Raw genomic sequence first — 57,671 nt, 5'->3', positions numbered from 1 at the left:
CGGTGCTGTTTGTATTGCCGACGAGGTACAGGTGGGGTGCGGTCGGGTAGGCTCGCATTTTTGGGGGTTCCAGGAACATGCCGTGACTCCAGATATCGTAACGATAGGCAAACCACTGGGCAATGGCCATCCCCTGGCAGCTGTGGTTTGCACTCCAAAGATTGCCAATACTTTTGCCAACGGTATGGAGTATTTTAACACCTTTGGGGGAAATCCGGTATCCTGCGCCATAGGCACAAAAGTACTGGAAGTGATAAAAGCAGAAAAACTACAGGAAAACGCGTTAGAAATTGGCAATTATCTAAAAGAACAGCTTACCATCCTTCAAGATCAATTCCCTATAATTGGCGATGTTAGAGGTAAAGGTTTATTTCTAGGTTTTGAACTTACTGATAAAAACAAAAACCCATTACCCAAAGCAGCCAGCTTACTGGTGAATATGATGAAAGCCCGAGGTGTATTAATGAGTACTGATGGACCCGATAATAACGTACTCAAATTAAAACCTCCGATAATTATAAACCGGGATCAGATAGATTATTTTATATATCACCTAAAAACTGTATTCCAAACCAGTAATTTAAACAGTCAAAAAAATTAATAAGCTATAAATAATGAAAAGTCATATATATATTTTTCTATCCCTATTATTCATAGGTTTAAACACTATTGCCCAGGACAAAAGACCTTATGAAGACCATAAAATCTTTCAAATAAACAAACTAGCTCCAAGAGCAGATTTTTTCGCTTTTGAAAACCAAGTCTTAGCACAAAAAAATAATAAGGAATTTTCTGAAAGATTCATTTCCCTTAATGGAGATTGGGACTTTAAATGGGTAAAATCTCTAAACGACCGACCGAAAGACTATTACAAATCTCAAATTAATTCAGAGGGATGGGGCAAGATAAAAGTTCCCGGAAATTGGGAAACCCAGGGTTATGGTCATCCTATTTACCTGGACGAACGTTACCCTTTCAAAGAAACCTGGCCCGATATTCCTTATGAATATAATCCAGTAGGTAGTTATCGTAAAATAATTGAAATTTCCGAAGACTTTATTAAAGACCAAGAAATTATCCTACTTTTTGCAGCTGCAAAAGCTATAGAAGTTTATCTAAATGGAGAGTTTGTGGGCTATTCCGAAGGTTCTAAAACACCTGCAGAATTTAATATCACCAAACTTATAAAAAAAGGAAAAAATCTCCTGGCCTTGCAGATGGTGCGTTGGACTGACGCCAGTTACCTGGAAAGTCAGGATATGCTTAGAATGAGTGGTATAGAGCGCGAGGTATATTTATATAGTAAACCTAAAGTCGCTATTGAGGATTTTGGAATAAAAGCCGGTCTCAACAACAACTATCAAAACGGGGAGTTTAAGGGAAGTTTCTTCATTAAAAATTCATCTAGAAAAAATCGGAATGGGAAATTTTGGATCAAAATCAAAGATCCAAATGCAAAAACAGTTTATTCGCATTCAGAAGAAATTTATCTCCAAAAAAATGATTCCGTAAAAAAAACCTTTTTAAAGGAGCTTAAAAACGTAAAGAGGTGGTCAGCCGAAACTCCAAACCTCTACACGCTGGAATTTGGTTTACAGTCCGACGATAATGTTTCCGATTCATTTATTTCAAAAAAAATAGGTTTCCGTTCCGTAGAAATAAAAGAAAACCAATTACTCGTCAATGGAAAACCGATTTATATTAAAGGAGTAGATCGCCACGAAACCGATCCTTTTACAGGCCACGTAGTAAGTAAAGAAAGTATGGAAAAGGATATAAGCATGATGAAACAAAATAATATAAATGCCGTAAGAAGCAGTCATTATCCCAATCATCCCTACTGGTACGACCTATGCGATAAATATGGGCTTTATGTAATTGATGAAGCTAATATAGAAAGTCATCCTCTGGCTATTGATGAAAACACACAATTAGGCAACGAGGAAAGCTGGATTCCCGCTCATTTGGAAAGAACCAAAAGAATGTTTTATAGAGACAGAAATCATCCCTCTATAATTATTTGGTCTTTAGGAAATGAGGCCGGTCACGGCAAAGTATTCGAAACTACATATACATGGCTAAAAGAACACGACTCCAGACCTGTACAGTACGAACCGGCAAAAACCGAGCATTATACAGATATATATTGCCCAATGTATCCTTCTGCTTCTCATTTGGAAGACTACGCGAAAAGCAATCCCAATAAACCGGCGATAATGATAGAGTACGCTCATGCCATGGGAAATTCAGTTGGGAATTTACAGGATTACTGGGATGTTATCGAGAAATATGAGGTGCTTCAGGGAGGTTTTATTTGGGATTGGGTAGACCAATCCCTGGAATATAAATATCCAGATGGAAAACCCTATTTAGCTTATGGATATGATTTTCACCCTGATCTACCTACCGATGGGAATTTTTTAAACAACGGGCTGGTTGACCCTTACCGTCACCCTCATCCACATCTCAATGAGGTGAAAAGAGTGTATCAGCCTATTGATTTTGTTTTAAATGAAACTGAAAATGAAGTAATCGTATCGAATAAGAATTTCTTTAAAAAATTAGATAGTCATTATATAACTTCCGAATACATTGTCAATGGTGAAATTATTAAAACAGATACGATTACCGATTTTTCTATTGCACCCCAGAAAGAAAAAACATTTAAAATACCCTCCCCTTTAGGAACTGGGAGTAATGAGGATTATGTTATTAGGTTTAAACTATTCACAAATTCAAAAGATCAATTGATTCCAGCAGCTCATGAAATTGGGTTTAAAGAGTTTAACCTTAACTATTCTACACCTATCGCTGCAACTACGGATGTGAATAACAAAATAGCCTTATCCACAGAAAATGATATTTTTATTCTAAAAGCGGGACGCTCTATACTAAAAATCCAACAGGAAACCGGGGAGATACATTCCTGGAAATTTGAAGATAATTTAGTCACGAAACATCCTATTAGACCAAACTTTTGGCGTGCGCCGACCGATAATGATTTGGGGAACAATATGCAGGAATGGGCAAAGCCCTGGAAGGTTGCAACAGACTCCAGCAGCGTAAAATTAATTAGAAAACCTGTCAAGACATCGCAAGGAATTTCCTATGTTGTTCAATACTTTCCAAAAAATGCAATTGCAGAAATAGAAATAGATTTTTTATTGAATAAGCAAGGGTATTTACAAGTAGATTATAATTTAAAAAATGTGCAGAAAGAGGCTCCTTTAATCCCGAGAATTGGAGTGTCTATGATCCTTCCCAAAGATTTTAAAATGTTTAATTGGTTTGGGTTGGGACCTCATGAAACCTATGCAGACCGAAAACTTAGTGGGAAAACGGGTATTTGGTCTTTACCCGTAGAAGAGACTTTTCACCGATATCCAAGACCCCAAGAAACGGGAAATAGAACCGAGATAAGGTGGATGAGTTTAAGCACTGATGAATTTGAATTAAAAATTTCTGGCAAAGACAACATGCTCAATGGAAGTGCCTGGCCATTTGATATAGATCAACTGGATTATAGTCCAAGTAAAAAAGGAGCTATTTCTGCGTCAGGATTGGTACCGGTAGGCTCTAAACACGGTGCTGATATAGAAATCAAAAATTTTATAAGATTGAATATTGATTATAAACAAATGGGAGTTGGTGGCGACACTTCCTGGGGTAGACCAGTTCACACCCAATATACCATTCCCGTTCAAGAGTATTCATATAAATTCCTTATAAAACCAGGCTCGATAGAATAAAACAACAATTAGTTGGTTAAAAGGTACCCTCCATTATAGAAAAGTGAAACCGAAACCTAAAAATAGCTTAGTCGTCTAAATTCACTATTAATACAAACTAATTGTTTAAGACTAAACACCTCTGCCCACAAAGTGCAGAGGTGTATTTATACTGGGGACTAAAGAACCTCTATTAATCTAAAATGAAGATAGAATTATCATCTATATACCCTCGTTAATGCTCCAAATACCCATTCATCATTTCTCAGTAATATCCTCTGTACTCCATAATTCACAACTACTTGCTCAAAAATATTGACCCTAATATCGCCCTTAGAGTTAGGAAACTCTTGTCAATTTTTTTCGAGATGTTCTTCTTTTCAGATTTTTCATGATCCTACTAACATTCAACCATGGTCTATATTCAACCTGCATACGGTTATAATCTGAGTGAACTACTCCTTTTAAAGTATTTACGCCTTTAGCTTCACAAATTTCGGGTAAGAATTTTCAATAACCAGTTTTAATATCTCCTCGAGGAACCTTGTAATCACATTTATGCTCCTAACTACAACAAATCAAAACACTATATGTCTTCCCTTCATTTGATAATTTATATCTCAAAAACATGTATTTTCTCGCAGTACTAAAGTTCTGCATGCAATTGAAGGGTTTTGATCCCTTTTTCGAGCTTAATAATTTACCTCTAATTTTGGTTAGATTAAAAGAAACGGGGTGACGAATTGATTTTGCCAGGATCATTTAAAAGTGTATAACGTAGAATGACCTCATGGGTTCCATTATTATACTTTCTAAAATCGCTAGTAGTGTAGTCAAAGGAATAACCTAAAAAGAAACTATCAAAAATCTGAAAGCCTGCTAGAAAACTTACCGAATCATCCCATCGATAAGATGCCCCAAGGCTTAAAAATTCTTCTAAAAGGAAATTAGCCGAAATATCTACTGAAAGTGGTGCACCACTTACAATTCTAGAAAAGAAAGCAGGTTTAAATTTTAACGATGATGATAAATCAAAAACATAACCACCAATTACGTAATAATGAATTCGATCTGATAGTACGGCTTCCTGAACATCACTGTAATAATCGGAGCGAATAAAATTGGGAACCGACAATCCTAAATACCAATTATCCGAATAGAAATAAGCACCAGCTCCTAAAGAGGGCATCCACCTATTTTTAATATTGTCATTGAGTAATACATCATCTTGATCATAAAATCTTCCTTTACTCCAATCAATATTTAATACCCTTGCACCTGCATTCAATCCAAGTGCAAGGGTGGAGGAATAACTGGTCTTTAATTTGTAGGAAAAGTCTCCATTAATTTCAAGTTCGCTAGAAGGGCCTATTTTATCATTTATAACATGGAATCCCAGTCCTATTCTTTCATTCCTTAATGGTGAGTGTAAACCGAAATTCTGGATTTCAGGAGCTCCTTCTACATCTACCCATTGGTTACGATATAAAAGGTTTGCCTGTAGGCCCTGAACCGTACCGGTATATGCCGGGTTCAATGCCATGGTATTATACATATATTGAGTGTAATTGGCTTCCTGTTGTGCTATTAACTTGTTACAATTAGCAAATGTTGAGATTACCAGTATAGCCCAAAACAGGTGGCAATTATTAAACTTATAAAGGTTTTTCATAATAGTATATCTTTTATTCAGCGCATATTTTTAATTTGAATTACCTCATAAGGTAAAGCCAACCTTTTTTAACGGTATTATTTCCTCCCAGTTCCAGTACATAGAAATAGGTTCCAACAGGTAATCTATCGTGACTAATAGGTCCTTTATTTGCTGTACCATCCCAGTCATTTTCGTACCCACTGGTTTCAAAAACCATATCACCATATCTATTATATATTTTCAAATTATTATCTGGGTATTGCTCAATACAGTCAATTCTAAAATAATCGTTAGAACCATCACCATTGGGAGTAAATTCATTGTATACGCTTAAACAAATTGGCGCAACCTCCACTACATCCTCATTACCATCATCATTTGGATCTGTAGGCGATGAATCCTCCAAAACAGCCACATTTCTGTAATCACCTTCAGGCAATACTTCTACAATAATTTCAATTGTTGCCGTTTCATCACCAGGAAGTTCTGGAATACTCCATCGTCCTGAAACACTGCTATAAGAACCAAAAGTAGCTGTAGAACTTATATATCGATATCCTGATGGAAGGTCATCGCTAACCTGAATATCTTCGAACGGATAATTACCTACGTTACTTACGGTTATAGTAAAAGTTATTTCATCGCCAATATTTGGATTTTCATTATCGACCGTTTTACTAATACTAAGATCTGAACAGGTTAACAGTTCCACATCAAGCGTGGCAAATACTTCTCCAGAGCAACTACTTTCATCCAAATAGGAAACGCTTACGTAATTTTCTTCTGCTTCATACCAGGAAATTGATACATAATCATCGTCAAGTCCACCACCTTCTATGATTTCACCTCCTTCTACCATCCACACGTAATCTTCCATTCCTGATGCAGTGGTATAGGTTTCCTCCCACATATAGCATACTTCTCCTGAATTACCTTCAATAAACCCATTATCATCTTCATTTAAGCTTACATTAATTGCAAGTAATTCTTCAGTTTCACAACTCGATTCAGGATCGAAACCAGCATAATAAGTAGTTTCATTTTCCAGAGGTGTGTTATTTGGAAGCAAGTTTTCTCCTTCGGCATCGGCGTACCACACCACATTGTTTTCGTTAACCTGAAGATCAGAAATAATGTAAGTTCCAGATTCACAAAATGTCTGTTCGGTATTATTAGTAGTTGGTGTACCACTGTCTCTCAACGATACGGTTATGGTAGCGGCATTACCGGGAGAATTTTCACAAACACCTTCTCCGCGTACGGTTACATAATATGTAGTTTCTTCCTCAGGCATAACTTCCAGGTCTTCAATTTCCGAAGTAAGTCCTGCATCATTATAAAAAGTAAGTGTTGCATCCGCTATATCAGTTGAAGCCGATAATGTATAGCTTTGCCCCATACAAATCTCCGCATCTTCAACCATGATATCATCCGCTGTCGCAACACTTCCATTCACAGTTACCTCTATGGCCAATCTTTCCGAATTATTACAGAAATCATTATTAAATTCAGCATAATACGTACCCGCCTCTAGAACAGTGTTCATTTCGAGAGGTTCTCCGCCTTCAGCTACGGCGTACCACACTACATTTTCCTCATTAACTTCGAGGTCTGCCACCAGGGGCTTACTTACAGCACAAAATTCTTGCACCGGATCAGCAGTGGTTGGCGTGCCAGCCTCATTGACTTCAATGGTAAGCATCGCTACATCTCCTGGGGCATTCTCACAAACGCCATCACCGCTTACCGTTGCATAATAAGTGGTGGTAACTTCAGGGTTAACTTCGGTTGATTCCAATTCCGTGGTAAGAGCAGCATCAGCATAGAATCGATAAGTTGCATTTTCAACCTCACTACTCGCTGTAAGTGCTATACTTGCACCAAGGCAAATTTCAGCATCACTTACTATAAGATCATCACTTGTCGCCGATGGGTTGATTTCTACATTTACTGCAAGACGTTCAGCACTCTCACAACCTTGTTCTGGATCGAAGCCGGCGTAATAAATTCCAGCTTCTAAAGTGGTGTTCATTGCTAAAGGTTCTCCGCCTTCAGCTTCAGCATACCACACTACATTTTCCTCATTAACTTCAAGGTTAGCTAGCGTAGCAGCATTTATTTCACAGAATACCTGTTCAGGATTATCTGTCGTTGGGGTTCCGCTTTCATTGACTTCAATAGTAATCATTGCGGCTTCACCGGGCATATTTTCACAAACACCATCACCGCTTACCGTTACATAATAGGTGGTCGTAACTTTAGGGCTAACTTCGGTTGATTCCAATTCCGTAGTAAGATCTGCATCAGCATAGAATCGATAACTAGCATTTTCAACCTCACTACTCGCTGTAAGTGCTATACTTGCGCCAAGGCAAATTTCAGCATCACTTACAACAGGATCATCACTTGTTGCCGATGGGGTGATTTCTACAGTAACTGCAAGACGTTCAGCACTCTCACAACTTTCTTCAGGATCGAAACCGGCGTAATAAGTTCCAGCTTCTAAAGTGGTGTCCATTGTTAAAGGTTCTCCTCCTTCAGCTTCAGCATACCACACCACATTTTCCTCATTAACTTCAAGGTTAGCTAGTGTAGCTGCATTTGTTTCACAGAATACCTGTTCAGGATTATCAGTGCTTGGCGTGCCAGCCTCATTGACTTCAATGGTAAGCATCGCAGCATCTCCAGGGGCATTCTCACAAACGCCATCACCGCTTACCGTTACATAATAGGTGGTAGTAACTTCAGGGCTAACTTCGGTTGATTCCAATTCCGTAGTAAGATCTGCATCAGCATAGAATCGATAACTAGCATTTTCAACCTCACTACTCCCTGTAAGTGTTATACTTGCGCCAAGGCAAATTTCAGCATCACTGACCATAAGGTCGTCAGCTGTCGCTGATGGGTTGACTTCAACAGTAACTTCTGCCAGATCGCCGGCCATATTTTCACAACCTTCCTCTCCTTCTTTTACACTAACATAGTAGGTATAAGTACCATCATTTAGTCCGGAAACATTTAGCATTCCGTCAGCACCTATATTGAATAAAACATCACCACCAATATCTCCATCATTTATTGGATTTGTTTTATTTGAATCCATATACCACTGGAAGATCGGATCTAAAATAGAATTGTCAGCTATAGCCTCAAGGGTGAGATTATCTGAATTGCAAATTTCCGTAGTTCCTTCTATACTTATATCATCGGCAGTAGCATAATCTTTTACAGTAATAGTTACTTCTGTTCGGGTTACACTCTCACAGCCAGCATCACCTACAGCTTCTACAAAATAAGTAGCATCTGAGGTTACATTAGTAAGTTCAAAATCCGATCCTGTATACACGACAGATCCACCAGACGCTTCGGTATACCAATTGTAGGTAAGATTATCCTGGGGATTCAGAATAGATAAAATAGTATTTTCTCCAGTACAAACTGAAACTTCGGAGGAAATCACTTCAGGAGCTTCCAGGTCATCGCTCACGTTTATTTCTACCATGGCAAGGTCTTCGGCTACATTTCCACAAACATTATCCCCTTCCAGACTTACATAATAATTCATTGAACCTGTTAGGCCATCCACGGTCATTTCTCCATTATTTACTGAGTAAGAAACACCATCTACTTCAGTTCCATCACTGATCTGCTGGTTGCCCTCAGCATCAAAATACCAGGTGAATACGGGATTTTCTACATCAATATCAGTACCTGCATTCAACATTACAGTTGAACCAACACACTGACTAAGACTTTCGGGTAATTCTATATCATCAGAAGTAATTTGGTGCTCTACTACTATGGTGGCTGCCACAGCTTCCTCTGCAGTATTTTCACAGATGTCGTCATTCTGTACAGTAATATAGTAGGTATAACTTCCCGCAGTAAGGTCAGCTTGCTCCAAAGTAGCTCCCGTAAATACAGGCTCTCCTAAAAGAGCTTCGTTATTATACCAGTTAAAGACAGGATTATTGATAGTGGAACTGGAAGCTTCCAATTCGGCAGTTTCACCAAAACATATTACGACATCACTTGTTTGTATATCTGTAGCAGTCGCACTGGCATTCACAGTTACTGTTACTTCGGCAAGATCACCAGCTATACTCTCACAGCCGTCTACACCATCTTTAACACTAACATAGTAGGTATGTTCACCAACAGATAAACCACTAATTTCAAGATTTTCATTGATAATATCATAAGTTATCCCATCAGCATCGGTGACTGGATTTTCTTTATTTTCATCAAAATACCAGTTAAATATAGGATTAGAAAGTCCATTAGCTGTAGCCGTTAGTGTGGCTACTTCACCTTCACAATAATTACCGCCTCCGGCATCAACTATTACCTCATCTGCACCCGGGGCATCAAGAACTTCAACACTAACCAGAATTCTATTAACATCTTCACAACCATTATATATTACGGCGATATAATAAACTTGTTCACCAGCGCTTTCGAAAGTATGGGTAGTATAGCTATTTTCTTCAGAAAGTAGTTCTCCGCCAACTTCTGCATCATACCAACGTATTGTAGTTCCTTCTGCAGGGGTAGCTTCTAATGTAGCTGATTCCCCAAGGCATACTTCCATAACTTCAGGCAATGATGTTGGTTTCTGATAGCTTACCTCAGCCTGGTATATCTGCCAGCCACTGTCAAGTACTCCCAAAAGAGGTTGGTATTCCAGGAGAACCCGGTCAAAATCTCCGCCGGCCACAAAAGAAATTTCGCCACGGGTTTCCCCAGTCAATACTTCTAAATCAATAGTGGCATCACCAATTGCTCCTCCATCGTTATTGGCATTGTTATCATTATAACTCTCTACACTTAAGCCACCAAGTAGGTTGACATCTGCAAGAGAACTTGCTGAACCAACGTAGATAGTAATTGTATCACCAGCCTGTCCTCCATTAGGGAAAATTAATTCTTGCCATACTCTTCCCGTAACTGAAGCCGGCGCAACAAACCTGGAATAGGTATTTATATTGCCATCAACAGCCAATTCGGGATCTTCGACCTCACAAAGCACACATATTGGGGTTGTTCCGTTGCTTTGTGCATTGGCAAGGGTACAATCCTCTAGATCAGAAGGAGCAACTATGTTTAACTGTACGGTAGTAGGCTCAGAAACTATATCGGGGTTTGTAGTCTCCCTTATAATAACCTCATAGGTATAGTTTCCTACTGGAAGATCTTCAGGGGTAGTGTATTGGTCATCTCCTACCAATATTTCTTTACCCTCTTGATCAAACCATACAAACTCTACATCTTCATAATCGGTACTTGCTGTAAAAGTGGTGGTTTCACCTTCCGTTATTGTCACTTCTGAAGGCTCAACATTCGGTGGAGTGAGTGACCTGTTTACAGTTACCGTAATTGAAACCGCATCAGATTCATAATTAGGATCGTTGGGGAACTCAGGATTTCGAGAAGTAACCTCATAGGTATGTTCTCCTACCTGTAGATTATCGGGTGTGGTGAAGTTTTCCCCTACGAAAACTTCATCACCCGATTCATCATACCAAACATATTCCACAGGACCTGGATTCTCACTATTGGCCGAAAAGTCCGCTGTTTGTCCTTCGGTAATAGTAGCTTCTGAAGGAACTACTTCAGGCGGGGACAATGGTTCTACGACTACAGTGATTTCCACAGGATCGGATTCGTTTTCCTCATTTTCAGGATGGCGTGAGGTAACCTGAAAGGTGTGTTCTCCTATTGGCAGGTCATCTGGTGTAGTGAAATTATCCCCTACGACAATTTCCTCACCCGAATCATACCAAACATACTCAACAGGTTCAGGATTCTCACTGTCAGCCTTAAAACTTGCTGTTTGTCCTATTGTAATTGTAGCTGCCATAGGTGTTACCTCCGGAGGTAGCATTTGGGCCTGTACTTCTACTACAATAGTAGTTGGAATCGACTCCCGATTAGGATTATCCTCATCCCTGGATCTAACCTCATAAGTATGCTCTCCTACAGGTAGATCATTGGGTGTGGTAAAGTTTTCCCCTACGAAAACTTCATTACCCGATTCATCATACCAAACATACTCAACAGGTTCAGTGTTTTCACTACTAGCTGTAAAATCTGCTGTTTCTCCTTCCAGAATAACAGCCATTTCAGGATTAACATCAGGAGGCAATAAATCGCCCTGTGGAATTACTGTAATATCAACTTGTGCAGGATCTGATTCTATTCCTGTATTTGGATCGGTTGCTGTAACAGTATAAATATGATCTCCAACTTCAAGATTAGATGGAGTTGTGTATTCTGAGGTTGTAGCTACAACATTATTATCAGCATCGTACCAGGTGAAAGTAACCTCTGCATTATCATGGCTTGCCATAAAAGTTTCTGTTTCCCCTTCCGGATAAGCAGCTGAAGAAGGATCAACTGTTGGTGGCAATAAAGGTTCTACAGTAACCGGAACCTCAATTGCTGTTGAAACCCTATCTGTAGTTTCATCATAAGCGGTAACGGTATATGTATAATCTCCAACAGGCAAATCATCTGGAGTTGTAAATTCAGGTGTTGTAGCCACTTCATTATCATTTTCATCATACCACGTAAAGCTTACATCAGGATTGTCATGACTTGCCGTAAAAGTTTCAGTATAACCTTCGGTATATGTAGCTGAAGGTGGAGTAACTGTAGGTGGAGAAAGGTTATCTAAAACAGTTACTTCCACTGAAGTTTCTTCTGAGACGGCTCCTGTTTCAGGATCCCTAATTTGTGATGTGTAGGTATAGCTTCCCGGGGAAAGGTCGCCAGGGATACTATATGCAGGATTATTGGTATCGATATTAACCTGGTCACCGGCTTCATCAAACCAAAGTACCTCGGTACCATCGGGCGCATTGGTTGTAATCAAATTATCGGAATCTCCCTGCTTTACTGTTAATGTTTCCGGGTCAATTATAGGTTTCGGTAACAATTGCAAATGAATCTCGGTAAGATTAGCTGAAGCACACTCCTCTCCGGCTACGGTCTCTACATAAATTATAACATCTGAATTAATGTTGCTTGCCTCATAAGTATCTGTATCTTCAGCAAGCAAGTTATCTGCCGAATCGTACCAGTTATAGGTTAAATTCACATCGGGATTTTGTACTTCTAAACTTGCTGTGCCCTGAACACCTACCCAAATTTGATCAGATACGACCTCGGGAGCATCGGGAGTACCGGTAATATCCAAGGTTAACACCCCACGAGCCAGGGATTGGCATCCATTACGCACGGGTTGTATCCATAGCGTATGTTCCCCGCCTTCATAGGTGGCAATATCTTCAGGTTGAACTTGAGAGCCACCATACTCAGTATCATATAATATATAAGAAGTATCACAATCGGTTGGCAACCCATCCAGGCTAAGCTCCTCACCCTCACATAGAGCAACTTCATTTAATTCTCCTTCACCACCCGGCAACTGGGTCGCCGCCCTTTTTCTAACCTCATGTATATTGAATTGCTCAAGAGCATTTGCCACTCCTCCATAGGTGATTTTTACTTTATCGAAAGGCACATTAACTGGTAAAGAGGCTACAGCTAATCCGTCTCCTGATAGCAAACGAAGCGTTAACAGAGAAGTTCCTACAATTATCGGGGCTTCTACAGGCACTCCGTCGAGATAACGCTGAACCCTTAACGCTCCAAGTACATTGGCATCTAACAACGAACCTTCGTGACCAAACACAATATCTAAGGTATCACCAACTATAGCCGGTGTTTCATAATTAACAACCAGTTTGTTGTAGGCATTCACTGCTACTGCATTATTGAGTTGAGCATAAGTTCCTAAATCATTATCAACCGCATTTTGCTCATTAGTAGTTGAGATTAAACCTGTAGCAACATCGGCTTCTAAAAGAATAGTTTCATAACCGCCATAAACATCTAAAACATCTTGCCCACTGCAAACAAAATCTTGTTGCGGACTTGTATAAAAGGCATCATAAATTCTTACTGATTGTACTACATTTAATACTGAGGCAAGTATTACTTTTACTCCTGAAAATTCTGTAGCCACTCCATTATTATCGGTGGGAATAAATGAATACTCAAAAACATTTAAACCATTGACCACTGCCGCAAGATTAGGATCGGCAGCACGCCTGGGTCCTATTTCGTTTCCTTCACTATCTACAGCAACCACAAACACCCCTCCTATTACAGAGGCCAACCCATAATCTTTAGCAAGTTTAACGGTAACCTTTTCCCCTGCGTTTAACCTTTGGCCAAAATCTAAGGTTTGAGAAGTTTCTCCGGTAATCCCCAGTAAATTAAGTGGCTCAGTAAGCGTACTATAGGTAGATAGATCTTTATCTGCTGCATTTTCTTCATCTTGAATTACACCTAACTGAGTTCCTAAAAGTGGTAGTTCACTTAATTCAAATTCCTGGCCGGTATTATAACTAAGCGGATAAGCCGGGGGACAATCTGAGGAAACTATTACCGTTACAAATTCTGTAGTTACACAACCCTGTGCACTGGTAGCATCTACCCTATATTCATAAGCGCCGCTATTTTCAAAAATAACCGTTCCGGGAGTTGAAGCCATTTCATTTCCTTCGTCATCATACCATTGAATATTGGAACCGGTGGCAGTAGGAAATGTTACACTTTCTCCGGGTGCTATCTGGTAGGAAGTCGGCGAGCCTCCAAAACTAATTTCAGGTTTTTCATTTACTGTAGCGTTCACAGCTACACGATCCGACAAGCATCCGGTTACATTATCTTCAGCTTCTATATAATAAGTGCCAGATGTTGCAACCACAGGTGCTTCCATTTCAGCTCCGCCAGTAGCCTGGTCATAAAAACGATAAGTATAAAAATCGGGCTCATAATTGGAAATAGTAGATAATAAATTAACCTGTCCACAGGCGGTAAGATTTTCCGTGAGCTCAGGCTCTTCCAGAAGGTTTACCCTTGGAAGTCGGCTAACCTCGTAAAGACGTATATTTTGCAGGGCACTTACGGTATTATTTAATTCAATTTTAATCCGATCAAATGAACCTTCTACAGGAAATGCCAGTTCATATTTTTGAGTTCCGGAAAGTAATCTGGCAATTAGTAAACTAGAATCACCCGCAATAGGACTTCCCACTTCCTGATTTCCTAGCATAGGTTGAATACTAAATCCTGAAAGCAGGCTTAGATCCAGTAAGCTTCCGGGCTGCTCCAATACAATTCGAACACTCTGGTTTTCTTGTGATGGCGATTGGAATAAAGTAGTATGATAAGCAGAATTAAGGGCACCAACCACTACAGACATCATACTATATTCATCGGGATCATCAATTACATTATAAGGATTTGTTACAGCACCAAGAGACCCAGCCAAATCCAAGCCACCGGCATCAATTCCTGAGAGGACATCAAGAGGTGTGTTCTTTTCAACGCATGTATAGGGTTCTGCAGCATCTTCTTCAATATAAGCGTGATACACTTCCATCTTCATCGCCAGACTTAATGCTGAAGAAAGGTTTACCCATACCCCTTCAAAATCTTCTTCAGGAGTAATTGTTATCTCGTGAGTACCGATACCGCCTAACAGCGTTAATAAATTAGCCCCGGTATATGCACTTCCTGCCGCATCAGCAGTCCAGTACTCAGCCAAAAACCCTTCTTCTCTTAAATTTGTATAAGGTTGAATACTAAAATTTTCAGCCACCCCCACAGCAGAAACCGGAACTGAAAACTTGATGGTAACCGGAGTTCCTGCTTCTATTGTCTCTCCAAAATCGAGGTATTGTCGTGCATAAAAAGCTCCCAGAAGACCTACACCTACTCTCAAAGTAGAATGGTCTCTTAGATTACCGCTAACTGCATTTCCAGCGTCCGTAACACTTCCTCCAACCCCTAAAAGATCGGTTGTTCGTACTTCCTGGTTACTAGCATATTTTCTTTCTTTATCCTGCCCATAAACAGTTGAGGTAGCAAAAACTAAAAGAGATAATATTATTAAGTAATATTTCCTAATACATTTCGTTTTCAAGTTAGAATAGTAATTAGTTTTCATAGGCAAGGTTTCTTGAGTTAGAAGCGAAGGGCTTTATTAAACTTATAGAGTTACAGCAGCACCTGTACACCTTAGTTTGAGCAAAAATTGATTTCTGGAAATTGGATTGACTGCTAATCACCATCAACAAATGAAAGCTAATAGCCCAGATTTTGGTATAAGAGCAAACAGTAAACTCCATAGGTCGTTTCTAATTAGATAAAGCGCCATGGATAGACTTTAACACTTTCTAAAACATATTTTATTCTTTAAAAAAAGACAAAGAAATCCTATAGGCTTAAAAGTTACTTCTTAGCCAAAGTTTAAAAATGGGATAGCTACCCCATACCAAATAAGATTTCATTAAAAATGTTTACAAAAAGAGAGTAAAAAATCCAGCCATATACTTATAATTAAAGTTCTTATTAACTTAAAGTCTATTTACAAGTTCAAGATCTGGTAGGGGCAGATACTATTTAATTAAGTTCAATTGAATTTCAAAAAGCTTTTAATAATTTTGCAGCAATTATCAAATTACTTAAAGCATGATATACATTAAAAAATTAGTTGCTTCAATCAAACTATAATTTTCAACCTACTTTGTAGGAAATAACTTATCTCAAATATATAACTCATTTTGCGATTATGCAAGAAAATAGTTCACTTAACGCGAATTTAATATTAAATAAACTTAAAGTTCACCTAGGAATTGATACTGACGTAAAGCTTTCTAAAGCTTTAAAAATCAAGCCCAATACCCTATCTACTTGGAAGCAAAGAAATAGTTTAGATTATCGCTTGATTATTGGGTTTGCGCAAAGGAACAATTTGGATCTAAATCTAATATTTAATTCAGAAAAAACGATCAATAACCCTTTTTTACCGACAAAATACACACCGATTGTAACAAAAGAATATATTCAACAGTATACTCTGGGGAAACTTCAAGATAAATTAATTAATTTACCACGCTACAATTTTTTATTAGGAGAGGCTAATAAAAATATTGCTTTTCAAGTAACTACCAATAGACTTGCGCCCAAAATCCCAGAAGAATCCTTCGCGATTTGCGACCTTTCAGATATAAATAAAATTGATATGACGGCCTATTATGTTTTAATCTCAAAAAAATATGGTTTTTTCATAAGCAGAATCCAATTGTTTAAGAAGGGTGAAATTGAACTATTGGATATTCAAACCACAGGCACCATGAAGAACTACATTATAAGTAAAAATAATATTTTTGAAACTTGGAAAGTTATTGGGGTTTCAACGTATAAGCCTTTATAAAAATTCATTTGACAAAAGGAAGTTCACGAATCTCTTAGATCCTAGTACCTTTAATAATTTATCTATTAGAGGTACTCAGAGCTACAAGCCTAGAGCACATTTAAAGAGCTTTTCTGAATCATTGGATCTTGGTCATCATTTCGACACAAAAAATATTATAACCAAAATCCTATGTAGGAATAAGGCTTGGGATGCGATTTTAGAAGATTAAAAATCTTTGCAATCTCGAGCGTTATGGACCGAATATAAATGGATTCGCTTTTGTAGCCCCTGGAAAAAAAAATCAGAAACTCTCTTCGCCAATCAATTGCATAATTTAAAGATAGTTATCGGAACTCCGAGTATAAAGATTGAATTGAAATTCCTCGGCTTTATGAGTTGCCCGTAAAATGAAGATAAACTATTTAGATGCAGGAAGGAGTCGCAATTTAAAACTATTTCCGATAATAAACTCAAAGACCTCACAGAATCAATCTTTTAAAACCAGTACTTTAATGTAGTTAGTTTATATAGTACGAATAAGCATATCACCTATGCTCAAAGCAAACAAGCTTTCACTATTTAATGATGATCATTGATCTATGCAATAGAAAAATTGGCGGATAGACTTTAAATAACTCTTTAAATCAAAACATATTGTTATAAAAATTTGGCTTATGTTTATTTAAAACACCATAGTAAAAAAAGCGTCAATATTACCTTCAGATTGAGTTACTATCATAATTACCTATACGATAAATACTACACTTGTCTTCAATTTCATATCTGATATTATATTTCAATTGGCTGTCATAAAAAAATGGCCATAATTGTAATTTTCTCAATCGTTCATTTCAAAAGCTAAACTAAATATTTCTTTACCTGCATATTAGATAGACTCATACGGTTAAACCACAAAGAATCTCTCAGGCTTTACCGAAAAAATTTTTAGATCCTAAACGTTCTTTCAAAATATCCATATCACTACCAACCTTTCTATCCAGTATTTTCGCATAATGCTGGGTAGTCTGTAGATTTTTATGTCCCAACATTTTACTGACACTCTCAATAGGAACCCCATTTGAAAGTGTAACAGTAGTTGCGAAAGTATGCCTGGCCAAATGAAAAGTCAGATTTTTATCGATACCACAAATATCTGCTATTTCTTTAATATAGGCATTCATTTTTTGATTACTTAATATGGGAAGTAAACGTTTACTATTAACTTCTGGATGCGAAGAATATTTCTCCAATATCGCTTCTGCCACAGGAAGAATTGGAATACTACATTTCGATTTAGTCTTTGTTCTTTTAGTTTTAATCCATCTTTTGCCATCAAAACCAATCACAACTTCCTTTTCTGAGAGTTTTTTTACTTCGGCATAACTAAGGCCAGTAAAACAACTAAACGTAAAAATATCTTTAACCAAATTCAAGCGATCATTTTTAATATCTCTAGATATCAAGGTTCGGAGCTCCTCTTCGGTCAAAAATTCTCGATCTACCACCTTTAGTTTAGCCTTCCAGTTTTGAAATGGATCCCTATTAATCCATTCATTGGTAAAAGCAATACGGATAATTTTTTTAAAATTTGTTATGTATTTAATCGCGGAATTATGCCCACAGTTTCTTTCTGTTTTTAAATAATATTCAAATCCCGTAATAAATTTGTGGTTCACATTTTTAACCGGAATATCGGAAGCTTTGTACTCCTTCTTTATATAGTCTTCAACGTGCTTTTTAGCCGTTTTATACCTTTCGGCCGTCCCCTTGGCAAAATCCTTACCCACAAGTCTATTTACACGTTCGTTGTGTTCCTGAAATATTTCGAGAACCATCTTTGTGTCACCTACACTTTTCTTGTCTTTTCCTAGATAAGTATCTATAACGTCCTTTGAAGAAAAAACTTTTCCCTTGTCCACTAATTTCTGATGCGCATTATATATATCATTCTCAACTTTACTGAGAAATCGATTAATAACTTTCGCTTGCATCGAACTTCCGGTTGCTCTACCAGAAGCCGAGTTCCATAGTGATACTGGTATTTCTCGTCCTGTTGTTGTAACTGCACGTTTACCGTTAATTGTTATTCTGAAATATATTATTCCAGAATCCGTTTTAGACTTACTTTTTCTTAAGTAAAATAGGTGGGAAAATGTTGTATCCATAACAAATTATATTTTATTAAACAGTTTCAAGATACAATATAAAACCTTAAACATCAATACCTTAAGTTTTATTTTGTAGGATTTATACTACTTTGGTTACACCTAAAATAGCTTCTCTAAGTGTAACCGAATTTGTAACCGATTAGATTAAATTATTATGGTATATTTTGAGATAGTGAAAAATAAAAAAGCCCCAAAACCGTGGGTTTTGGGGCTTTTTGTAGAATTTTTTAAATTAAATAGCGGAGGAAGAGGGATTCGAACCCCCGGACCTGTTACAGTCAACAGTTTTCAAGACTGCCGCAATCGACCACTCTGCCATTCCTCCAATAAAATGCTATACATTTCTGCTTAGCGGATGCAAATATAACAAGCTTTTACAATTATACACAAGGTTTTTAAGAAGTTTTTTTAAGCTTTTTTCGAGTTGTCTCGTTATCAGGTTTTAACATCTCTATCAATTTTAAGAAAGAGTTTTAGTTAAAATTAATATCTTCACTTTTAAGATTCAAAACTCCAGGAAGCTTAGTCTTTATATTGGCAAGTAACTCAAATATGTTCTTACAGTTACCTCTTATGCTTAAAACCCGTTTACTCTCCCACTTTTGTCTACTTTTTCTGCTATCGGCTAGTAGGATAAGCGCACAAGAAACAAAAAGCCTACCTCGGGGTATTACACCCTTTGACGGTGCCAATAAAAATACACTGGAGTCTACCTCCAATTTCCACATCTCTCAAATGAAGCACCAAAATGCTTATGATGGATTTGGTTATTATAAACTATATAAGAATACATTCAATTATACTTTAGATAAGTTTAACTTTACTTTAAATGCAGGACTGTTGGAAGAAAATACTATCTTTAATAACAAAGCACCGGGGTTTTACGGCAGCTTTAGCGCTACTTTAGAATACAATATCAACAAACGATATAGTTTCTATCTATTTGGACGGTATTTAACGCCTTCCTTAAACAAAGGCGAAAGATTAAATACTCGCGAAATGAATCTATTATTCCCACAAACAGAAATTAGAGCAGGAATAAGAGGCAATTTTAACAATTTAAATATAGATATAGGTACAGGAACTATTTTTGGCACTCAATCTTCACAAATACCTAACAGCTTGCTTAGATCTAAAATATCAATAGGCTTTTAAAGCAACTAAGCTATATTTACACCCTACAAAAAGGGTATATCTATCACATTATATCGATTAGTTTTAAAGCTTAAATCCGTTTATTTTTATATTTTACAATTCATGAAAAACTTATTTATAATTTCTTTAGTACTGCTTTTTAGCAACGTACTAAATGCACAAAAAAAAGAATATCAAGATCTAATGGAACAAGATTGGGCAAATCTTAAAAAGTATGCTACTCAAAATAGGAAATTAATGAAAACACAGAGTTACCCCAAAGTTGTTTTTATGGGCAATTCAATTACTGAAGGCTGGGCAAATGCCCAGCCAGACTTTTTTAGTGAGAATAATTATTTAGGACGTGGTATTGGCGGGCAAACTACGCCACAAATGCTTATTCGATTTATGCCAGATGTAGTAAAACTCAAGCCCAAAGCGGTGGTAATTCTTGCCGGAACCAACGATATAGCCGGAAACACAGGGTTTTCTTCCGTAGAAATGATTACAAATAATATTGAGGCAATGGCGCAACTGGGCAAAGCCAACAACATAAAAGTAATCCTTACCTCTATCCTCCCCGTATACGATTACCCCTGGCGTCCCGGGCTACAACCCGTTAAAAAAATTGCCGAAATAAATTCCTGGATGAAAAAATATGCCGCAGAAAATCAACATACATATCTCGATCTTTTCTCGGTACTTAAGGATGAAAAAGAAGGATTACCTAAAAAATATTCTAAAGATGGTGTGCATCCAAACCTCGCTGGCTATAAGCTTATGGCGCCGCTAACTAAAAAAGCAATTCTTGAGGCTATGCAGCAATAACAAAATAAAGTTTCACGCACTTCTTTAAGAATTTCAACCGAAACTGCTATCTTGCTGCGACTTTAATAAAAACTTCTAAATATTTTACGAAGTATTAATTAGCAAAAATTAAATTTAACTATGAAAAAAATGCTTTTAGTGACACTAACTGCCGGAATGGTAGCCTGTGGCACGCAAAAAAATGTTGAAAATGCAAATCCGATGGAATATGCCGAAACCATCACTGTTTCAGATTTACAAGAACATCTTTACACTTTTGCCGGCGATGAATATGAGGGGCGCGATACCGGTGAACCCGGACAAAAGAAAGCTGCTGAATATATTGTGAATTTTTACCAGGAAATTGGTATAGATGCACCTGCAAGTAATCCTAACTATTATCAGGTAATTCCCACCGAGTTTTTTAATAACAAAATGAAAGACTCAGAAAATGTCCTTGGTTTTATTAAAGGAAGTGAAAAACCGGAAGAAATCCTTGTTATAACTTCTCATTACGATCACGTTGGTGTAGATGATGAAGGAAACATATATAATGGTGCGGATGACGGTGGCTCTGGCCCGGTTGCTATTTTAGAAATTGCAGAAGCTTTTAAAGCTGCACAAAAAGATGGATATACGCCTAAACGATCTATACTTTTTATTCATTTAACCGCTGAGGAAAAAGGCCTTCTAGGCTCTAAATATTATGTTGAAAACCCAATATTCCCATTAGAAAATACGGTAGCCAATTTAAATATGGATATGATTGGCCGTATTGATGCAAACCACGAGGGGAACGATAATTATATTTATCTAATTGGTAGCGATAAATTAAGTACCGATCTTCACGAAGTTAGTGAAAATGTAAATTCAGAATTTATGAATATGGATTTAGATTACACTTATAATGATGAGAACGATCCAAACCGTTTTTACTACCGAAGTGACCACTACAACTTCGCAAAAAACAACATACCGGCAATTTTTTACTTTAACGGCGTACACCCAGACTACCATAAAGCAACTGATACTGCCGAAAAAATTGAATATGAAGCTTTAATGAAAAGAGCAAAGTTGGTATTTCTTACTGCCTGGGAAATTGCTAATCGCGATGAAAGGCTGGTAGTAGATAAAGCTTCAAAGTAAACCATCTAGAGGTATTATACCCTTTGGCGGTGCCAATAAAAAAGTAAATTAACCGCGATAAATCAGCGAGAAATTAAATCTCGATTATCGAGTTAAGACTTTTAGATATAAAAAAGGCTGGTTGAAGATAAAATCTTCAACCAGCCTTTTTACTTATTTTTACCTAAAAATTATTCTGCAGCAGGCGGAAGCAATACTGTATCAAGTACATGAATTACCCCGTTATTAGCTTGAACATCGGCAGCAATTACAGTAGAAGTTCTTCCTCTTCCATCAGTAATTACTACATCATCACCAAGGTTTACAGTAAAGTCTTCTCCAAGCAACGTAGTAACAGCCATACCATCGGTTAAATCTCCAGACCTTACATTAGCTGCCGTAACAACGTGATATTGTAAGGTAGCTTCTAGAGTTTCAGTAGGAATATCACCAAGGGCCGCCAGTTCTAACTCACTCAATAATGCTACAAAAGCATCGTTGGTTGGAGCAAAAACGGTAAATGGAGCGGGATCTTCAGTCATCATTAATGTTTCCACAAATGAAAAAGATTCCTCACGTGTAAGTGCCTGTACTAAAATATCAAAATTAGGATCAGCAGTAGCAAAAGTTGTGATATCAGGCAACCCAATAACAGCATCTACAGCATGAATTATACCGTTATCTACCTCTACATCAGCAGTAGTTACTGAAGAAACTCCATTTATAGTAACACCATCATCGGTATTGATATACATGCTAAGAGCTTCTTCTGAAGCCATCCCGGTAGCCATACTTTCAATATAACCTGTAGAAAGATCACCAGACATGATTTCTCCTTCCTGAACATGATTTAGTAAAATCTCTGTCAAAACATCTTCCGGCACTTCGCTAAGACTACTAAAGCCATTATCCGATAAAAATGTATTAAACGCTGCATTATTAGGTGCAAAGACCGTAAAGTTAGCTGTTCCGTCTAAAGTCGCATCCAGACCCGTTACTTCTAAAGCAGCTGCAAGGGAAGAATAATCTGGATTCCCAGCAACAAAATCAGCAATAGTGTTTGTTGGCTCAACTACATCTCCTCCATCATCGTCGTCGCTACAGGAAATTAGACCAAAAGTTAAAAACGCCAGTAGGACGATTTTAGTAAATTTAAATGTTTTCATAATTCTAAGTTTTTGTTTAACCACAAATGTAAACGAGAAGTAGTTCAAAAACTGTTTACTGTTTGTTAATTTACATAAAACAATAGTTAAATTAATTATTGATAGAATTTAATATCTACCACAGTTATATTCCTTGCAATATTCTATACTTAGTATCCGTTTGTTGTAACAGATGTTCTAAATTGAATATATTTACACTAAATTAAAATCTAGATTATGAAGAAATTTTTTATAGTACTTTTCAGTATTGCATTGCTTACCTCATGTAGTGAAGACGATGATGCTAATAATGGCGAACGTATTTATGGAAAATGGTTTGTCTCTAATGCAAACCTCCCTAGTGGTGAATCTTTTACTTTTGAGTTAAGTAATTGTAATAAAAAATCCTTTATAATTTTTGAAGGAGACGGTACCACCTACTCTGAATATTATGCCGAAACCGGTGAAACCTGTGAGCTTGAAGATGATACCGAGAGCACCTGGAGCCGGGATAATGATAATTACACATTTAATATTCCTGTGGGAGGTATAAATGAAAGAATTAGTGGTAAGGTAGAATTTCAGGAAAACGCTAAAAGTTTTATTTTTAGACCTAGTATTTTTCCCGATGCTTCTATTACTTTTACCCGCGCTCCAGAATTTGAGGAGTAAATTTCTAACATAATTATATGTAAAAAGCGATCTGAAGTCAATTTACGCGTTATTATTTCAGATCGCTTTTTTATTTAGGACTACCTTCAGCCCACCCCGGGTTTCTTTTAAATTTTCGTAATTTTGCATCCGTTTATCCGACTTTAATTCGGAAAGAATATCAATTTTAGATGTATGAAAAAGAAAGTGGTTGTAGGTTTATCGGGAGGAGTAGATTCCAGTGTGTCAGCATATCTTTTACAACAACAGGGTTATGAGGTAATTGGCCTGTTTATGAAAAACTGGCACGACGACTCGGTAACAATTTCTGATGAATGTCCCTGGCTAGACGATAGTAATGATGCTATGATGGTTGCCGATAAGCTTGGTATACCATTTCAAACGGTAGATCTTAGCGAAGAATACAAAGAACGTATTGTTGATTATATGTTCAACGAATATGAGCGTGGCCGTACTCCAAATCCTGATGTTTTATGTAATCGTGAGATAAAGTTTGATGTTTTTATGAAAATTGCGCTCAATCTGGGAGCCGATTATGTGGCTACAGGCCATTATTGCCGAAAAGGGGAAATTCACAAAAACGGGGAAACCGTGTACCAACTACTTTCAGGTAAAGACAATAACAAAGACCAGTCTTACTTTCTCTGTCAGTTAACCCAGGAGCAGCTTTCAAAAACATTATTTCCTATTGGAGAATTACAAAAAGCTGAAGTGCGCAAAATTGCTTCAGAGCAAAACCTGGTAACTGCCGATAAAAAAGACTCACAAGGCCTTTGTTTTATAGGAAAAGTTAGACTGCCCGATTTTCTTCAGCAAAAACTACAACCTAAGGAAGGTAAAATAATAGAAATTGAGGCCGAAAAAGAATTATACGCTTCTGAAACTCCCAATTTCAGCAATAAAAGAGAGGAATTGGATTACATGGTTAAAAAGTATGAATATACTCCATCTGACGGAAAGATTGTAGGTAAACACCAGGGAGCACACTATTTCACCAAGGGGCAACGTAAAGGTCTTGCCGTAGGCGGTACGCCCGAACCGCTTTTTGTAATTGATACCGATGTTGTAGAAAACGTAATCTATACCGGACAGGGAAAAAACCACCCTGGAATATACAGAAAGGGACTCTTTATTCAGCAAGACGAGGTACATTGGGTACGTAAAGATCTTGCATTAAATACAGAGGAAAGCTTAAAAGTGCAGGCTAGAATTCGCTATCGCCAACCTTTACAGGAAGCTACCTTACACCAAACCGAAAACGGAATGTATGTGATTTTCGATGATCCCCAGGCTTCCATTACCGAAGGGCAATTTGTAGCCTGGTACGAAGGTGAAGAGTTATTAGGTTCGGGGGTTATTTCTTAAATTCGAAAAAAATTTAAGTAAATGTCCAAAAATAGAATCACACAGCTTTTTAATATTCAATACCCACTAATACAGGCCGGAATGGTTTGGGCGAGTGGTTGGAAACTTGCCAGTGCCGTGAGCAATGCCGGTGGTCTTGGTATTATTGGCGCAGGCTCTATGTATCCCGAAATCCTTAAAGAGCATATTGAAAAGTGCAAAAAAGCAACCCAAAAGCCATTTGCGGTAAACGTTCCCCTTCTTTATCCTGATATAGACAAGATCATGGAAATAATTATTGAAGAGAAGGTAGAAATCGTTTTTACTTCAGCCGGGAATCCTAAAACCTGGACGAAATATCTGCAGGAACATGGCACTAAAGTGGTTCATGTGGTAAGCAGCATAAAATTTGCCCTAAAATCTCAGGAAGCCGGCGTAGATGCTGTGGTTGCTGAAGGTTTTGAAGCAGGCGGACATAATGGTATGGACGAAACCACCACTTTCACCTTAATCCCAATGGTAAAAGAAAAAATTAGCATTCCCTTAATCGCCGCAGGCGGGATCGCTACCGGGCAGGGAATGCTGGCCGCGATGGTTTTGGGGGCAGATGCCGTACAAATTGGTAGCCGATTTGTTGCCAGCCCCGAGGCTTCTTCCCATACTAATTTTAAAGAAATGGTGGTAAAAGCCCAGGAAGGCGACACCAAACTTACACTTAAAGAACTCGCCCCCGTAAGGCTTCTAAAAAATAAGTTCTTTAATGATGTTCAGGAATTATACACTAAAAATCCTACCAAAAAACAGCTTATTGAGTTACTGGGACGAGCCAGGGCTAAAAAAGGAATGTTTGAAGGCGACCTGGAAGAAGGAGAGCTTGAAATTGGTCAGGTTTCAGGCTTAATTCACGAGATAAAACCTGCTGCTGAAATTGTAAAAGAGATCATGCAAGACTTCGAAACAGCTAAAAAAGCAGTTGCTGCACTCTAAGTATAATTATACCTTAGCCCTTATCAAAAAAGGCTAAGGCAGTGTTTTTAAAGTTTTTATTTGTAAAAAGAATCTTAAGTTTTATGAATATTTAAAGCTAATAAGCTTTTCCATCTCTGGATGTAAACTCTGCAATACCGGGCATGTTTTTGCTGTATTTTCCAGTGTTTTACATATTTTTTCAGGATAGCTTTCTGAGAAATTAATTACAATTTCCACTTTTGAAATTCGCCTGGGATCGGCTGCCATGGTCTTAGTTACCTCAGCCGTAGTTCCATTTAAGTTTACATCAATAGCTTCGGCCTTAATTCCCATAACGGTAAGCATACAACTTGCCAGGGCAGTCGCAACTGAATCGGTTGGTGAAAATGCCTCGCCCTTCCCGTGATTATCTACAGGGGCATCTGTAATTATTTTGGCGCCACTTTTAAGGTGTTCAGATTCGGTTCTTAAATTTCCTGTATAAATAACTTTACTGGTCATTAGCAACGTTTAAATGAAGTTCTTCATCTATACTCATAATATACACGGCATCATTGTAAAATCCGCCATTGCGTTTAGGGGTATAATGAAATTTATTTTCGTGATATTCGGTAAATCCGGTATACTTCTCAAACGAATCATAAAGATTATCGGCTGAAGCCAATCGTAACAATACGTCTAAAGTAAGATCGTAGCCTCTAACTACGTATTGACTGGGCACCATATTAAATTTCTCCTGATACTCTTCAATAAATTCTTCCGGTACCATGGCATTATACTGTTTGTCTACCGATGGATAATGAAAATTAAGTCGGCCCAAATGCTGATTATCGATAATATCATCTTCAAAAGCATTGTTTTTATTGGTAGTAAATAAGGTAATTTCATGCTCCCTTGCCAAACGGTTTAATGCTGAAGTGGCACTGCTTATCAAACCAATATTAGAAGACTCCAGGATTACCCAGTTTTCCATACTTCCAGATAACAAACCTTTAATTTTATCGGCCCCCAAATAGGCTTCAGAAGGCAAAATCACTCTGGAATTTGGTAAAATTTGGGTAAGTTCATTCTTCACCTGGTTATGTGCAGCATCTGCAATAATAATCACATTTTTACCAACGGCATTTTGCTTTAGGTAATCGAACATCCCTTTTTTAAGTATCTCATCTGTGGGACGCGACTGAAATAAGTTTTGATAAGACCTCATTTCCCTATTGGACAAAGGACTAATTACAGGAACATTATATTGAGTTAAACGAGAAGCTGCCGCTTCAGTCGTGTTTTGTAATAAAGGTCCAATTACCGCATCTACATTTCTAAAATCATGCGAGGCAATTATATTGGTAACTTCCTGAACATTTCTTCTTGTATCGTAAGTTTTTAATCGGGTAGAAATACCATAACTTTTAGCTTTCTCTACTGCCATACGAACCCCGCTGTAAAAGTCTAAAGAGATTCGTAACACACGATCGTCTAAAATAGCATCCTCATAGCTTGAAATAGATTCCTCATCTATCTGGTTAAGGTTGTAGGGCAATAAAACAACCAGTTCTTTCGTATTGAAATTGCTCAACTTGTTTGAAAGATCTATTCTGTTGCCGGCATTTTCATTATCTGAAGCATCGGCCAAATCATCGTTACTACCGGGGACATTCTCACTATCATCGGTATTGGGAACTTTTAGAACCATCCCTATTTTTAGTCCGTCCTCCAAAGCAGGGTTTAAAGAAATCAATGAATCCTGGGAAACATCAAATTTTTGGGAAAGTCCGAATAAAGTTTCTTTAGGTTTTACTTCATAAAATTCAAAAACCTCATCGGTTAAAATTACCGGTTCGTCCAGTACATCGGTACCAACGCGAATCATAACGCCCGGTTTAAGTACATCTACTTTAGGGTTTAACTCTTCCAGCTCTTTTACAGTTATCCCATATTTACGGGCTATCCCATATTTGGTTTCTTTAGGCAAAACCACGTGTTCCCTGGTCTCCCGGGTTTCCTGATCGTTACCTTTAGGAATATCAAGCTGTTTCGTAGAAGATAATTCTGTATTACCGGATCCTTTTTTAGGTTGCGGAATTAAAATCTCTTCCCCACGCTGTAATTCTTCGGCATAAAGGTGTTTATTATACCTTTTAATTTCATCTATCTCAACATTATAATCTTTAGAAAGCCTGTATAGTGTTTCCTTTCTTTTTACCGTATGGGTTATAAACTGAATATCTTCGCTTTCAGTTGAAACCTTCTCCTTACTGCTATTTAAAGGGATTACCAGTTTTGAAGATATCTCTAAGCTACCTTTTGCATCGGGGTTGTATTTATAGATGGCTTCTTCCGAAATATTGTAGGCCTTTGCGATACTGTAAACAGTCTCTCCGGCCTTTACCGTATGGTATTTATATTCCTGGGCCGAGGCCGTAAAACCGGACAGCTGAAATAAAAAACAAACTATTAAAAGGTATTTCATTTTATTTGGTTTAATCCCACAATAAGACTTTGTTACCCGGTGCCTATAGCTTAAAAAAATAGTTGCAGGCACCGGGAATTATGACTTAAGATCAAATTTTATTCCCACTCTATGGTAGCCGGTGGTTTTGAACTAATATCATATACTACTCTATTAACGCCTTTAACCCGATTTATTATAGTATTAGAGGTTTTTTGTAGAAATTCATAAGGTAGATTTACCCAATCTGCCGTCATACCATCGGTAGATTCTACGGCCCTTAAGGCTACAACTTTTTCGTAAGTACGTTCATCTCCCATTACCCCTACAGAGCTTACCGGTAATAAAATAGCACCGGCCTGCCATACTTTATCATATAACATCCAGTCTCTTAAGCCCTGAATAAATATATGATCTACTTCCTGTAAAATACGAACTTTTTCAGCGGTAATATCGCCAAGGATTCTAATAGCCAGTCCAGGCCCCGGAAACGGATGTCTTCCTAATAACTCGTCGGCAATTCCCATTTCGGCACCTACTCTTCGAACTTCGTCTTTAAAAAGCATTTTTAGAGGCTCTACGATCTTTAATTTCATAAAGTCTGGTAATCCACCTACATTATGATGCGATTTAATAGTTGCTGAAGGCCCACCATTTACCGAAACAGATTCAATAACATCTGGGTATATAGTTCCCTGGGCGAGCCAGGTTACATCTTTTATTTTATGTGCCTCATCGTCAAAAACTTCAATAAAGGCATTTCCAATTGCTTTTCTCTTTTTTTCAGGATCGCTTATCCCTGCCAGGGCATCTAAAAATCGTGTAGAAGCATCTACTCCTTTCACGTTTAAGCCCATATCTTTGTATTGGTCTAAAACGCTTTCAAATTCACCTTTTCTAAGCAAGCCGTTATTTACAAAAATACAATACAGGTTCTTACCTATGGCTTTATGCAATAAAACTGCAGCTACACTGGAGTCTACACCACCACTTAGACCTAAAACCACTTTATCGTCTCCTATCTTTTCTTTTAATTCTGAAACCGTGAGATCCACAAATTTACCCGGAGTCCAGGTTTGCGCTACCTCAGCAATTTTCACCAAAAAGTTTTCCAGCAGTTGTTTCCCATCGGTAGAATGATAAACTTCCGGATGAAACTGAATACCATAAGTTTGTTCTCCTTCAATTCGGTAAGCTGCGTTTAAAACATCTGTGGTACTGGCAATTCGCACACTGTTAGAAGGTAGTTCCTTTATGGTATCGCTATGGCTCATCCAAACCTGGGAATTTTCCATAATCCCGTCGAACAAGGTTTCACCATCTTTTATTACCGAAAGATTTGCCCTTCCATATTCGCGCGTTTCAGAAGCCTCTACTTTTCCACCATGGAAATGCGCAAAGTATTGTGCACCATAACAAACAGCCAGTATTGGCAGTTTTCCGCGAATTTTAGATAAATCGGGATGCGGGGCATCTTCTCCCCGAACCGAAAACGGACTCCCGGAAAGGATTACCGCTTTAAAGCTCGAAATATCATCTGGAATTTTATTAAAAGGAACAATTTCGCAGTAAATATTGAGTTCTCTCACACGCCTTGCAATGAGTTGCGTGTACTGCGAGCCGAAGTCTAAAATGAGTACGTTTTTTTGCATAGGCAAAAGTAAGAATTTGACGCAAAAATAAAATACCCTATACGTTTATTTTCTATCTTTATCGGAAATAAAATCTTACAATATGAAATATATTAGTGCTATAGTGTTTTCTATTGCCATAGTTATTGCTGCCTGGTTTCTAGGCGAAGCTTATGTTAGCAGGGCCAATCCAGATGGAGTAATCTCGGTAACCGGTTCAGGTAGTGAGAATTTCACCTCAGACCTTATTGTTTGGGAGGGAAGGTTTAGCCGTGTAAGCCCTAATCTTGAAAAGGCCTACAACGACCTAAACACTGACAAAGAAACAGTACGCAATTACCTTATAAACAAAGGTATTAAGGAAAGTAATATCGTCTTTAATTCGGTACAAACATCTGAACAGCGGGAGAACCAATACCAGAATGGAAATTATGTAGGCAGTATCTTCCAGGGCTATCAACTTACCCAACCTGTAAAGATTGAGTCATCAGATGTAGAACTTGTAGAAGAGGTTTCACGGGAAATCACCGAACTTTTAAATAAAGGGGTACAATTTAACTCCACCCCACCCAGATACTATTATACCAAGCTCGCCGATCTAAAAATTGAAATGATCTCGAAAGCTACCGAAGATGCACGACTACGAGCAGAAAAAATAGCCAAAAATAGCGGCGGGAATCTTGGAGAGTTAAAAAATGCCAATATGGGGGTTTTTCAAATCACCGGTCAAAACAGCGGAGAAGATTATTCCTGGAGCGGTGCTTATAATACCGCCGATAAGAAAAAAACCGCATCTATTACTATGCGGTTAAACTATGAAATTGATTAAATATTAAGACCTCACCGGTAAAAAAACCTGTGAGGTCTATACTTTCTTAATCCAAATATTATCTTTTATCGTAATCCTGAATTGATTTCAGAGCCTGCTCCAAAATTTATTCGGAGCTCTTAACACCATTGAAATCAATAACTACTAGAAGCTTAAACGAGCCTTCCTGAACTGAACTTACGGGCAGGTTTAGCTTAACATAGATGGAGGTTCTAACTATTCCAAAGTATCTAAAATCATATCTATATCTTCTTCAGTAGTATCGGGATTAATAAAACAAAAACGAATCACGGTTTCTTTTTTCCAGGTAGTTGGCGTTACTAATGCCAGGCCTTCCCTATGGTTTTTATAGGTCCAATCCCTATACTCGTCAGGACTCCAGCCCTTTCTTCTAAATAAAACCACCGATAAACTTGCCGGCCTTACCAATTCCAGGTTTTCACGATTTGCAATCTTTTTTTCAGCAATTTGTGCCAAAGAGATTCCGGTTTCAATGGCTTCCCGGTATTTATTGGTTCCGTGCATTGCTAAAGAAAACCAAAGTGGCATCCCCCGAACCCTTCTTGTTAACTGAATTTGATAATCGGCCGGGTTAAAGCCCTGGGCTCCTTCATCTTTAAAAATTTCCAGATAAGCACCTTTCTGTGAATGCGCTTTTTTTGCCAGTTCCAAATCTTTATAGATAACCGCCCCACAATCGTAAGGAGAGAACAGCCATTTATGCGGATCTATAGTAATACTATCTGCACGCTCTACCCCATTAAACAAATGTCTTACCGAAGGAGCAGCCAAAGCACCACCACCATAAGCACAATCTACGTGAAACCATACATTTTCCTTTTCACATATATCGGCAATGGTATCTAATTCGTCTATAATTCCCGCATTAGTTGTACCACCGGTAGCAACTACGGCAAAAAGCCGACTTCTATCCTTTGCTTCCAGTTCGTTTATGGCATTTTGTAACTCACGCCCACTAAGATTCTCTTCTTCGCAATCTATCATTACCACATCGGCATCAATAACTTTTGCCATAGCCTGTATAGAGCTATGTGCCCCATGGGAAGTTAACATTAAAGCTTTTTTACCTACGTTTTGGCTATCCCGGTTGCGCCAGTTTTCACGGGCCGCCACCATGGCCGATAGGTTTGCAGCAGTACCACCACTGGTAAATACCCCAAAAGCACCTTCTGGTAAACCGGTAAGCGAAACCAACCATTTCATCGCCTGGTTTTCACAAAAAATTCCGCCGGCACCTTCCATCCAGTAAGCTCCATGAATACTGGAAGCCGAAGTCACCAAATCGAACATAATAGCTGCCCGGGTTGGAGCTGCAGGTACAAAGGCCAAGTGCCTGGGATGGTCTATTGGCACCGTGGCTTTAACCAAAACATCACGAAAGAGTTGCAAGGCATTCTCCCCACCAATTCCTTCGGCAGTTACGGTTTCACCAACCATATTAAACAATTCGGTTTCACTCTTAGGTGCCCCCATTTCGGGGCTAAGGTTAGAGATACGGTCTATGGTATACTTCATAACGTCTAGCGTCATTTCTACCAAATCCATATCTATGGTATGCATTTTATTTGTTTTCAAAAGTCAAAATTTTAAATTCCGCCTGTAACGGGTCTAATTCTTTTAATAATACCGAAATCAAATCGGGGCCGTAAGCGGCATAGATTTCAGAAAAGTTAGTTTGTCGTTCCTGTAAATTTTTATTCGGGAAAAGTTCATTTTGTAGTTCGGCTATTCTACTTACCTCATCTTTTAACTTACGCTTTTGCGCTTTTAAAAGACGTTTTTCTAAATTATCCAGGCCTTTTAATTGCTTTACTTCCTGTGCTTTTACAGCTCCCAAAAAAGATTTATCGGTTTTTTCGGCTAAATCGTACATTTCTTGAAATTGAGCCACCAAATGCTCTTTTTGTGATGAAAAGTCAATTTCTATATTCGATATTTGCCGCACTTTTCTATTGATAAGCTCGTGTTGCTTCAAAAATAGTTCCTTACTGGAAACATTTAACTTCCTACGCTTTTCATCTAGTTTCCCCGATTGAATTAAAGCCGAATTCCGAAGTAATAAAACTGGAAATACCACTTTTTCAGATTTAAAATATTCCTTTAATTCCAACCAATAGGCAAGCTCTCCTCCCCCACCAATATAACAAAGGTTAGGTAAAATCACTTCCTGGTATAAAGGTCTAAGCATTACATTGGGACTAAACCTCTCGGGAAAATTCTTTAATTCTTCCAGGATTTCAGTTTTTGTCCACTGTATTTCTGTATCGTGCACAAAATAGGCACCATGTCGCGCTATAATCCTTTCCCGCAAGCCCTGGTTTAAGTAAAATAAATTGATTTCCCTGGGATTTACCTGAACATTATAACCTAACTCATTTAGCTTCTCAGCAGTTTTAGTAGTGGTTTTATACGAATCTTGTGCTAAAAGTTCATTTTCGGCATAGGGGATAAAAAGCTCCTTCAGTTCTTTTTGTTGTGCATCTATAATCACCAGGCCTTCTTCCTTAAAGAGTTGGTTAGCCAGGTATAAAGTGGCTTCAGCCAAATTATCGTGCTGCAGGTAAGCTTTCTCAAATAATTCCCTGAGAAAATCGGCATTCTTCCCACCCCCAATTTCTGCCGAAAAAAGTTTAAAAACATCTTCCAGGCCTTCGGTGGTTAAATTTCCTACTGCATCTTCCCCGGCATTTTTAGGCGCATTGGCCCACTGAAATTTTTTCCCGTTTAAATTAAAAAAATTGATCTCCTCAAAATCGTGGTCCTCGGTCGCCATCCAGTATACCGGCACAAAATTATAATCGGGATAGGCTTCTTTTAATTTCCGGGTAAGATTAATGGTAGAAACGATCTTGTATAAAAAATAAAGCGGACCGGTAAATAAATTTAGCTGATGCCCGGTCACCACCGTAAAGCTAGCTTCTTCTTCCAGAGATTCGATATGCTGCAAAGTGGCTTTCGAAGTTTCCAGCCCATCATATTGTTGCTTGAGGGCTTTTACAAGAACCTTCCTGTTTTCTTTTGGAAAAGAAGACTTTTCTACTAGTTGTTCCTTAAAATTCTCCAGTTTAGGAAAACGGTTATAGAAGTCTTTTAACTCTTCCTTTTCCTCCAGATAATCTGTAATAAGCTTTGTAAAATAATTAGTTTCTTTATAAGGAATACATTCGGTTGGCATTAGCACATTTTTGGATGGCAAAGATACCGAAGTTAAGAATTTTATTCGCTAATTTTTAGTTAATTTGGCCTTAGATACTGTTTTTACTCGATTATTGATGATATATAATCAAACGTCAAGCTGAACTTGTTTCAGCTTCTAATAAGTTTTAAATTCTAATTCCTTAGACCCTGAAATAAATTCAGGGTGACGTATAAAATAGATTTTTAGAATATTACAATGATTCATCTTTAAAATCAACTAATGAAATCAACTTTACTTTTTGCTGTCTTTCTTTTTTTAGGTGTACAAATTCAGGCACAATTGCAAAGTCCAGAAGAATTTCTGGGCTATAAAATTGGAGAGCAATTCTCCCGTCACGCCGATGTGGTAGATTATTTTGATCACGTTGCTAAAAATTCTCCCCTGGTACAATACCATACCTATGGAAAAACCAATGAACGCCGCCCACTTATCTATGCGATTATTTCTTCGGAAGAAAATTTAAAAAATCTGGAAGAGATTAGAAAAAATCATCTTGGAAACACCGGCATTGCTAAAACTGAAACCAAAGCCGAGAAGGCTATTGTTTGGTTAAGTTACAATGTACACGGCAATGAGGCTTCCAGTACCGAAGCCGCTATAAAAACCCTGTACGAACTCATTACCCAAAAACAGGATTACCTGCAAAATACGGTGATAATTATGGACCCCAGTGTAAATCCCGATGGTCGCGACAGGTATGTAAATTGGTACAACCAGGTAAAATCCGAACCTTACAGCCCCTTACAGGCAGCCGCCGAACATCATGAACCCTGGCCCGGCGGGAGACCCAATCACTATTTATTTGATCTTAACCGCGATTGGGCCTGGGCCACGCAGGTGGAAACGCAGCAACGCCTTAAAATTTATAACCGGTGGATGCCCCATATTCACGTAGATTTTCACGAACAGGGTATTAACGATCCTTATTACTTCGCTCCGGCCGCAGAACCCTTTCACGAAATTATCACTCCTTTCCAAAAAGATTTTCAAACCGAAATTGGAAAGAATCACGCTAAATATTTTGATGAGGAAGGCTGGTTATTTTTTACCAAAGAGCGCTTTGATTTACTCTACCCAAGTTATGGAGACACCTACCCTACCTATATGGGAGCTATTGGTATGACCTACGAACAGGCCGGCCACGGACGCGCCGGGTTGGGGATTAATACCGACGAAGCTTACGAACTCACTTTAAAAGACCGGGTAGCACACCACCACACTACGGGACTTTCTACCATAGAAATTGCCAGCAAAAACACCCAGGCTTTAAATTCTGAATTCAAAAAGTACTTTAATAATGAGGATTTAGAATATAAATCTTACGCTGTAAAGGGAAACCCCGATAAGATTGCTTCGCTTAAAAAATTACTGGACAGGCACGAAATCAGCTATAAAAACGCAAGCAGCGAAAATATTAGAGGTTTTAATTATTCTGAAGCTAAAAAAGGCAATTTAAAAGCCGATGAAAACACACTTGTAATTAGCACACAACAGCCTAAAGGAAAAATGGTAAACGTACTTTTTGAGCCTACCACCAGGCTAAGCGATTCTTTAACATACGATATTACCGCCTGGAGCCTGCCTTATGCTTACGGCCTGGAAGCCATAGCCGCTACAGGAACTATTGAAACAAAAGCAAATTCTGAAGTTTCTGAAATTAAAAATACCGCAAAGCCTTCAGGTGCCGGTTATATTTCTAAATGGAACGCCATTCAGGACGCTCAATTTTTAGCCGAATTGTTAAAAGAAGGTATAAAAGTGCGCTTTACCGAAGTAGCTTTTTCTATTGAAGATAAGAAGTTTGATCGCGGTAGTTTAATTATCACTAAAAGCGATAATAAAGCTCATACAGATTTTGACAAAACGTTAATTAAAATAGCCAATAAACACCAACGTGAGCTCGTAGCAGCAAATACCAGTTTTGCCGGTAGTGGCCCCGATTTTGGATCGCCTAAAATGAAACTAATCAATGCACCAAAAGTGGCTGTTTTAAAAGGCGAAGGAATTTCTTCATTAAATTATGGGGAAATCTGGCATTTTTTTGAGCAAAACCTTAACTACCCGCTAACCTCCATAAACACCAATTATTTTAAAAGTATAGACCTGGCACAGTTTGATGTTTTAATACTACCGGAAGCTAATTACAACAGTATTTTAAATGAAAATACTTTAAAACAAGTAAAAGATTGGGTTAGCAATGGCGGTAAGCTTATTGCCATAGGGCGCGCTGTTGGATTTTTTGCTGCAAACAAAGATTTTAACCTAAAGCACAATAAACCAACTTCAAAAGATACTACCAAAGTTGAGAGTTTAATTCCTTATGCTGAAAGCGAGCGAGAAGCTATAAAAAATATGATTACGGGAAGTATTATAAAAACCAAACTGGACAAGACCCACCCTATGGCTTTTGGCTACAACGACACATATTTTAGCTTGAAGTTGAGCAACAGTAGTTATAAATTCCTGGAAAATGGCTATAACGTAGGCTATATACAGCAACCGGAAATAATTGCAGGCTTTGCAGGAAGTTCAGCGGTTAAGAACCTTGAAAATTCCCTGGTTTTTGGAGAAGAAAGAATGGGTAGCGGAAGCATTATTTATATGGTAGATAATCCATTATTCCGTGCTTTTTGGGAGAATGGGAAATTGTTCTTTGCTAATTCAGTTTTCTTTGTAAACAATAATAAGTTCAGACTTTATGCCGCGAATGCACGAACAATTTTATTGGCACCACCAAAGGCTGTAATACCCCGGTGCTTGCCTCAAAATTAAAAATTTTTTCTTAACAAATGCCTCGTGGGCTTGCCCCGAGGTAGTTTACTGACTTATCCTACGAGGTTTAAAGAAACCTCGTAGGTATTTTTCTTCAAGAAACTCTTTTTTACCACAAATCCACTAATTCATTCTACACTTATTTTGGGGTTATTAAGCTAAAATTTAAAGTGAACTACGTAGGAACAAGTCCACTAAGCATTTTATGAGAAAAACATTTTGATTAGAGACAAGCCTACGAGCATTTAAATCTCGATTATCGAGTAAACAACAAACCACAAACGCTAAACAGTAGTGTAATTCCCAACGAAAGATTGCAGGGATCTTTAAAAACAGGTCTCGCAATTACAAATCTAATATTCGTGTATTCTTGGCAATCTTTAGACCTCCAATGATTTAATTCTGAAACAATCGAAATAAATACTAATTTTGAGTAGCTAAAACTTCAATTGAATGAAATTCAAAATTATACTTTTACTGCTTTGTAGCTTTGCTATTACTCAAAATATTCAATCTCAGGAATCAACAAATTTCAATGTAGATTTTGAAACTTTTACATTAGAAAATGGCTTAAATGTCATTTTTCATATAGATAAATCAGATCCCGTGGTGGCTTTAGCACTTACTGCTCACGTAGGTTCTGCCCGGGAAAAAGAAGGACGAACAGGCTTTGCCCACCTCTTTGAGCATTTATTGTTTTTAGAGTCTGAGAACCTTGGAAAAGGCGGGCTCGATAAATTAAGTGCCAGAATTGGAGGTTCGGGAGCCAATGGCTCTACCAGCCGTGATCGTACCAATTATTTTCAAACCGTACCTAAAGACGCGCTGGAAAAAATGATATGGGCCGAAGCCGATAAACTGGGATATTTTATAAATACCGTTACCCAACCAGTGCTGGATAAAGAAAAGCAGGTAGTTAAAAATGAAAAGAGACAGGGTGTAGACAATCGTCCTTATGGGCATACTATGTATGTGATAGATAAAAACCTATACCCAGAAGGGCATCCCTATAGCTGGCAGGTAATTGGGTCTTTAGAAGATCTTCAAAACGCTACCTTGCAGGACGTAAAAGACTTTTATAACCGCTGGTATGTTCCAAATAATGTAAGCTTAACTATTGCGGGCGATTTTAACAGAGAGCAGGCCAAAGAATGGGTTCATAAATATTTTGATGAAATTCCGCGTGGCCCTGAAGTTGAACGCCAAGAAAAGCAAATGGTACAACTCGAGGAAACCAAAAAACTATATTATGAAGATAATTTCGCCAGGCTTCCAGAATTAACCATCGCCTGGCCCGGTGTTTATTCGTATCATGAAGATTCGTATGCCTTAGAAGTTTTGGTAAATTATTTAAGTGAAGGTAAAAATGCACCATTATACCAAAACTTAGTTGCCGAAAAAGAGCTTACAGATCGCGTAGAAATGTACAATTATACTTCAGAATTGGCAGGGCAAATAATGCTTCAGGTGACCGCTTTTAATGAGGTTGACCTAGACCTGGTGGAAAATGAAATTTTTAAAACATTAAAAAAGTTTGAAGCAGAAGGAATTCCGAAGCGAGACTTAGAGCGTATTAAAGCGCAACAGGAAACCAATTTTTACAATAGTATTTCCAGTGTTTTAGGAAAAGGCTTTCAATTGGCGCAATATCAAATTTTCGCAAACGATCCGAATTATATCAATAAAGACGTAGAAAAAATACTGGCTGTTACTGCTGAAGATGTGATGCGAGTTTATAACAAATATATAAAAGCCAAAAATTATGTAGCCACTGGTTTTGTACCGAAAGGACAAACCGAGCTGGCCCTTGACAATTCAACTGAAGCCGATGTTGCAGAAGAAAAGATTGTAGCAAATGCCGAAGAAGAGGTTAACTCTTCTAAAAAAGCCTCATACCAGAAAACCGCATCCAGTTTTGACCGCAGTATAGAGCCGCCTTATGGAAGTACACCTCAATTAACAACTCCTGATATGTGGAAAGAAATACTTCCATCCGGACTTAAACTATACGGAGTTACCAATAATGAAGTTCCTTTAGTAAAATTTAGCCTGGAAATGCAGGGCGGCCTATTGCTTGAAAATCCCAATAGAGTTGGAGTTTCAAACTTATTAGCCAATTTAATGACCAAAGGCACAAAAAATAAAACGCCTAAAGAACTGGAAGAAGCCATTCAATTGTTAGGGGCAAGCATCAGGATAGATGCGAGAGACGAAAAAATGGTTTTGAGCGGCAGTACGCTAGCCAAAAACTATCAAAAAACCATAGACCTGGTGCAGGAGATCTTACTGAAACCCCGTTGGGATGCTACCGAATTTAAACTAATAAAACAACAGGCACTTAGCCGAATACAGCGTGAACAAGCCGATCCTAACCATATTGCCGATAACGAATTTAGAAAACTTATTTATGGTGAAAAGCATATTTTAGGGCAAAATAATTTAGGAACTGAAGCTTCGGTTAAAGCTATTACTTTAGAAGATTTAAAAGATTATTATTCCGAAAATCTTTCTCCAAAACGCAGTGTTTTTCACATAGCCGGTGCGATTAAAAAAGAAGAAGCGATAAAGGGTATTCGGGGGCTTTCAGTAGCCTGGCCGCCTAAATCGGTTAAAATACCGGAAATTGCTCAACCTGAGCTTCCCGAGAAATCGCAAATTTACTTTTATGATGTTCCCGGGGCAAAACAATCGGTGATTAGGTTTGGCGCTCCGGCCCTGGCTGCTACCCACAACGATTTTTATGCAGCCCAGGTTATGAATTACCGTTTAGGCGGTGGCGGATTTGCCTCACAACTCACACAGCAATTGAGAGAAGGCAAAGGCTATACATACGGCATACGATCCAGGTTCCAGGCAGGAAAAAACACCGGTACATTTTTAATATCTACGGGTGTAAGAACCAATATTACCTACGATGCTGTTAAATTAATTAAAGAAATTATTGAAGATTATCCTTCAACTTTTAATGGGGAAGATATGGAAGTGACCCGCGGATTTATGATAAAAAGTAACGCCCGAAAATTTGAAACTTTAAATGCCAAATTAGATATGCTTAGTGAAATAAGCACCTATGGTAGAGATAAAGATTTTATACAACAGCGCGAAAAAGTAGTAAACGAACTTACCGTTATGGATATTAGGGAACTTGCCGAAAAATATATTAATCCTGAAAAAATGTACTTTTTAATTGTTGGGGATGCAGCAACCCAACTAAGCAAATTAGAAGAGCTTGGCCTGGGAAAACCAATACTGCTAAATAATACCAAAGAATAATGATTATAGCTTCTTTATTACTTGTTTTGGGCCTTGTTATTCTTATTCTTGGCGCAAATTATATGGTTGATGGTGCCTCGGCTTTGGCTAAAAGATTCAATATTTCCAATCTTGCCATAGGACTAACTATTGTAGCTTTTGGAACTTCGGCGCCCGAATTGGTAGTAAATAGTTTCGCCGCTGCAGATGGGTATGCTGATATTGTTTTTGGAAACGTGATTGGCAGTAATAATTTCAACCTTTTTATAATTCTTGGAATTACCGGGATCATCACTCCGTTAGCGGTACAATCCAGTACCGCCTGGAAAGAAATCCCTATCTCACTTATTGCCGTTATTATTTTATTTATGATGCTTAACGACCAAATTATTGCTCCCGGCCAAACAAGCATTTTAAGCAGTTTTGACGGATTTCTTTTACTTGTATGTTTCCTGGCATTTCTATTTTACGTGTATAAGCAGCTTAAAAATGATGAGGTAGCCGAAGATGAAACTATTAAAAAGCTTACTCCTCTAAAGACAGGTATTTTTATAATAGGCGGCCTTGCCGGACTCGTTCTAGGCGGACAATTGGTAGTAAATAACGCCATAGAGATTGCCGAAAATATGGGTATTAGTCAGAAGATTATTGGCCTTACCGTAGTGGCAGCCGGCACTTCCCTTCCGGAATTAGCGACTTCTGTAGTGGCAGCAACTAAGAAAAATGCCGATATAGCAGTAGGAAATATCATTGGCTCTAATATTTTCAATATTTTCCTTATTCTTTCTACCGCTTCATTAATAAGGCCCATAGAATTCAACCTTAATTTTAACCAGGACCTTTATATACTTGCCGGAGGAACCCTTTTTCTGCTTTTAGCAATGTTCACAGGAAAACGTAAACGCCTGGATAGATGGGAAGCTTTAATTTTGCTGGCATTTTACTTAAGTTATACTACGTATTTGGTGATGCAGGAATTGTAAATAAGGATTGGGACAAAGCTGTTCAGCTAACTTTCCCTGTATTCTTTATATATCAGGCCGTAGCTATGGTTTGCTCGCGGGTTAATTCGTTTTTTAGTTTTTCGATATAGGCTTCGGTATAGCCTTTAAGTTCCACCATCGTTCCTCCGGCCGGTCCCGATTTTAGGGTTAAGTTGGTTGCCGAAACATTGATTCCATCAATGCTCGCCCATTTATAAGACCTTGTACTTTGTTGCCATTCGCTAATTTCTACTTTTTCATCATCCCAGCGTATAAACTCTAAGGGCAGGTCTTTTTTGAAATAACCTATAAGCGCATAAGCAAGTCCGATTATGGAATAACCATAAGTCATAACGTCATATACCTTAGCTATCCACATACTAATTCCAAATAATAGCCAAATTCCTCCCATGAAGTAAAGATAGTTTCTTCGGAAAAAACTGACCTTTTTTGAAATTTGTGGCATGGGTATTTAGGTTTAAACACAATATAATAAAAATTCGTAAAATTTAATATTTATTTCAAACTAAGGTTCAACCACCCCATTCTTCTCCTGCGGAGAATTCATTTCCCTCCTCGCGGAGGAGGGGAGCAGACTTATCTCGTTACTTAATTGAATTAAAAATACTCCTTCCCTTCGCAAGGGAAGGTGGCTTCTTCTGCGATAGCGAAAGGAGTCAGAAGGGTTTAATTTTATTAGAATTTAGTTCAAAAAAATATTTTTCAGCTAAAAATTATCGAAACTCACAATATTCGTGGATTTGTGGCAACTTTTCAGGTTTCGAATAATACAGCCGTTTTCCATCTTAATGTAAAGCATGAAAAGTGCTTACTACAGATTGGTTTATCTTAAAACATGAAAATTCAATACCTTAAACCTATGAAAAAAGCTTTACGCTACTTCTTCAAATTCCTTTTAATCCTTTTATCGCCGGCTTTATTTTATCTGGTGATGGTATTAATTGGCTCGCTAATTCCTGTGAATTCTAATCCCGAAACTAAAAACTCAAAAATTGATATTTATCTCTATAAACAGGATATGCACACCGATATTCTGCTACCGGTAAAGTCAGACATTATACAATGGAACAGGGTTTTTAAACCACAATATACGCTATCAAATCCGCAAAATTCGGAATTTATAGGGTTTGGTTGGGGTGATCTCAATTTTTACAGAAACACCCCGCAATGGGAAGATCTAAAACTGGATGTGGCTTTCAAAGCGCTTTTTCTTAAATCACAAAGTGCATTACACACTCGCTTTTATCAAAAAATACCGGCTTCCAAAAATCTGGTGAAAATTTCAGTTTCAGAAGATCAATACAACAAGCTAGTTGAATATATTTTAAAAACTGTAAAAGCAGAAAACAAGCAAGAAATACTGCCTATTTCAGGTTTACACTATTATAGAAATGATGCGTTTTATTCAGCTGAAACTTCTTTTAACCTTTTTAAAACCTGCAATACCTGGACGAATTCTGCATTAAAAGCAGCCGGACTTAAAGCCTGTTTTTGGACACCTTTTCCGCAGGGCATATTTTTTCAGTATAGAGATTGAAAGTTACCGGTTTACGAACTTTACATCGTTTTCACTTTCAATTCTTTTCTTACCGGTTTTGGTGCTTCGTGTATTGGTTCGGCATAAAGGTCAAAGTCGGCCGCATCGGTTACTTTTACTTCATAGAATTCGCCTGTTTTAAGATATATGGAAGTAGCATCTATCAATACTTCGTTATCTACATCGGGCGAATCAAATTCGGTTCTACCTACAAAATAATTCCCTTCCTTTCTATCGATTACCACTTTAAAAACCTGCCCTATTTTTTCCTGATTTAACTCCCAGGAAATCTGACTTTGAATTTCCATAATCTGGTTGGCACGGTCTTGTTTAACCTCTTGCGGAACATTGTCTTCCAAATTATAAGCATGCGTATTTTCTTCGTGAGAATAGGTAAAACAGCCTAAACGCTCAAAACGCATTTCTTCTACCCAGGCCTTCATTTCTTCAAATTGCTCTTCGGTTTCACCGGGATATCCTACAATAAGTGTAGTTCTAATGGCCATTTCAGGAACATACTTCCTAAAATCTCTTAGCAGTTTTGTAGTTTTCTCGCTCGTGGTTCCCCGGCGCATAGATTTCAATAGTTCAGTATTGATATGCTGTAACGGAATATCTATATAATTACAAACTTTAGGCTCACGCTTCATCACATCCAGCACATCCATTGGGAAACCGGTTGGAAATGCATAATGCAAACGAATCCACTCAATTCCGTCAACTTTCACCAGATTTTCAAGCAATTCGGCTAAATTTCTTTTCTTATAAAGATCAAGCCCGTAATAGGTTAGATCTTGTGCGATAAGAATTAATTCTTTTACGCCATTTGCCGCAAGTTTTTTAGCCTCTGTCACCAAATCTTCAATTGGAGTCGATTTATGGCCACCGCGCATTAGCGGAATAGCGCAGAAAGAACAGGGTCTGTCACAACCTTCGGCAATTTTAAGATAAGCGTAATTCTTAGGCGTAGTTGTTAAACGTTCACCCAATAACTCGTGCTTATAATCGGCTTCCAGGGCTTTTAATAGGCCGGGAAGCTCGGTAGTTCCAAAATACTGGTCTACATCAGGAATTTCTTTTTGCAAATCGGGTTTGTAGCGCTCGCTTAAGCAACCGGTAACAAAAACCTTATCTATTTCCCCCTGTTGTTTTTGACCTACATATTCAAGGATGGTATTAACCGATTCTTCTTTGGCATTGTCTATAAATCCGCAGGTATTAATCACCACAATATTTCCGTCTTGCTCGTGCACTACGTCTTTATTGTTACCTTTAAGTTGACCCATCAACACTTCACTGTCGTACACATTCTTACTGCAACCCAGGGTTACTACATTAATACGGTTCTTCTTTATCGACTTTGTCCTCATAATAATATTGTTTTCTAAAAGCTGCTCTAAAACTTTTATTCGTCAAGCTGAACTTGGTTCAGCTTCTAATGTGATTCCATTACGAACAACCTAGATTCTGAAACAAGTTCAGGATGACGTATAGATGAAGTCTGAAAAAATTTTAGACAGCTAATTAAAAGCGGGTGCAAAGATACAATGTATAATTTGAACTACAGCAGGTTAATATTGAAAGGAATAACTTCTTCATTCACATTTCCTTTCTTATTATTTCCACTTGAATCCTAGTTAGTTTTAATCTGCCCTTCATTTCTTTTGCTCGTCCAAAAGAAACGAAGCAAAGAAAAAGACGCCTTTTTCAAGGAATTTTTTGTCAAAATGCCAAAAACCGTGACCAAAACCCCGCGGATGCCCGATTGAAAAATCGACCATCCTGAATCTCGGGGTTTTGTTCACATATTCTGCGAAAAAGGATGTACAAAAGTAGGCCATTAAAGAAAACCCTTCTAATGATTTCTATAATTGCCATTCTATTTATTTTGTAACTTTCCACATTATCAAAATTTAAGAGTCAAATTATCAATGAAAAAATCCCTCCTCCTACTCACTTCGCTATTCTTTTTTATGTTGAATGTGCTAAACGCCCAGCAGCGTGTAGAGGAGATTCCGCTTAAAATTGGGGTTATGCAATCTGGAACCTTAAACGCGATTACCGATGTTGAGGGTGTAAAAGTGGGGCATACTACGCTTATAAAAGGCGATTCGGTGCGAACAGGCGTTACAGCTATTCTTCCGCACGGCGAGAATATTTTTCAGCAAAAAGTACCCGCAGCGGTTTTTGTGGGAAATGGCTTCGGAAAACTGGCAGGCAGTACCCAAATTAACGAGCTCGGCAACCTGGAAACTCCTATTATCCTTACCAACACTTTAAATGTTCCAACCGCTATGGATGCGGTGATAAAATATACACTCAACCTGCCTGAAAATGAAAATGTGCGTTCGGCAAACGCTGTGGTGGGTGAGACTAACGATGGTTATTTGAATGATATTCGTGGGCAACATGTGAAAAATACCGATGTAATTTCAGCGATTGAGAATGCGAAAACCGGTTCAGTTACTGAAGGAAATGTAGGTGCCGGCACAGGCACCATCGCTTTTGGTTATAAGGGCGGAATTGGCACGGCATCCCGAAAACTACCGGAGAGCCTGGGCGGTTACACCGTGGGAGTGCTTGTACAAAGTAATTTTGGTGGGGTTTTGCAAATTGCCGGGGTTCCGGTGGGGCAAAAGCTGGGCAACTACAGTTTTAGCAATAATTTACAGAATAATGTAGACGGTTCCTGTATGATAGTAGTGGCCACCGATGCACCTTTAAACAACCGAAACCTGGAACGCCTGGCAAAACGGGCTTTCCTGGGCTTGGGAAAAACCGGTGGCATTGCTTCCAATGGCAGCGGCGATTATATAATTTCCTTTTCTACCGCCAAAGAAATGAGAATTCCTTATAAAATAGAGACCAAAACCTTAACACAAAAAGTAGTGCCCAACAATTTGATGTCGCCATTATTTATGGCAGCTATTGAAGCTACCGAAGAAGCTATTTTAAACTCTCTGTTTATGGCTGAAACCATCACCGGTTTTAAAGGCCGAACCATAAAAGCCCTGCCTAAAGAGGAAGTCGTAAAACACTTAAAAAAAGCTGGTGTGTTGGAGGATTAAGCTTTTAAAATAAAAGAAAAAATAATAGGTTCTTTAAGTTACGCTTCCCCAATCACCTATATTTCAACAAATAATATTGATATTTAAAGCAACCTTTTTTATGTCGTAACATCTAATATTAAACACCTATTATGAAAAAAACATTAATAATTTTACTACTATCCATTTTAGTTTCAGCTTGTTCAAAATCTGATGATAATGGTATTGATTGCCGCCTTTTTGACCCTGAATTTCCCAGTTTATATATTAAAATAGTAGATGATAAGGAAAATAATTTAATTGAAATCGGCACTATTAATCCCGATAGCATTTTGGTGGAAGGAAGTTTTTCCGGAGCCAATTTTTTATATATACCGGCCTACGAATCTTTACCCCCCGATTCGGAGATTAGAAAATATGATAACACACTCTCACTATATATACCCAGAGAAGAAAACTTTACATATCGAATACATATAAATGATTCTACCTCATTTGATCTCGATTTTAAAGCAAAATTCACTGAAATACCTTGTGGAGTATCATATTATTTACCAACTGAAGTCTCTTCCGAAGGCGAGAATCTGGAAATAATTAGGGAAGAATTTGAATTAAGTTCTCTTGTAGAAGTTGAATTATAAAAAGTCCCTAAGTTAGAGTTTACTGAAAATATAAATTTTACAGCTAGGATACAAAAGTTTAAGTATTCATTAGATTAACCATAGGAACTATTTTTTATTCGGCAAAAAACTTTGACATATATCAATGCTTTTCCGGTTCAGCAATAAGATATTTGTATCTACTATAAACAATTAAAAATTAGTTGTAGGTAATGAAAAATATTTGTGCTGCTTTTTGCTTCGTTTTTTTGGGACTTTCAAACGGGTTTGGGCAACAATCAATAAACCATAAAATGGAAGAGGAATTCATTAAAGCCGCGAAAACCAACGACATTGAAAAACTTCAAGATTTCTTAAAAAAAGGGGTGAATATTGATGCTCGAGATGCTCATAAAAGAACAGCCTTAATGCTGGCAACTTATGAGAATAATATAGCTGCTTCTGAATTATTGATAAAAGCAGGAGCCAACGTAAATGCACAGGACGACCGATTGGAAAGTCCGTTTCTTCATGCAGGGGCTAAAGGATATCTCAAAATTCTAAAGGCCTGTCTTGCCACCGGTAAAGTTAATTATATGGTATTAAACCGGTATGGGGGCACTGCACTAATTCCTGCCTGTGAGAGAGGGCATATAGAAGTAGTACAGGAATTATTAAAAATAAGCGACTATCCTATAGATCATATCAACAACCTAGGTTGGACTGCTTTAATGGAAGCTATTGTTCTAGGTAACGGTGGCAAAACACATACACAAATTGTACAACTATTGGTAAACGCCGGCTGTGACGTTAATATTCCAGACAAAGACGGTATTACACCACTTCAGCATGCGAAAAAAAGTGGCTACAAAAATATTGTAACTATCCTGGAAGAAGCGGGAGCAAAATTAAAACTATAAAACATTTATGAAAACAATTTATTTACTTCTAATTGGCGGCTTACTTTTCACTTCCTGCAAGCAGGAAAAAGAAACCAGAACATTTGATATTCTTATCAAAGACGCTAATATTGTTAATACTGAAACCGGTGAGATTTTAAAAAAGCAAAGTATAGGTATTATAGCAGACACTATTGCAAAAATAGCGGCCGTAGACCAGTCTATAAATTGGAAGGCTAATCAAACAATACAGGCCAAAGATAAATATGTAATTCCGGGATTATGGGATATGCACATACATTTTGGAGCAGACAGTCTTATAGACGAAAATAAAAATATGTTACCACTTTATTTGGCAAACGGGGTAACCACCGTAAGGGATTGTGCCGCCGATATAAGTCCGTCTGTATTAAAATGGCGAAAACAAATTGAAGATGGAGAACTTGAAGGCCCCAATATATTTACTGCAGGACCAAAACTAGAAGGAAAAAATTCTATTTGGCCCGGCGATTTGGAAATCGAAAATGAAAAAGAATTAACCATAGCTTTAGATTCTTTAGATAAGCTTCAGGTAGATTTTGTAAAAATAACAGACAACGCCTTAACTCCCGACCTGTTTCTTAAGAGCCTCAAAAAAGCAACGCAAAGAGGTTATAAAACTTCAGGACATATTCCTTTTTCGCTATCAATTAACGAAGTTTCTATGGCCGGATTAAGCAGTATTGAACATATGAGTTATATGCTAAAAGCAGGTTCTGCCAGGGAATTGGAGGTTATTGAAAAGTATAAAAATAACGAGATAGATTATGCTACCGCAAATACTATTATAAATGAAAGTTTTGACGAAATTACGGCGGTAACTAAATACAGGCAATTGGCTGAAAATGGTACAGCGATTGTCCCTACCCTTATTGGAAATAAAATCATCTCATATTGGGATAAAGACCAACATGTAGATGACCCTGAATTACAATATATTGGCCCCGGAATTATAGAAACTTATCAATGGCGGGTAGATAGGGTTATAAATGCATCAGCAGAAGCTATAGAAGCCCGTCACAAAAGATACCAAAAATTAATAGGTTTAATACCTTTAATAAAAGAGTCTGGTATGCCCATTATTGCCGGTACCGATGCCGGATTTTTAAACTCCTATATTTATCCCGGTTTTGCCTTGCACGACGAACTGGAAATTTTTCAGGAAGCGGGACTAACAGCATTGGAAGCCCTGCAAACTTCAGTCGTTAACGGGCCTAAGTATTTTGGGGTTTCAGATAAATACGGAAGTGTAACAGAAGGCAAAATAGCAGATCTTTTAATCCTTAACAGCAACCCTATTGAAGATATTAAGGCTACAAAAGATATTAACCGACTTATAAAGAAAAACAAGGTTTACAATAAAACAGACTTAGAAAATATGCTTCAAGAGGTAAAAGAACTTTATAATTAGTGAAGGGTATTTAGGTGTAGATTGGACAGGTACCGATGAACTTTTAGTTTCTAATTGAAATATTTATATTTACCTGAACAACAAATCAGTACTAAACTTACAAGCACATCTAGAGGACCTCTCTCTAATTGTAATTAAGCTTTAGCATTCAATTTTAACTAAAATATGAAACAAAGCATCTTCATTCTAGCCCTGGTATTCTTTACAGGGGTATCTTTTGGGCAATCATTGCCAAAAAAAATAAGTGAACAGGATTTTTCCATTGGAAAATCGGTTGAAATTGAATCTGCAGTTTTAGACGAAACAAGAAACTTAAACATCTATTTGCCTTTAAGTTATTCAAAAGACAGCCTTAAGACTTATCCTGTAATTTATTTGCTTGATGGTTCTAAGGATGAAGATTTTATACATATTTCGGGAATTGTTCAATTTGGGTCTTTTTCCTGGATAAATATGATTCCGGAGTCAATTGTGGTAGGTATCGGGAATGTAGATAGAAAAAGGGATTTCACATCGCCTTCCCAAAACAAACTGGACCAAAAAGAATTGCCAACTTCCGGGAAATCCGAAAACTTTATCACTTTTCTGGAAAAAGAATTACAGGCATTTATGGATGCTAACTACCGAACAGCCGGGACCAAAACCCTTATAGGACAATCGCTTGGCGGACTTTTAGCTACGGAAATATTGTTTAAAAAGCCTGAGCTATTCGACAACTACATTATTGTAAGCCCCAGCTTATGGTGGAATGATGAAAAACTCCTAAACGAAGAACTTACCCCCTACACTTCTAAGAAATCAATTTATATAGCCGGCGGAAAAGAAGGGGAAGTAATGCAACGCACCGCTAAAGAATTGTTTGATAAGTTAAAAGCGAAGAAAACCGAAAATACCAGCGTATTCTACGAGTTTTTGGAAGACAAAACGCACGGAGACGCATTACATATCGCGGTTTACAATGCATTTGAAAAAATATTTAGAACCCAAACAGATTAAAAAAAGCCTAAAGTAGCTAGCCGAATAAAACCTACTTTGTATTAAGTATAGATTTTCGGTAGGCTATCCCCCAATTGGCCAAACCATCGATAATTGGCGAAAGGGTTTTGCCATATTCTGTGATGGCATATTCTACCGTTACAGGCTTTGTATCTTTAACCGTTCGGCTTACCAGACGGTTTATTTCCAAATCCCGAAGTTCTTTTGAAAGCATTTTTGTTCCAATTCCATCTACTTCCCTCAGCAAATCCATAAAACCCAACTTACTTCCTTCCATAAGCGTCCCAAGAATATGAAACTTCCATTTCCCCGACAAAATACTCATAGCATCACTTATAGCCTGCATTCTTACCTGGCAAATTGGAGTATTATTGATTTCTGCTTTTTTCTTCATCTTATAATTAATTTAACATTGATAGTTTCTAAAAGGAAACTACTTTCCAAAAGGAAATGAATATCAAGAATACAAAATGTTTCTCATAGATTTGAACCAGATTTCTAAAAATTTATATCAGCCCTGCTTAAACCCTATTAATTAAAAAAAATGAAAGATTCTAAATCGGCTATAAACCCACTATTATGCGACCCTACAACCGGAATATGTGAAATACCGGGTATCGATAAAAATAAAGATGAGCAAAAAGTTTCTACAGATACTCCCAATAAAGTACAAATTATCTATTTTACAGATCCAATTTGTTCCTCTTGTTGGGGTATAGAACCACAGCTTAGAAAGCTTAAATTAGAATATGGAGATTACGTTGATGTAGCCTATAAAATGGGAGGTTTATTACCCGATTGGAATTACAATAGTGGTGGTATTAGTAAACCTTCAGATGTTGCCGAACATTGGGATGAAGTAAGTATCTATTATGATATGCCTATAGATGGTGATCTATGGCTTGAGAACCCACTTCACTCTTCTTATCCCCCTTCCATTGCTTTTAAGGCCGCCCAATTACAGGATAATAAAAAAGCTATTTTATTTTTAAGAGCCTTAAGGGAAATGGTTTTTCTAGATAAAAAAAATATTACCCAATGGGAACATTTGGCGACTGCCGCTAAAAATGTAGGACTTGATGTGAGTTTATTAAAAACCGATTATGAAGGGAAGGCTAAACTCCTTTTTGAAAAAGACCTACATTTGGCCAGGGAATATGGCGTTAGAGGTTTTCCTAGCATATTTTTTATAGATAGTTTAGGCCAAAAAGAAATTGTTTATGGTGCAAGGCCCTATGAAATATTTGAAAAAGCACTTCTTAAAATTGAACCAGAGATTACTAAAAATGACTACGATAAGAATTGGAGGTCACTTTTCACTCAATTTAATTCCCTAACAGCCCGTGAGTTTTCAGAATTATCGGGCACTCCCAGAAATGAAAGTGAAGATTTTTTAAATAAGCTTGTTGAAGAAGAGCTTTTGGAAAAATTCAGTACTAAAAATGGGGCTATTTGGGCAAGAAAAAACTAAGGAATGAAAATTATAGATATTGAAAGCTGGAATAGAAAAGAACATTATCACTTTTTTTCTAAAATGGATTCTCCTTTCTTTGGGATAACCACAGAGGTAGACTGTAGTCTCGCCCATAAGAAAGCTAAAGAGAAAGGGCATTCCTTTTTTGCAACATATCTTCATAAGTCTATGATTGCGGTAAATGCCGTAGAAGAATTAAAATATAGAATTGTCGATGATAAAGTTGTTGCCTTCCCTATTATTCACGCCGGCGCCACCATAGGAAGGGAAGATGGCACCTTCGGGTTTGTTTTTGTGAATTTTTCGAATAACTTTCAAACCTTTAATACCCAATTACAGGAAGAAATTAAAGCGGTACATAATTCAACCGGATTACGGCTAAATAACGACGATCTAAACAAAGATTTAATTCGGCATTCCACCCTACCCTGGACTTCGTTTTCCGGCTTATTGCATCCAACCAATTTTAATAACAAAGAATCTGTTCCGAAAATCACCTTCGGAAAGTTTAGCATAAGAGAGGGAAAGAAATATTTACCCGTTTCAATTGAAGCCCATCATGGCCTGGTAGACGGCCTGCATTTATCCAGATACTTGCAGGAATTTCAACTACAACTTGATAACTGGCAGGAATAATAGTATACTAGTGGAATAGATTTTTCTTGTTAAATTAAATTTTACGCGAACACAAAAGCCGTTTTTAAAGAAATCATAACCGATATGTTTCACCTAAAGCCTGGTTACCCCCTATTTGCACTTGCCGATATTTTCCATTAAGACAAGGATTAGCGCTTAATTAATACTATTTAAGTATATTTTTAACAAATACCCCTACAAATCATTCATTTCTTTGTATTTTAAAGAACATGAATATAAAAAGAAGCGTTTTTTCCTTTATTGTATTAGTGTTTTTATCTGGTTGTTCTCAAGTAGCCAAAGATGCCAATGATGGCCTAAGCGCACTTAAGCCGGATACCAAACCCTATAAAGTCTCAAAAGATCTTAAAGCCATTAAAGAAGACGGGGTTTTACATGCAATCACCATTTACAATTCCACGAGCTATTTTTTATATAAAGGAATGCCAATGGGGTTCGAATATGAATTGTTATCGCGCCTGGCTGAAAATTTAGACCTGGAGCTAAAAATAACTGTTGCCGAAGATATAGACGATTTATTTGATATGCTAAACAATGGCGAAGGAGATTTAATTGCCTATGGCCTTACCATTACCGAACCCAGGAAAAACCTGGTGAGCTTTACAGAAAATCATTATGTAACGCACCAGGCTTTAGTGCAACGAATGCCCGATAATTGGCGATCTATGCCCGGTTATAAAATAGATAAGCAACTTATTTCAAACACGCTAGAGCTAATAGATAATCCCGTATGGGTGAGGGAGAATTCTTCTTATTCCGAAAGGCTGCAAAACCTACAAAATGAAATTGGAGGCGATATTCCCATAGAATATATTGAGGGTAATATCACTACAGATGAGATTATTAAAATGGTGGTAGACGGTGAAATTGATAGAACCGTGGCCGATTACAATATTGCGTCTATCAACAAAACCTATTACCCGGTACTTAATATCAAGACCCGGGTTTCGTTTTCCCAGCGTATAGCCTGGGCGGTACGGCAAAATTCCCCCAACCTGCTAAAGGCCATAAATACATGGATTAACAAAGAGAAAAAATTAGACGATTATTATGTAATTTATAATAAATACTTTAAAAATACCAGGTCTAATAGAACCAGGATAAAGAGTGATTTTTACAGCAAAAACGGAAATAAGATTAGTAAATACGATGCTATTATTAAAGAAAACGCAGCAAGATTAGGCTGGGACTGGCGTTTTCTTTCCTCACAGGTATACCAGGAATCCAGGTTTAACCCAAAAGCAAAATCATGGGCAGGTGCCACGGGACTTATACAATTAATGCCTGCCACCGCCAAAGAAGTTGGAGTTAGCAATAATTATAACCCCGAACAAAATATTAAAGGCGGCGTGAAGTATTTAGAAAGGATGCGTGGCAATTTTGAAAGCGTAGAAGATTCTATTCAAAAGATAAAATTCACCCTGGCTGCTTTTAATTGCGGAGCCGGCCATGTTTTTGATGCGATGCGACTAGCAGAAAAAAACGGTAAAAACCCCAATATTTGGGATAAAAATGTAGAAGAATATATCTTGAAATTAAAAGACAAAAAATACTACCAGGACGAGGTAGTAAGACATGGTTTTGTAAGAGGCACCGAACCCTACAACTATGTAAAAGATATATTTTTACGCTATAAGCATTATAAACAGTTTATTGAAGAATAAGCTATACTTCCCGGTCTACTATAGCCGCCTTTACGGTTTTCCATATTCTTAATTTGTATTATTGGTTTATATTTAGCAAAACATTGGTTTATCCCGATAAATTTACCCTTAAAAGGCTATATTAAGCGGTATAAACTGAGTTGTAAAACATATACTGCTACTTTAAGCTATCAAAGTAACTTATAGCATCATCCAACGTTTCATTCTCTTTTAGTTCGTTTACCACATCTTCCGCAGTAAACGATTTCACAACATTGGCTATACGTAATTGCTCATTATGTTCTTGTTGGCATTCGTTCCAAACTTGCATTAATGCTTTATAAACACTTATGCTTTGAGGATAACCAGTTTCTTCTTGTAATTCTTTAATTCTATTTGAGTCCATTTTATATTTATTTAATTAATTTTTCAATTCACGCAACTACGCATAGCCTTTACCGTTACTTGCAATAGCTCCGGACAGAAAAAGAGAACTTTAATAAGAAAAACTCACTGTTACGCGGACTTACAAAAGTGGAACTGAAAGATTGATTTTAATAAAAAAGAGGACAATAAATAAAACAAACGCTCACTCTAGCGGACTTAAAATCGCAAAATCATAAAGGTTTTAGAAGATAACTTTAGTAAAAAAAGAGACAATAAATTTCTCACTCTTGCTCTAGAAATTTAGAAAAGATAAATGCTCACTCAAACCCTAAAAATCTACAAGAAAAAGACTGACAAAAAAGAAAATTATAAAAAGTGAGCGGCAAATCTCCCGTGCTTACTCGAATGGTCGCTACAGCAAGTAACATCGGTTAAAGAAAATAGCTTAGGTCTAGCTAAAATTCTATATTTTAGAAGTCTAAATTAATCCTGGTTAAACAGACAAGCTAGCTCTTCCCTACACGCTACTTCCTTTAACCAAAACCGTTAGCTACAATACGAATGAACCCTGAATGGAATTAGAAAATATATACGAATTAGCAGATAATAAAGAGTGGCAATCAATAATTGAAAAAATTGAACGTCTACCAAGGATAGACATCACTTTTGATTTAAGGTGTCAGTTAGCCAGAGCATACAACAATATCTCGGACTTTGACGAGGCTATAAAAATTCTTTTCTCTGTTAGTGAAGAAGGAGAGAATAATGCGTATTGGAACTATGTAACTGGGTATTCCTATTTTCATCTTGAAGATTATAAATTAGCATTAAAGCACTTTAACAGTAGTTATTCCTTAGGTAACAAAGATGTGAAAAAATGGATTGGTTGGTGTGAACAATACATAAGTAATAATGAAATTGAAATAAAACAAATTGCAAATCGATACAAAAAATTTGGATTTAATATTTCTTGTATTACAAATCAGGACAATCAATATAATACCAACTCAAGAAGTTATTTTAAAACCCCAAGCCATCCTTGGATTAACTTATTTACATCAAAGCAAAATAAATTCAACTATGAAGATTATGATTGGACTAATTGTGTAGGTATCGGAACTTTTACCAACTGGAATAACCTTGTGGTTATAGATATTGACGGCTGTAGCGACCCTTCTTTTTTGCGAAAATTATTGATGGAATTAAGGTTGCCCCAAAATTATGAATGGGTTGTAGAATCTGGAAGTAAAAACGGTTATCATATTTATTATAGTGGATACAAAATTGACGAGTGCGAGGATGATGATGTTGTATCAGCATTTCCACCCAAACCAGAATTTGAAAAATATCTCGACAAAATTGAATTCCTATGGGAAACCCATACTGTTTTACCACCAAGTGTTCACGGCTCTGGAAATAAATACTCATTCATAAATGGAAGTTTTCCAACAAAACCACCTCTCAAGATAGATACAAATACTGTTTACAATTTTATCGAAACATTTTTAGACTTTAAAGAAATAGAAGTTGGCACTTGATATGGAGAAATAATGACTCTAATTTCATCAAAAACAGAATTTGTTACTGACTTCAACGAGGAAGATATTACAAAACATTTACTTGATGATGTATACTTATTTGTAGATATAGAAACATCTGGATTACCTGAAAAAACTAATTCAGGAACTAAATATCCTGAAATACTTCAAGTTGCTTGGGTTTTAACAAATAAAAAAGGTATCATATTAAAAAAGAACTCTTTTATAATTGATACACCTTTTCTTACTAATAATGATTCCTCGGAGTTTGTAAACATTGATTTTAAAACTGCAAGAAAAGTTAAATTCCCTATTAGCCAAGCTTTAAAAAAATTAGTAGAGGATATTAAAATGTGTAATTATGTAGTAGCTCACAACATAGAGTTTGATTTAGAAATTTTAGGACATTATTACACCAATTATTATGGAACAAATCCTTTTAATGGTAAAAACAAAATATGCACTATGAAATCAACAATTAATTTCTGTGCAATTCCTAATAATTATGGCTACAAATATCCGAAACTATCAGAATTGTATTTTAAACTTTTTAGTTATAAAGTTAAAAATTCGCACAATGCAGAAGTGGATGTTTTGCATACATTAAAATGTTTTAAAAAACTACAAAATATTGGTGTCTTATAAATATATGGACAAAGATGTATTAAATATAAACCGTGGATTTATCACGAGAGATAGTGAAAAAATATATTCTTCGCTACTCTCTTACATAATCAATAACATAAGGAAAATTGTATTTCAAAAGCATCCTTTGGGCTTTAAGTACTTTAAACTTGGCAAAATTTCAAATACAGAAGAATTTAGGCTACATTTCTGGATAGATACAAATGAAAATCAAGATAATGAATTACAAATTCACGACCACTCTTTTAATTTTGAGTCATTTGTAGTTTATGGAATTTTAAAGAATACAAAGTTCAAATCTAAAAAGGACATTTCATCTAATGGTTATATCTATAATGTAAAATTTAGGAACGAAAAATCAAGATTAGTCCTTTGATCATCCCCCAAAAATTAGGACAGTAAGTTAAGTTCAAAAATAACCTTAATTTTACTGTATTATGACACGAAGAAAATTTACCTCAAAGTTTAAAACGAAAGTAGTTCTTGAAGCCTTGAAAGAGCGTCAAACGGTCAAGGAACTAGCACAAAAATTTGAGATTACTCCACAACAGATCAATACCTGGAAACGCAATTTCCTAAATGAGGCCGATACTGTTTTTTCAAAAGGGGAAAAATCAAAAAAATCAGAAGAAGAGGAAAAGAAAGACCAACTTCTTAAGGTGATTGGGGAGCTTAAAGTGGAGAATGATTTTTTAAAAAACGCCTTGCGATAAAACCTTTAGAAGAGCGTCGAACAATGATATGCAAGGGTCATTCCAAGCTCAGCCTCCAGCAGCAATGCAAGCTATTGCACATCCACCGCAGTGGAATCTATTATAGACCTCGTGGAGAAAGTAAACTTAATTTAGAACTGATGCGCCTGATGGATGAACATTATACCCATCATCCTTTTAAAGGTGCCAGGAGAATGCATACCTGGCTTACCCTGGATAAAGGGTATAAAGTCAATAAAAAGCGTATTGAACGTCTCTATTCCCGGATTATGGGACTCAGAGCTATTATGCCCGGGAAACATACCTCCAGGCGAAACAAAGAACATAAGGTGTATCCTTATTTATTGCGGAATCTTACAGTAGACCGTCCCAATCAGGTCTGGGCGATCGATATTACTTACATTCCTATGCGAAAAGGTTTTATGTATCTGGTAGCCATCATAGACCTGCATAGTCGCTATGTTCTTAACTGGTCTGTGTCCAATTCAATGGATGCCCAGTGGTGTAAAGAAACTTTAGAAGAAGCTATTGAAATCCATGGGACTCCTGAGATCATTAATACCGATCAGGGAAGCCAGTTTACTTCAGAGATCTTTACCCACAGGGTACTATCTAAAAATATTAAACTCAGTATGGATGGAAAAGGAAGAGCTATCGATAATGTATTTATAGAAAGGCTTTGGAGAAGTGTGAAGTACGAAAGTATTTATTTAAATCCTCCAGAATCTGGAGTAGATCTGTACCAACAACTCAATACCTATTTTAAATTTTACAACCACCAAAGAAGGCACCAGGGAATAGAAAATGAAATACCTTATAACCGATATTTAAACCAAAAAAGAAAGGCTGCTTGATAAATGAAAAATAGAACTTAATTTAGCAGCAAAGCTGTCCTAACAAATGGGGGTACTTTA

General features: G+C 37.3%; 41 protein-coding genes and 1 tRNA gene (1 of these 42 running past the window's edge). 27 read left to right on the top strand and 15 right to left on the bottom strand.

Annotation, left to right across the window (positions count from 1 at the left end):
- Positions 1–601, top strand: the 3' portion of a protein-coding gene (locus tag I6U49_RS08410; RefSeq protein WP_232804673.1) for an aminotransferase class III-fold pyridoxal phosphate-dependent enzyme. Its footprint begins 2,381 nt before the window's first position; the window shows 601 of its 2,982 coding nt (coding positions 2,382–2,982); its start codon lies beyond the left edge, outside the window; its stop codon occupies positions 599–601.
- Between the two features lie 13 nt (positions 602–614).
- Entirely contained in the window at positions 615–3,749 is a 3,135-nt protein-coding gene (locus I6U49_RS08405; RefSeq protein WP_198628325.1) for a glycoside hydrolase family 2 TIM barrel-domain containing protein, read from the top strand.
- Positions 3,750–4,067: 318 nt separating this feature from the next.
- Here I6U49_RS08405 and I6U49_RS17285 read toward each other — a convergent pair whose 3' ends face one another.
- From I6U49_RS17285 to I6U49_RS08390, 3 genes are all read right to left on the bottom strand, one after another.
- On the bottom strand, positions 4,068–4,223 hold the full coding sequence (locus I6U49_RS17285) for a transposase (protein ID WP_198628390.1): 156 nt from the start codon (positions 4,221–4,223) through the stop codon (positions 4,068–4,070).
- Positions 4,224–4,449: 226 nt separating this feature from the next.
- The gene (locus I6U49_RS08395) at positions 4,450–5,400 is read right to left on the bottom strand and encodes a PorP/SprF family type IX secretion system membrane protein (RefSeq protein ID WP_198628324.1); all 951 of its coding nucleotides are present in this window, start codon (positions 5,398–5,400) and stop codon (positions 4,450–4,452) included.
- 40 nt (positions 5,401–5,440) lie between these two features.
- Entirely contained in the window at positions 5,441–15,403 is a 9,963-nt protein-coding gene (locus tag I6U49_RS08390; protein WP_198628323.1) for an Ig-like domain-containing protein, read from the bottom strand.
- 624 nt (positions 15,404–16,027) lie between these two features.
- Here I6U49_RS08390 and I6U49_RS08385 point away from each other — a divergent pair.
- Entirely contained in the window at positions 16,028–16,672 is a 645-nt protein-coding gene (locus I6U49_RS08385) for a helix-turn-helix domain-containing protein (protein WP_198628322.1), read from the top strand.
- Positions 16,673–17,577: 905 nt separating this feature from the next.
- Here the strand turns inward: I6U49_RS08385 and I6U49_RS08380 are convergent.
- On the bottom strand, positions 17,578–18,819 hold the full coding sequence (locus I6U49_RS08380; protein ID WP_198628321.1) for a site-specific integrase: 1,242 nt from the start codon (positions 18,817–18,819) through the stop codon (positions 17,578–17,580).
- A gap of 243 nt (positions 18,820–19,062) precedes the next feature.
- Positions 19,063–19,147: transfer RNA gene (locus I6U49_RS08375), tRNA-Ser, on the bottom strand.
- Positions 19,148–19,374: 227 nt separating this feature from the next.
- Here I6U49_RS08375 and I6U49_RS08370 point away from each other — a divergent pair.
- The 3 genes from I6U49_RS08370 to I6U49_RS08360 all read left to right on the top strand — a co-directional run bounded on the left by I6U49_RS08370 (position 19,375) and on the right by I6U49_RS08360 (position 21,909).
- Positions 19,375–19,977 carry a hypothetical protein gene (locus tag I6U49_RS08370; protein WP_198628320.1) on the top strand — a complete coding sequence of 201 codons (603 nt, stop codon included), beginning with the start codon at positions 19,375–19,377 and terminating at the stop codon, positions 19,975–19,977.
- Between the two features lie 102 nt (positions 19,978–20,079).
- Entirely contained in the window at positions 20,080–20,784 is a 705-nt protein-coding gene (locus I6U49_RS08365) for an SGNH/GDSL hydrolase family protein (protein WP_198628319.1), read from the top strand.
- A gap of 120 nt (positions 20,785–20,904) precedes the next feature.
- Complete coding sequence (locus I6U49_RS08360) at positions 20,905–21,909, top strand: M28 family metallopeptidase (RefSeq protein ID WP_193710926.1); 1,005 nt, start codon at positions 20,905–20,907, stop codon at positions 21,907–21,909.
- Positions 21,910–22,079: 170 nt separating this feature from the next.
- Here I6U49_RS08360 and I6U49_RS08355 read toward each other — a convergent pair whose 3' ends face one another.
- Complete coding sequence (locus tag I6U49_RS08355) at positions 22,080–23,054, bottom strand: fasciclin domain-containing protein (protein WP_198628318.1); 975 nt, start codon at positions 23,052–23,054, stop codon at positions 22,080–22,082.
- Between the two features lie 216 nt (positions 23,055–23,270).
- Between I6U49_RS08355 and I6U49_RS08350 the strand changes: the two genes are divergently transcribed.
- The 3 genes from I6U49_RS08350 (at position 23,271) to I6U49_RS08340 (ending at position 26,036) form a co-directional block, all read left to right on the top strand.
- Positions 23,271–23,705, top strand: coding sequence for a lipocalin-like domain-containing protein (locus I6U49_RS08350; protein WP_193710928.1), 435 nt, complete (start codon positions 23,271–23,273; stop codon positions 23,703–23,705).
- Positions 23,706–23,879: 174 nt separating this feature from the next.
- Complete coding sequence (gene mnmA / locus I6U49_RS08345) at positions 23,880–25,070, top strand: tRNA 2-thiouridine(34) synthase MnmA (RefSeq protein WP_198628317.1); 1,191 nt, start codon at positions 23,880–23,882, stop codon at positions 25,068–25,070.
- Between the two features lie 21 nt (positions 25,071–25,091).
- The gene (locus I6U49_RS08340; RefSeq protein WP_198628316.1) at positions 25,092–26,036 is read left to right on the top strand and encodes an NAD(P)H-dependent flavin oxidoreductase; all 945 of its coding nucleotides are present in this window, start codon (positions 25,092–25,094) and stop codon (positions 26,034–26,036) included.
- Between the two features lie 81 nt (positions 26,037–26,117).
- Here the strand turns inward: I6U49_RS08340 and I6U49_RS08335 are convergent, their stop codons facing one another.
- From I6U49_RS08335 to guaA, 3 genes are all read right to left on the bottom strand, one after another.
- Entirely contained in the window at positions 26,118–26,519 is a 402-nt protein-coding gene (locus tag I6U49_RS08335; protein ID WP_198628315.1) for an OsmC family protein, read from the bottom strand.
- Positions 26,509–28,485, bottom strand: coding sequence for an amino acid ABC transporter substrate-binding protein (locus I6U49_RS08330; protein WP_198628314.1), 1,977 nt, complete (start codon positions 28,483–28,485; stop codon positions 26,509–26,511). The genes I6U49_RS08335 and I6U49_RS08330 overlap by 11 nt, the downstream gene beginning before the upstream one ends.
- Positions 28,486–28,583: 98 nt before the next feature.
- Entirely contained in the window at positions 28,584–30,116 is a 1,533-nt protein-coding gene (gene guaA, locus I6U49_RS08325) for a glutamine-hydrolyzing GMP synthase (RefSeq protein WP_198628313.1), read from the bottom strand.
- A gap of 82 nt (positions 30,117–30,198) precedes the next feature.
- Between guaA and I6U49_RS08320 the strand changes: the two genes are divergently transcribed.
- On the top strand, positions 30,199–30,924 hold the full coding sequence (locus I6U49_RS08320; RefSeq protein WP_193710934.1) for an SIMPL domain-containing protein: 726 nt from the start codon (positions 30,199–30,201) through the stop codon (positions 30,922–30,924).
- Positions 30,925–31,140: 216 nt separating this feature from the next.
- Here the strand turns inward: I6U49_RS08320 and I6U49_RS08315 are convergent, their stop codons facing one another.
- Both I6U49_RS08315 and bshC read right to left on the bottom strand, forming a co-directional pair.
- Entirely contained in the window at positions 31,141–32,505 is a 1,365-nt protein-coding gene (locus I6U49_RS08315; RefSeq protein ID WP_193711238.1) for a pyridoxal phosphate-dependent decarboxylase family protein, read from the bottom strand.
- 1 nt (position 32,506) lies between these two features.
- Entirely contained in the window at positions 32,507–34,120 is a 1,614-nt protein-coding gene (gene bshC, locus I6U49_RS08310) for a bacillithiol biosynthesis cysteine-adding enzyme BshC (protein WP_198628312.1), read from the bottom strand.
- Between the two features lie 243 nt (positions 34,121–34,363).
- Here bshC and I6U49_RS08305 point away from each other — a divergent pair, with 243 nt between their 5' ends.
- The 3 genes from I6U49_RS08305 to I6U49_RS08295 all read left to right on the top strand — a co-directional run bounded on the left by I6U49_RS08305 (position 34,364) and on the right by I6U49_RS08295 (position 41,151).
- Positions 34,364–36,916: a M14 metallopeptidase family protein gene (locus I6U49_RS08305; RefSeq protein WP_198628311.1), complete on the top strand. Its 2,553-nt coding sequence runs from the start codon at positions 34,364–34,366 to the stop codon at positions 36,914–36,916.
- 453 nt (positions 36,917–37,369) lie between these two features.
- Entirely contained in the window at positions 37,370–40,189 is a 2,820-nt protein-coding gene (locus I6U49_RS08300; RefSeq protein ID WP_198628310.1) for a M16 family metallopeptidase, read from the top strand.
- The gene (locus tag I6U49_RS08295; protein WP_198628309.1) at positions 40,189–41,151 is read left to right on the top strand and encodes a calcium/sodium antiporter; all 963 of its coding nucleotides are present in this window, start codon (positions 40,189–40,191) and stop codon (positions 41,149–41,151) included. The genes I6U49_RS08300 and I6U49_RS08295 overlap by 1 nt, the downstream gene beginning before the upstream one ends.
- 52 nt (positions 41,152–41,203) lie before the next feature.
- Here I6U49_RS08295 and I6U49_RS08290 read toward each other — a convergent pair whose 3' ends face one another.
- Complete coding sequence (locus I6U49_RS08290; protein ID WP_198628308.1) at positions 41,204–41,563, bottom strand: hypothetical protein; 360 nt, start codon at positions 41,561–41,563, stop codon at positions 41,204–41,206.
- A gap of 444 nt (positions 41,564–42,007) precedes the next feature.
- Between I6U49_RS08290 and I6U49_RS08285 the strand changes: the two genes are divergently transcribed.
- A complete protein-coding gene (locus tag I6U49_RS08285; RefSeq protein WP_232804672.1) occupies positions 42,008–42,709 on the top strand; it encodes a TIGR02117 family protein in 702 nt (233 codons plus the stop codon).
- 20 nt (positions 42,710–42,729) lie between these two features.
- On the opposite strand, the gene rimO is transcribed toward I6U49_RS08285, so the two are convergent.
- Complete coding sequence (gene rimO, locus I6U49_RS08280) at positions 42,730–44,079, bottom strand: 30S ribosomal protein S12 methylthiotransferase RimO (protein WP_198628307.1); 1,350 nt, start codon at positions 44,077–44,079, stop codon at positions 42,730–42,732.
- 561 nt (positions 44,080–44,640) lie between these two features.
- On the opposite strand from rimO, the gene I6U49_RS08275 reads away from it, so the two are divergent.
- The 5 genes from I6U49_RS08275 to I6U49_RS08255 all read left to right on the top strand — a co-directional run bounded on the left by I6U49_RS08275 (position 44,641) and on the right by I6U49_RS08255 (position 49,700).
- A complete protein-coding gene (locus I6U49_RS08275) occupies positions 44,641–45,777 on the top strand; it encodes a DmpA family aminopeptidase (protein ID WP_198628306.1) in 1,137 nt (378 codons plus the stop codon).
- Positions 45,778–45,908: 131 nt separating this feature from the next.
- The gene (locus I6U49_RS08270) at positions 45,909–46,397 is read left to right on the top strand and encodes a hypothetical protein (protein ID WP_198628305.1); all 489 of its coding nucleotides are present in this window, start codon (positions 45,909–45,911) and stop codon (positions 46,395–46,397) included.
- Between the two features lie 191 nt (positions 46,398–46,588).
- A complete protein-coding gene (locus I6U49_RS08265; RefSeq protein ID WP_232804671.1) occupies positions 46,589–47,275 on the top strand; it encodes an ankyrin repeat domain-containing protein in 687 nt (228 codons plus the stop codon).
- A gap of 7 nt (positions 47,276–47,282) precedes the next feature.
- The gene (locus tag I6U49_RS08260; protein ID WP_198628304.1) at positions 47,283–48,704 is read left to right on the top strand and encodes an amidohydrolase family protein; all 1,422 of its coding nucleotides are present in this window, start codon (positions 47,283–47,285) and stop codon (positions 48,702–48,704) included.
- Between the two features lie 165 nt (positions 48,705–48,869).
- A complete protein-coding gene (locus tag I6U49_RS08255; protein ID WP_198628303.1) occupies positions 48,870–49,700 on the top strand; it encodes an alpha/beta hydrolase in 831 nt (276 codons plus the stop codon).
- A 31-nt stretch (positions 49,701–49,731) separates the two neighbouring features.
- Here I6U49_RS08255 and I6U49_RS08250 read toward each other — a convergent pair whose 3' ends face one another.
- Positions 49,732–50,094, bottom strand: coding sequence for a winged helix-turn-helix transcriptional regulator (locus I6U49_RS08250; protein WP_193710944.1), 363 nt, complete (start codon positions 50,092–50,094; stop codon positions 49,732–49,734).
- A gap of 150 nt (positions 50,095–50,244) precedes the next feature.
- On the opposite strand from I6U49_RS08250, the gene I6U49_RS08245 reads away from it, so the two are divergent.
- From I6U49_RS08245 to I6U49_RS08235, 3 genes are all read left to right on the top strand, one after another.
- Positions 50,245–51,171 (top strand): ClpXP adapter SpxH family protein, encoded by a 927-nt coding sequence (locus I6U49_RS08245; RefSeq protein ID WP_198628302.1) that lies wholly within the window; start codon positions 50,245–50,247, stop codon positions 51,169–51,171.
- A gap of 3 nt (positions 51,172–51,174) precedes the next feature.
- Positions 51,175–51,810, top strand: coding sequence for a chloramphenicol acetyltransferase (locus I6U49_RS08240; RefSeq protein WP_198628301.1), 636 nt, complete (start codon positions 51,175–51,177; stop codon positions 51,808–51,810).
- Between the two features lie 230 nt (positions 51,811–52,040).
- Positions 52,041–53,495: an MltF family protein gene (locus I6U49_RS08235; RefSeq protein WP_198628300.1), complete on the top strand. Its 1,455-nt coding sequence runs from the start codon at positions 52,041–52,043 to the stop codon at positions 53,493–53,495.
- Between the two features lie 157 nt (positions 53,496–53,652).
- Here I6U49_RS08235 and I6U49_RS08230 read toward each other — a convergent pair whose 3' ends face one another.
- Positions 53,653–53,880: a DUF632 domain-containing protein gene (locus I6U49_RS08230; protein WP_198628299.1), complete on the bottom strand. Its 228-nt coding sequence runs from the start codon at positions 53,878–53,880 to the stop codon at positions 53,653–53,655.
- 553 nt (positions 53,881–54,433) lie between these two features.
- On the opposite strand from I6U49_RS08230, the gene I6U49_RS08225 reads away from it, so the two are divergent.
- From I6U49_RS08225 to I6U49_RS08205, 5 genes are all read left to right on the top strand, one after another.
- On the top strand, positions 54,434–55,399 hold the full coding sequence (locus I6U49_RS08225) for a bifunctional DNA primase/polymerase (protein WP_198628298.1): 966 nt from the start codon (positions 54,434–54,436) through the stop codon (positions 55,397–55,399).
- A gap of 12 nt (positions 55,400–55,411) precedes the next feature.
- Positions 55,412–56,044 (top strand): 3'-5' exonuclease, encoded by a 633-nt coding sequence (locus tag I6U49_RS08220; protein WP_198628297.1) that lies wholly within the window; start codon positions 55,412–55,414, stop codon positions 56,042–56,044.
- Positions 56,045–56,048: 4 nt separating this feature from the next.
- Positions 56,049–56,420 carry a hypothetical protein gene (locus I6U49_RS08215; protein WP_198628296.1) on the top strand — a complete coding sequence of 124 codons (372 nt, stop codon included), beginning with the start codon at positions 56,049–56,051 and terminating at the stop codon, positions 56,418–56,420.
- A gap of 61 nt (positions 56,421–56,481) precedes the next feature.
- On the top strand, positions 56,482–56,757 hold the full coding sequence (locus I6U49_RS08210) for a transposase (protein WP_198627104.1): 276 nt from the start codon (positions 56,482–56,484) through the stop codon (positions 56,755–56,757).
- The gene (locus I6U49_RS08205) at positions 56,754–57,611 is read left to right on the top strand and encodes an IS3 family transposase (protein ID WP_317191834.1); all 858 of its coding nucleotides are present in this window, start codon (positions 56,754–56,756) and stop codon (positions 57,609–57,611) included. The genes I6U49_RS08210 and I6U49_RS08205 overlap by 4 nt, the downstream gene beginning before the upstream one ends.
- The last annotated feature ends 60 nt before the right edge of the window (positions 57,612–57,671 follow it).

This window comes from Salegentibacter maritimus (assembly GCF_016236915.1).
GTDB classification, from domain to species: Bacteria; Bacteroidota; Bacteroidia; order Flavobacteriales; family Flavobacteriaceae; genus Salegentibacter; species Salegentibacter maritimus.
The sequence above is the reverse complement of the archived record's forward strand: the minus strand, read 5'-3'. Positions and strand labels throughout refer to the sequence as shown.

What these genes read in the sequence shown, in the direction of transcription:
- I6U49_RS08405 (WP_198628325.1), top strand. Translation starts at nt 615, where the DNA reads ATGAAAAGTCATATATATATTTTTCTATCCCTATTATTCATAGGTTTA.
- I6U49_RS08395 (WP_198628324.1), bottom strand. Translation starts at nt 5,400, where the DNA reads ATGAAAAACCTTTATAAGTTTAATAATTGCCACCTGTTTTGGGCTATA.
- I6U49_RS08390 (WP_198628323.1), bottom strand. Translation starts at nt 15,403, where the DNA reads ATGAAAACTAATTACTATTCTAACTTGAAAACGAAATGTATTAGGAAA.
- I6U49_RS08385 (WP_198628322.1), top strand. Translation starts at nt 16,028, where the DNA reads ATGCAAGAAAATAGTTCACTTAACGCGAATTTAATATTAAATAAACTT.
- I6U49_RS08380 (WP_198628321.1), bottom strand. Translation starts at nt 18,819, where the DNA reads ATGGATACAACATTTTCCCACCTATTTTACTTAAGAAAAAGTAAGTCT.
- I6U49_RS08370 (WP_198628320.1), top strand. Translation starts at nt 19,375, where the DNA reads ATGTTCTTACAGTTACCTCTTATGCTTAAAACCCGTTTACTCTCCCAC.
- I6U49_RS08365 (WP_198628319.1), top strand. Translation starts at nt 20,080, where the DNA reads ATGAAAAACTTATTTATAATTTCTTTAGTACTGCTTTTTAGCAACGTA.
- I6U49_RS08360 (WP_193710926.1), top strand. Translation starts at nt 20,905, where the DNA reads ATGAAAAAAATGCTTTTAGTGACACTAACTGCCGGAATGGTAGCCTGT.
- I6U49_RS08355 (WP_198628318.1), bottom strand. Translation starts at nt 23,054, where the DNA reads ATGAAAACATTTAAATTTACTAAAATCGTCCTACTGGCGTTTTTAACT.
- I6U49_RS08350 (WP_193710928.1), top strand. Translation starts at nt 23,271, where the DNA reads ATGAAGAAATTTTTTATAGTACTTTTCAGTATTGCATTGCTTACCTCA.
- mnmA (WP_198628317.1), top strand. Translation starts at nt 23,880, where the DNA reads ATGAAAAAGAAAGTGGTTGTAGGTTTATCGGGAGGAGTAGATTCCAGT.
- I6U49_RS08340 (WP_198628316.1), top strand. Translation starts at nt 25,092, where the DNA reads ATGTCCAAAAATAGAATCACACAGCTTTTTAATATTCAATACCCACTA.
- I6U49_RS08335 (WP_198628315.1), bottom strand. Translation starts at nt 26,519, where the DNA reads ATGACCAGTAAAGTTATTTATACAGGAAATTTAAGAACCGAATCTGAA.
- I6U49_RS08330 (WP_198628314.1), bottom strand. Translation starts at nt 28,485, where the DNA reads ATGAAATACCTTTTAATAGTTTGTTTTTTATTTCAGCTGTCCGGTTTT.
- guaA (WP_198628313.1), bottom strand. Translation starts at nt 30,116, where the DNA reads ATGCAAAAAAACGTACTCATTTTAGACTTCGGCTCGCAGTACACGCAA.
- I6U49_RS08320 (WP_193710934.1), top strand. Translation starts at nt 30,199, where the DNA reads ATGAAATATATTAGTGCTATAGTGTTTTCTATTGCCATAGTTATTGCT.
- I6U49_RS08315 (WP_193711238.1), bottom strand. Translation starts at nt 32,505, where the DNA reads ATGCATACCATAGATATGGATTTGGTAGAAATGACGCTAGACGTTATG.
- bshC (WP_198628312.1), bottom strand. Translation starts at nt 34,120, where the DNA reads ATGCCAACCGAATGTATTCCTTATAAAGAAACTAATTATTTTACAAAG.
- I6U49_RS08305 (WP_198628311.1), top strand. Translation starts at nt 34,364, where the DNA reads ATGAAATCAACTTTACTTTTTGCTGTCTTTCTTTTTTTAGGTGTACAA.
- I6U49_RS08300 (WP_198628310.1), top strand. Translation starts at nt 37,370, where the DNA reads ATGAAATTCAAAATTATACTTTTACTGCTTTGTAGCTTTGCTATTACT.
- I6U49_RS08295 (WP_198628309.1), top strand. Translation starts at nt 40,189, where the DNA reads ATGATTATAGCTTCTTTATTACTTGTTTTGGGCCTTGTTATTCTTATT.
- I6U49_RS08290 (WP_198628308.1), bottom strand. Translation starts at nt 41,563, where the DNA reads ATGGGAGGAATTTGGCTATTATTTGGAATTAGTATGTGGATAGCTAAG.
- I6U49_RS08285 (WP_232804672.1), top strand. Translation starts at nt 42,008, where the DNA reads ATGAAAATTCAATACCTTAAACCTATGAAAAAAGCTTTACGCTACTTC.
- rimO (WP_198628307.1), bottom strand. Translation starts at nt 44,079, where the DNA reads ATGAGGACAAAGTCGATAAAGAAGAACCGTATTAATGTAGTAACCCTG.
- I6U49_RS08275 (WP_198628306.1), top strand. Translation starts at nt 44,641, where the DNA reads ATGAAAAAATCCCTCCTCCTACTCACTTCGCTATTCTTTTTTATGTTG.
- I6U49_RS08270 (WP_198628305.1), top strand. Translation starts at nt 45,909, where the DNA reads ATGAAAAAAACATTAATAATTTTACTACTATCCATTTTAGTTTCAGCT.
- I6U49_RS08265 (WP_232804671.1), top strand. Translation starts at nt 46,589, where the DNA reads ATGAAAAATATTTGTGCTGCTTTTTGCTTCGTTTTTTTGGGACTTTCA.
- I6U49_RS08260 (WP_198628304.1), top strand. Translation starts at nt 47,283, where the DNA reads ATGAAAACAATTTATTTACTTCTAATTGGCGGCTTACTTTTCACTTCC.
- I6U49_RS08255 (WP_198628303.1), top strand. Translation starts at nt 48,870, where the DNA reads ATGAAACAAAGCATCTTCATTCTAGCCCTGGTATTCTTTACAGGGGTA.
- I6U49_RS08250 (WP_193710944.1), bottom strand. Translation starts at nt 50,094, where the DNA reads ATGAAGAAAAAAGCAGAAATCAATAATACTCCAATTTGCCAGGTAAGA.
- I6U49_RS08245 (WP_198628302.1), top strand. Translation starts at nt 50,245, where the DNA reads ATGAAAGATTCTAAATCGGCTATAAACCCACTATTATGCGACCCTACA.
- I6U49_RS08240 (WP_198628301.1), top strand. Translation starts at nt 51,175, where the DNA reads ATGAAAATTATAGATATTGAAAGCTGGAATAGAAAAGAACATTATCAC.
- I6U49_RS08235 (WP_198628300.1), top strand. Translation starts at nt 52,041, where the DNA reads ATGAATATAAAAAGAAGCGTTTTTTCCTTTATTGTATTAGTGTTTTTA.
- I6U49_RS08230 (WP_198628299.1), bottom strand. Translation starts at nt 53,880, where the DNA reads ATGGACTCAAATAGAATTAAAGAATTACAAGAAGAAACTGGTTATCCT.
- I6U49_RS08225 (WP_198628298.1), top strand. Translation starts at nt 54,434, where the DNA reads ATGGAATTAGAAAATATATACGAATTAGCAGATAATAAAGAGTGGCAA.
- I6U49_RS08220 (WP_198628297.1), top strand. Translation starts at nt 55,412, where the DNA reads ATGACTCTAATTTCATCAAAAACAGAATTTGTTACTGACTTCAACGAG.
- I6U49_RS08215 (WP_198628296.1), top strand. Translation starts at nt 56,049, where the DNA reads ATGGACAAAGATGTATTAAATATAAACCGTGGATTTATCACGAGAGAT.
- I6U49_RS08210 (WP_198627104.1), top strand. Translation starts at nt 56,482, where the DNA reads ATGACACGAAGAAAATTTACCTCAAAGTTTAAAACGAAAGTAGTTCTT.